Source organism: Haladaptatus halobius, assembly GCF_020618475.1.
In the GTDB taxonomy this organism is placed as follows: domain Archaea; phylum Halobacteriota; class Halobacteria; order Halobacteriales; family Haladaptataceae; genus Haladaptatus; species Haladaptatus halobius.
Window position 1 is genome coordinate 2294760 of record NZ_CP085335.1, and the last position, 53724, is coordinate 2348483.

Consider the following 53724-nt stretch of genomic DNA (forward strand, 5'->3'; position numbering starts at 1 on the left):
CACCGGCGGCGCGACTCTCGACCTCAGTCGTGCTGGCATCGCCGCCGACCGCTCGCGCGCTCAGCAGCGTCAACACGCCCGGAACCATTCCCGACGAGTCCAGCAGTCCGCCGATGCGGTCGCGGAGTTGCGCTGGCGTGATATCCCCGATAGCCTCGCGCGCTGCTCCGCGCGCCCGGACGGCCTCTTCCATTGTCGGGGAGTTACGACGGAACCGCCAAAGACCTTTGGAAAGCGTCGCCAACGGGACGGTATGATTGACGTACTCGACGGTGCGGAGATCAGAACCGTTACGATAGTCCGTCCGGAGCGTCGCAACGCGCTCACGCCGGACGGATTGGACGACCTCGCACGCGCCGTCCGCGAAGCGCACCAACCGGTCGTCTACTTGTGCGGCGAAGGTGCGGCATTCTGTGCTGGCGCCGACCTCGACATCGTGGCTGGATTAGACCGCGAGTCAGCGGAGGAGTTCGCGGAACGTGGCCAGCGAGTAACGAACGAGATCGAACGCGCCGACAGCGTCGTCGTCGCGGGAATCGACGGCGCGGCGCGAGGTGGCGGTGTCGAACTCGCGCTGGCGTGTGACCTGCGGGTCGCCACGCCGGACGCGACGTTCGCCGAACCAGGCGTCCAACTCGGTATCTTCGGCGCGTGGGGCGGTACTGCCCGACTTCCGGATATCGTTGGATTGGGCGATGCGCTCGACCTCGCGCTCTCGGGTCGGGTCGTGACCGCCGAGGACGCACGGCGGATGGGTCTCGTCTCGCGTATCGTCGAGGAGCCGCGTTCGGTGGCCGAGGAGATAGCGGTGAACGCCCCCGACGCACTCCGCATCGTCAAAACCCGTGTCCGCGACCGCTCCTCGGTGAACGTGCAGACCGAACGCGAGGCGGAAGCCTTCGGCGAACTCGTGGCGGCGAACGCCGCCGATATCGCGGCCCGGCGGAATTCCGGCGAGCCGAAGTAGTGCAGAGGAGTCGAGTTACAGGGGGTTGGGTGACGGCGGGACGGCGCGCTTGTGCGTGCTTCGATCGTACATCGCGTCGATGCGCCGCACGTCCTCCTCCGTCGCGTCTTCGACCTGTCGGGCAGTCGCGGCCGCGGAGAGTGGTCCATCGACGTGGAGCGCCAGAATCGCGTCGAGGGTGTCGTAGCTGATACCTAGTTCCTCCTCATCTGTCTGGCCCGCCCACAGTCCGGCGGTGGGTTCCTTCTCCACGAGTTCGTCCGGCACGCCGACGTGCACGGCGAGTTGGCGAACCTGCTGTTTGTAGAGGTTACCGATGGGGTGGCAATCGACCGCACCGTCGCCGTACTTCGTGAAGTAACCGACCAGCGCCTCGGTGCGATTCCCGGTGCCGAGCACTATCGCGTTTTCGTGGTTGGCGACGAGGTAGTTGAATACCGCACGCGTGCGAGCGCGAGCGTTGCCGACGGCTAGTTGGTCGCCTTCGGCTTCGGAGTAAGCATCCAGAAACTCGTTCACGACGGGATTGATTTCGAACACGTCGTAGGGAATCTCCAGCTCCGTGGCTACCCACTCGGCGTCGCTCATATTGTCCTCTCGGCTTACTGCGCCGGGCATGACGAGCCCGTGGAGGTTCTCCTTCCCGAGCGCTTCGACCGCGAGATGCGCCGTCAGCGTGCTGTCGATGCCACCCGACAGTCCGAGAACCGCCGAGTCGGTGCCCGCCTCCGTGACTTTCTCGTGGACGAACGCGGTGATGTGTTCGCGGTGGGCTTCGAGTTCTTCCTCCGATAGTTCGAGGTCAATCATCGTCGGCTGTTGGACGGCTGACGACTAAAACCTCCCCGCCCACCGTGAATTTGTGGACGAGTGTACGGAATCGCTACGTTGAAGTGACGGTAGATCGAAGAAATGGAGTGTCGAAGCGCGCCGGTGTCTGCGCGAAATGAGGTCAGGCTCGGCGCGAGAGGAACGAAGCGACGAAGCGCGCCGGTGGTCTAGTGGTAGGACATGAGCTTCCCAAGCTCATAGCCCGGGTTCAACTCCCGGTCGGCGCATCACAACGGCAGGCCATCTCGTCAGGTTTTCTCCAATAGCAACATATCGGCCAGAGATTCGAAGTGGAACTACCATCTTCACCAGTCCGCCAAGCGACGAACGTAACCAAACAAAGTTGCACACGATCCTCAACGTAACTAATTTACCTTATGTGAGAGTCAGTGAGCGCATGAGCACCGGACTGAGGGGATATGTAACGCGGTACCCAAACCAGCTACGTTCACGGGCAGTAGTCAAGACGCTCCTCTATCGAGTATTTATGCTCGTCGTCACCGTCGGTGTCGCGCTGATAGTCACCGGAAACACTACGGACGCGGTGAGCATCGGTATCGCCACGAACGTCGTTAAAACCGGCACGTACTACTTCTACGAGCGATTGTGGGACAGAATCGCGTGGGGCATCTGAAGTCACGCGCTCTAAAATCCGCACCTGCCGAAAGAACCGTCCGCATCTCTCTGCTCACCGCGTTTCACCGACCACTATCGCGAGTCTCGATTCTCCCGCAGTCCCAGAATCTCCTCCACGCCTTCGTCCTCGAACCGCATCGGCCTGCGCCACCACGGCCCTTTCCCCGAATCGCTCGATAGCTCCGTCACCACTCGGTTGGCCTCCGAACCCTTCTCGACACTACTTAGCGGAATCGCGGTATCGTACAGGCTCGACTCGTCCGCCGCGCCCGCCAACAACACCGCAGCGTCGAACTCGTCGCGTTTCAGATGAGCGTTGTTCCCGAAAACGTCCCGCACCTCCGCGTCCAAATCTGTGAACTCCGCTCCCGCAATCGGCTCGCGCGCCAACCGGAACTGCCCGATGACGTACGCGCCCCATCTCGGCGGAATCCACTCCCGCTTCGGTTCCCCGACCGTCGAAAGCGTGGCGTAGAAGAAGACGTAGTCGCCCGCGGCGAGTTCCAACAGTGGGCGAGCTTTCACGCCGAAGGGGTCGCCGTAGGTGTAGCGTTCACAGCACGGATACTCCGCGAACTCCGGGTCGAGGTGGACGGGCGACTCCGCCGACCCCTCCGGCAGTTCCACCGAGAGGTCGAGGTCGTCGTAGGTCGGAACTGGGCGAGCCGTCGGCTCTGACTCCGGAATCGGGACGTATTCGAAGCTCCCGTCCGGACGAATCGGGCCGCGGACGCCGGGCTGGTTCGTGTTCGCGGCGACGTTGATGGCGACGGCGCGGGCCATTAGCATCGGATGGGAGTGCGAGCGGGAAAAGCGTGGCTACACCGCGCCGGACTTCGACGAACCCAGCGACGCATGGCTACCACACGCCGAGCGGTTCGACGCACTCGCGGCAGAAGGTGTACTCCGTTCCGTTCTCCGTCCCGCAGTGAGGACACTGGCGCACGTCGGGATCGTCTTCGCGGAACTCCTCCAAGATGCTCTCCTTTCGCACGTCGTCCGGCGCGCTCTGTTCCGAACTCGGTGGCGTCGATTGCAACAGCGGCGAGTCCTCGTCGCTCCGTAGAAATCGATAGATGAGCAGCTGTAGCCCCGCGAAGAGGACGACGTACAGGACGATCCACCCCCAGACGTTCATGCTCCATCGTGACCTACGTGGTCATGCTACTTGGTAGCTTCGCACAATCCTATCCGCCAGCTTTAGAACGGTCGTTGACGAGTGTCGGATATGGCTCACTCTCGTCTGCGGTATCTCGCCCTGACGTTCGTGGTGTTCTCCGCATTTCTCGGCTATCAGGCGGTGACGGCCGACCAGAGCGTCCACGCCGAAACGGTCGACGACGGTCCCTATCCCGGAAACACGCTCATCAGCATCCAGAGCTACGGGCTGAACGGCAAACTCATCGAAGTGAACGAGAAGAACGAAGTCGTCTGGGAGTACGACCCGCCGAACTCGCGGGTGTTCGACGCCGAACAGATCGAAAACGGCAACATCCTCGTCGGCGTGACGACGAAACTCCCGCCCGAAAAGTGTCCCGCCGAGCAGCTACAAGTGAACTCGAAGCAGTGCATTCAGGCCAAGGTGCTCGAACTCGACTACGAAACCCGCAACGTCGTCTGGAACTACTCGTGGTACGACGAGTACATCACGCACCATGAAGTTCACGACGTAGACCGCCTCGACAACGGCCAGACCGCCATCATCGACATGGGCAACGACCGGGCGTTCACCGTCGACCGCTCGGGCGAAATCACGTGGGAGTGGCACGCCGAGAACCACCTCGGCGAGGGAACCGAGTTTCGAAAGAAGTACGGCGGCCCGCCGAATCCCGGAGGCGAGCGCGACTGGACGCACATGAACGACATCGACCGTCTGCGGAACGGTAACTTCCAAATCTCGGTGCGGAACTTCGACGTGGTCATCGAAGTCGACCCGAAGATGAACCGAATCGTGGACGTGGTCGGCGAACCCGGCAACTACAGCGTGATGCGGGAACAGCACAACCCCGACCGTCTCGAACGGTGGAACACACTCCTCGTCGCCGATAGCCAGAACGACCGGGTCGTCGAACTGAACGCTTCGACCGGCGAAGTCGTCTGGCAGTACGGCGGTAAGAAACTCCTCCACTGGCCGCGGGACGCGGATCGTCTGCCGAACGGCAACACGCTCATCGTAGATACGTTCAACAATCGCGTGCTGGAGATCAATCCCGATGGCGAAGTCGTCTGGCGATACGAGGGCGTGATGATGCCGTACACCGCGGATCGCCTCACCGTCCCCGAGAACTCGACCGACACTGTCTCGGGTGCCGACTTCGAGAGCCGATTCAGCGACTCCGACGCCGCCACCGGACTCCTCCAGCAGGCGGAAGCCTACGCCTCGTTCGTCTTCCCGATGTGGGTTCGTCTGCCGGAGTTGTTCACGCTCGCCGGAATGGTCGTCGTGGGGCTGTGGCTCGTCGTCGAACTCGCAGTCGTCGCCTATCGAGATTACGCGGGCTGAAGCATGAGAACGCGGTCGTCCTGCGGTGCGGGACTCTCCGCGCGACCGTCCCGATTGCTGGTCGTCACGTACAGGTTGTCGTTCGGCCCGGTGAACGCCGTCCGAAGGCGACCGTACGCTCCGTCGAGTATGCGTTCCTGTTCAACTATCTGTCGACCGTCGAATCGCACTCGGTGGAGATGTCTCCCCGTGAGCGTCCCGAAGAAGAAATCGCCCCGCCACTCGGCTATCGGCCCGTCGTAGAAGGTCGCGCTACCCGGCGCGATTGTCGGGGTGTACGTCGTGAGAGGGTCGGTGAACTGCTCGCTCTTTCCGGTCACTTCGGGCCAGCCGTAGTTGTTCCCGGCCTCGAGGACGTTTATCTCGTCGTTCTCGTCGGGGCCGTGTTCCGTGCTGAAGAGGGTTCCGTCGCGGAACGCGAGTCCCTGCGGGTTGCGGTGGCCGTAGGTGAACACCTCGTTTCCGAAGGGGTTGTCCGGATGCGGCTTCCCGTCGAGCGTCACCCTGAGAACTTTGCCGGCGAGCGACTGCTTGTTCTGTGCTCGTTCCCCGCTTCCGGCGTCGCCCGTGGTGACGTACAGCGCGCCGTCTTGGACGGCGAGTCGACCGCCGTCGTGGTAGGACGAGGCCGGGATTCCGTCGATGACGGTTCGCTCCGGTTCGAACCCTTCGTCGACGCGGTGGCGAACGACTCGGTTCTGCAGTCCGCCCCCTCGTTCGTAGGTCTGATACGTGTATGCTAACCTCTCGTTTTCCGGGTGCAAGACGAGTCCGAGTAGACCACCCTCGCCGCTGTGAGCTATCTGCTTGGTGAAGTCGGCGACGATTCTGTTGCCGTTCGGGCGGATACGCCGGATGCGGCCCGGTCGCTCGGTGAAATAGAGGTCGTCGTTCGAGTCGAAGGCGACACCCCACGGTACTTCGAGATTCATGGCGACCGTCTTGACCCGCACCCCCGGAACGCGCTTCGTCGTCGAAGTCTGGGTCGTACTACCGGACGACTCCACGCATCCGGCGAGACCGGTGATGCCGAGCGCGATAGACCGGAGGTACGTGCGGCGTCGCATAGTCCGCATCACGACCTCACGGGAGAAAAACGGTCCGGGTTAATCCGACAGGTCGAGGTCGCGCTGGAACTCGTCGAACTGCTCTACGTCGTTCGGAAGTTCGTAGTCGATGCGCCGCGCTTCCTTCTCGGTCGGCGGTACGTCGTCGACGGGGACGGCCTCGTCTTCCCAACCCGGCTTCACGCGGATGCTCTTCGCCGGCATCCCGACCGCGACGTGATGTGCCGGAATATCGCTCTGGACGACCGCCCGCGCACCGACGAGCGCGTTCTCGCCGACCTCGACGCCGGCGCGAACCATCGCGTCGTAGGTGAGTCGCACGTCGTCCTCGACGATGGTGTGGTAGTTGGTCACCTCGGTCTGGTCGACTACGTCGTGGTCGTGGCTATAGACGTGGACGCCGTCGCTGATGGAACACCGATTTCCGATGGTCAGTTTTCCGCGGTCGTCCAGATGCACGTCGTCGTGGACGACCGTGTTGTCACCGATTCGGATGTTGTGTCCGTAGGTGAACGAGATGCCTTTGAAGAACCGGCAGTCGTCGCCGCACTCCTCGAAGAGATGGTTCGCAAGCATCTGGCGGAATCGGAGTGCGAACTCCACGTTGTCGGCCATCGGCGTCGCGTCGAACTGCCGCCAGAGCCACTGGAGGTGTTTCGACTCGCGGAACTTCGCTTCGTCCTTCTCGGCGTAGTACTCGCTCTCGAGCGTCGCGTTGCAGGGGTCGTAGCTCTGGAGGCGGACGCGCTCCGCGTTCGATACCTGTTCGCCGTTCTGCCACGCCTCGTACGCGTCGCGGTCGCCGTGCAGGTCGACGAGCACCTCCTCGACCACCTCGCACGTATCTTCGTCGCCGGCGATGCGGTCATCAACTTCGTCGATGAACCCGCGTACGCCCGCTTCGGCGGATTCGGGAAGCGTAACGTGTCGCTTTGTCATGCGCTTATTTCACCCTCGATTTTCTTATAGGTTAGTTACCCGCCCGTAGGCAAGGGGGTTTTGGTTGCGGCGCGGAGTGCTCCTTCCGACGACAGTCGTTTCGACTCGGAAATCGGACGGCGGGGACGAGTTTCTTGTTGCAGAGCTTCATTTTCACCCTCCACCGTCGAACTTCGCTTTGTCGGGGGTCAGCCCCCACTCGAGAGAACGTTCTGGCGTTCTCGAATTGAGCGAGATACGAAAGAATCCTACGCGAGAAACACGTGCCGCGGTCTGTCGGCGAGCACGTCCCGACCCCAGTCCACCGTATCGCCGAAGGCGTCGCTCCGGAAGAAGTCCATCGCGTCCTCCTTCGAGCGCCACTGGCTGGCGATGAACATGTCGTTTTCGTCCTCGTGGTTCGCCAGCAGTTCGGTGTCGAAGTGGCCCTCCATGTCGCCCAGCAGGCCACCGACCGTCTTGAACTTCTCGACGAAATCCTCGCGGCGGTCGGGTTCGACGGTGTAGAACATCCCCATCGTGCCGAACCCGCTCTCCTCCCCGGCGCGCGCGACGATTCCCGGTAGGTCGGCGAGGAAACCTCCTGCCGTCTCGGCGGCGCTCTCGGTCTCCCAGATGCTGACGACCGCGGACCGCTCGTCGCCGCCGTACACTGCCGTCTTCACGTGCGTGTCGTAGTGGTCGAAGTTGCTCCGCAACCCGTCGACCTCGTCGAACAGTTTGTCGGCGTCGGCCTCCGAGTAGAGCACCATCGCGTACACGTCCTCGCCGTGTGGTCGTCCGGCGTAGATGTCGAGATCTTGTAGTTCGCCGCGGATGTCCTCCGATTCGGACTTCCCGCCTCCGTGTGGATGTCCGCCTTCGTCCCCGCGTTCGTGCTCCTGCTCACCGCTGTTCTCGCCGTGTGCGTGTGTCTGCGTACGTCCGTGACCGCCTCCGTGCGGATGGGCGTCCTCCGCTGTCGGGATCTTCTCTCCGGCGATAAACGCCGGGAGGTCTTCCGGCGGGAATCGCCGTCCGAAGTGGAATTTCCCGAACTCGGCGTAGCGCGAACTCGCCTCGTCGAAGCGCATCTCGTACAGCAGGTCTTTGATGTTCGTCGGGTCGTTGCTGAACAGGTCGACGCCCCACTCGAAGTCGTCCATTCCGATGCTTCCGGTGATTATCTGGGTAACCTTCCCGGCGTACCCCTTTCCGATTTCGCCATGGCTCGCCATCATCTCGGCACGCTCGTCGAACGGCGTGTCGTACCAGTTGTCCTCGCCGAGTCGGCGTTTGTTCATCGGATAGAAGCAGACGAACTCCGCGTCGGGCACGTCAGGGTATAGTTTGCTCGCCACGTAGCGGGCCATCCCAGTGTCTTCGATGTCGTCGGGGTCTTTCACCATCTCGTCGGAGGTGTAGCCACCCACTTCCGTCACGGAGACATAGGAGTCGGTTCGCTCCGTGAAGTCGGCGAACTGGGTTCGTTCGAACGCTCGCTCGGCGGTGTCGAGGTCACTCATCGTCGGGCGGAAGTGGACGAGCAGCAGGTCGGCGTCGTGTCCCATGACGCTGAACACGGCGGACGACCCATCCTCGGAGTCGACGACGTTCTCGTGGGCTTGCAGGAATTCGACTCCGTCGCCCAGCGCGTTCTCGCGGACTCGCTCGGGGGCGTCTCGCCATGCCTTCCAGTCGACGGTTCGGAAGTCGTGAAGCACGTACCACCCCTCGCGAGTCGGTGGGGCCTTTCTCGGCATACGCGGGGGTTGGGAGCGACCAGACAAGGGTGTTTTGAGTCGAATCGACGAACCGAATTCCCGCCACTGATACCGCGTGGCGAGCCTTCTGCTAACTATACCGACACGGGTACGCTTCGAACGGTGAATCCCCGAGACGGTGACGGACTCGGGATTCGACCGTCGAGTCGGTTGAATTAGTCATCGTCCGTTTCGCCCCGACCGAAAGCCTTTCAAAAACACGACTTAAACCCCCAGTCGATGCGGAAAAGTGGCCCGCCGAAAGGCCTGATCTCGTACTTAGTGCTCGAACTTCTGAATCAAAAGCCGCGGTACGGGTACGAGATACTGAAAGAGATCCGTGAGATAAGCGGCGGCCACTGGGAACCGTCCTACGGGTCGGTGTACCCCATCCTCTACAAGTTTGAGGAGAAGGGGTGGACCGAACGGATCGAACGCGAGGACGAACCCGACCGAAAATACTTCGAACTCACCGACGCAGGCTACGAGGAACTCGAGGAGAAACGGGAAGAGAGCGGCACCAAAGCCCGCGAATTCGCGGACGTCATCCTCGGTTTCTACCACGTCTACGTCGCCTTCGCCACCGACGAACGGTTCGAAGTGACGAGTCCGGACGGCGAGTGGCAGTTCGACGAGACGTTCAGTTCGTGGATCGTCGAGCAGATAATCCGCCACCACGAGCGCGATTTCGGCGAGTTCGAACGCATTCCGGACACGCCCGAGGAGTTCTACGAGCGGATGGGTCTGGAACGCTGACCGGCGGCGAGAGACCGAGGCATTCGAAAGCGGACTACCCCGCCAGAAGTTGCGGCCCGAATATCATGAGGACGAGACTGGCGAGCATCGCCAACCCGACGCTCGTCGTTATCATCGTCGTTACCTGCCGACCCTGACTCGTCGGGAGGCGCGACACTACGGCCTCGGCACCCATCCGCAGGAGGTGGCCGCCGTCGAGCGGGAACGCCGGGATGCAGTTGAAGAATCCGAGGTTGAGATTTATCCACCCCGTCCAGAACAGGGCGTTCGCCAGTAGGAACGCACCGCCGCCGAACACCGACAGCGGTCCCTGTACCGCGTAGAAGTTGCTGTTCGACGCGACGAAGCCGGCGAAGTTGTAGCCAACAGGCATCGAGAGGCTGGCAAACGGAAGCAACAGCGTCCCGCCGACGCCGAGCAGGAACGTCGTGAGCGGGCCGTTACCACCGCCGCCGAAGACGGAGAGGAACTGCCCCGCGACGAGGTCGCGGAACGTCTCCGCGGGATAAAGTTCCGTCCCGAAGCCGCTCGCCGCGATGCCGGAGGTACCCGGTGCGACGAGGATGCCGACGATGGCATCGCCGCCGTCGTTCTCGCCGAGTTTTATGTCGTACGTGTGACGAACGTAGCTTCCGCCCTCTTTCGCGTAGGCTTCGACGGTCACGGTCCGTCCCGGTTCGTACCCGTCGAGGGTGCGGGTCAGGTCGCTACTGTCGGTGATTCTGTTCCCGTCGATGGCCGTGATGATAACTGAGTCGCCGGGGTTCAATCTCGTTTCGCTGGCCGGGCCGCCCTTCTGTACGGTCGAGAGCGCCCCGACCGGCCCGGTCACCTTCGACCCGTTCACCGTCAGGGTAGCGACCTTCTTGTCCGCGAGTTCCCGGTTCAGCGCCCGCTCGGTGTAGACCGCGGTTCCGTTGACGGCGGTGATGCGTTCGCCCTTCTCGATGCCCGAGTTCCGCGCTTGCTCCGAAGCGAACGGCGAATCCACCGCGATTCCCGTGACGAGCAACGAGCGTCGGATGGTCGTGTTTATCGTTTCGTCCCCGCGTTTGACGGTGACGGACACGCTCCTGCTCTCAGTGGTAGCGAGCTTCGATTCGAGGTCGGCGTTGTTCTCGACCTTCATGCCGTTGACCTCGACGATTCTATCGCCGCGCTGGAGTCCGGCGTCGTCCGCGGCGGAATCCTCGAACACGCCGCCAACCGCCGCGCCGGACGCGACGGTTATCGACCCCATCACCGGGCCGAAGAGAAGTAAGAACGCGACCAGCGTGACCGCGAAGTTGTTCGTCACGCCCGCCGCGAACATCCGACTCTGGCTCCCTCTATCGGCCCGTTTGCGGTTCTCCTCGTTGGGTTCGACGAACGCGCCGATGGGAAGGACGGCGAGCAGCGCTAGCCCCATCGACTCTATCTCGATGTCCTCGACCCGGCAGAAGATACCGTGTCCACCTTCGTGGACGACCAGTCCGACGAGCAGCCCGAGCATGATCTCCGGTGCGACCGAGAGCGGGAGGAAATCGTTGACGCCGGGAATGACGAGCGCGTTTCGCGGCTGCGTCACGGGCGACGGTTCCGGCGGGTTCTGGAGAACTAGAATCGCCTGTACGACGAGAAGGAGGAACGTCCCGGCCATCACGACCAGCGTGATGCCGAGACCGAAGTTTCCCCACGCTCGCCAGAACCGCTTCGGACGAGCGAGGCGGTCGAGCAGACGCTTTCCTCTCTGGGTGTGTAGCGTCAGAATCGGCCCCTGCATACCGAGATACGGCGGCAGCATATCGTTCGCCCGAAGCGCGAGCAGGGCGAACCAGTAGGCCGCAATTCCGAGAAGCACCCACACAATCGTATCCATCGAGCGAAAGAAAGTCCCGGTCGCTCAAAGGCGTTTGGGAACGAACGGAAAAAGTGGAGCGTTACTCCGCCGCTTGCCAGTCTTCTTCGAGTTCCTGCTGTTCCGCCTGTTTGCTCTGGCGGCGCTGGCGGAACTTCCGAGCGGCGGCGATTCCGGCGGCGGTACCGCCGAGCACCGCGGCGCGGCGGGCGAACGTTCGAGTTCGACTTCCTCCTTTCGTCGATTCGGCCTCCTCGGTCCCTTCGGATTCGATTTCCGTCTCGATCTCCTCGGTCTTCGATTCCGTTCCTTCGATTGCTGCTTCGTCTTCTTTGACGAGTTCGGTCCGTTTCAACGCTGGTTTCTCGAGATTGAGTTCTATCAGGGCCATGGTAATATCACCGTTCAGTCGCTGACGTGATTGGTCGTCAGACAGACCTCACACCTCCTCCTGGTATCGGCACGTACTTTGTTATGCGCTTGTTAGTCGGAGGTAAGTGTATATTGTCTGCCACCGGTCTTAACTCTGCTGGCGGTTGGCGCTCTGACGCCGCTGACGGCGACATCAACCTTCTCGACGCAGTCGGCGGAGCACGAACTCGCGGTCTAAACTAGAGAGGAAGGGGCCGAGTTTCGGTCCCTGTTCCTCGTCGAAGAAGAGCCGATAGCCCGTGCCGAAGAACTCGCCGATGTCGATGTCGTGGCGCTTCGCGGTCTCATAAATCTCGCCCTGAATCGCCTCGCCGTCGTGGCCCGCTTCGACGAACTCGGCAAGTTCGTCCAGCGCCTCCTCCGTCTCAGAATCGAGCGCCACGTTGGGCAGCTCGGTTCGCTTCAGGTCGTAGTCGTACTCGTTGCTCGTCCGGCGCGCCCACGTTCGCGCACGCTCGACGCGCGCGAGCGCACCCTCGACGGCCCAATCGGGCGCGTCGTCGGGGATGTGACTCTCCCGTCGCGCGATCTCCTCGCGGAGGTCGGGGTCGTCAGTCATCCCCAGCACGGCGGCGAAGGTGTAGGGGATACGGATGCGCTCGGGTCGAATCTCGCTCACGGCCATCGGATAGGCGCGTTCCGCGAGGGCGCGTTCCCTCTCGTCCGCGTCCTCTTCGCCGAAGTAGACGCGCTCGAAGCGGTCGAACTCGTCCACCAGCAGGTCGAGACGTTCGATGCTGAAATCGCGCGCCTTGTACGGGTCTTTGGTGAAGAAGTACCGGAGCACCTCGGGTTCGAGGAGATCGAGCACTTCTTTGACGAGGACGACGTTTCCCTCCGAGGAGGAGAAGGGCTTCCCGTCGAGCGTGAACCACTCGTAGGTCATCGGCTCGGGGGGCTCGAACTCCATGACGTTACGGGCAATATCCTCGCCGCTTGGCCACGAGCCTTCCGCGTGGTCTTTACCGAAGGGTTCGAAGTCCACGCTGAGCGTCTTCCACTGGGCGGGCCACTCGAAGCGCCACGGGAGTTTGCCTTCGCGGAGCGTCGCGGTTCCCTCGTGGCCGCAGCCGTCGATGGTGTTGTCGCCCGCTTCGAGGTCGGTGCAGACGTACTCGACCGTTCCTTCCTCGACGTCGAAATCCGTCACGGTCTCCGTGATCTTCCCGCACTCCTCGCAGATGGGGTTGAACGGAACGTACTCGTCGTCGACCTTGTCCTGATACTCCGCGAGCACCTCGCGGGCTTCCTCGGCGTGTTCGAGGAGGTGGCGTGTCACGTCCTCCAACTCGCCCGTTTCGTACAGTTCCGTGTTCGAGACCACGTTGATGGGAACGCCAAGCAGATCCGCGCTCTGTTGGATGAGGTTCGAGAAGTGGTCGCCGTAGGAGTCACAGCATCCGAACGGGTCGGGGATGTCGGTGTACGGCTTGCCGAGGTTACGCCCGAGCGCCCCGGCGTTCACGTCGCCAAGTTCGACGATGTTCCCCGCCAGATCGGCCAACTTCCGCGGGAGTTTGCGAAGCGGGTCGCGGTCGTCGGCGGTGAACACCTGTCGCACTTCGTGTCCCCGGTCGCGCAGGGCTTCCGCGACGAAGTAGCCGCGCATTATCTCGTTGACGTTTCCGAGGTGCGGAACCCCCGACGGCGAGATTCCGCCCTTGATGATGATGGGGTCGTCGGGGTCGCGCGCTTCGATGCGGTCGGCCACCTCGTCGGCCCAGAAGACGTGGTGATCGTCTCCGCTTCCGTCGCGATCGTCCGTCGGTGCCGAATCCGCGCTCATCCTTGTACCCAGTAGGACATCTCGTCGTCCGCGCCCTCCGGGATGATGTCGGTTCCGCTGTGGTCGCCGGAGAGGACGGCGTCGGCGATTCGTTCCGGTTCGGTACCGTCGAGGACGATGGTGCGGACGCCCGACCGCTCAATGAGCTTCGCGGCTAGCAGGTCGACCGGCGAGGAACTCCCCGCGGTCATCTCGAGGTCGGCAATAACGTCCACGAGGTCGCTCGCCGAGAGTTCGTCGTACTTCGTCGCGTCTTCGATCTCGTTGGGGTCGTCGCTGAACACGCCGTCGACGCTCGTCGCGTAAACGAGGAGGTCGGCGTTCGTGTACTCCGCCAGCGCCGCGCTCACGGCGTCGGTCGTCTGGCCCGGCATCACGCCTCCCATGACCGCGATGTCGCCGCGGTGCATCGCGGTTCCGGCTTTCTCGTAAGTCTCCGCCGGACTGGGCGCGGCCCGTTCGCCCAACGCCGCGATGAGGAGTCGGGCGTTCAGTCGGGTCACGTCGATACCGATGTCGTCCAGTTCGATCTCGTTCGCGCCGAGATTGCGAGCAGTTCCGATGTACTTCCGGGCGACGCCGCCGCCGCCGACGACCGCGCCGATGGTACACCCCTCCGTTGCGAGCGACTCGATGACTTCGGCGTGTCCGCGGACGCGCTGGGATTCCAAGTCCGGCGCGAGCACGCTCCCGCCGATAGAAACGACCACCTTCATGCTATCGCGGTGTTACCCGGACGCGGCCTTAAGCGTTCTTAACTTCCGACCGAAGGGTAAAAGCGTCTCGCCGCCCGCGATACGCACATGAAGGTACTGGGTGTCGTCGGGAGCGACTCGGCCGCCGTCGCCGACCACCTCGCCGACAGACTCGGGGAACGCGGCGCGGTCGGCACCGTCACGCGGGGGTCGCCGGAGACGGTCGATTCGACCGCGTTCGAACTCGGTGACGGAGGGTGGCGTGCGCGCGGTACGAACCGCTCTTTGACCGACGCGCTCGACGAACTCGCGCCGAACCATGAGTTCGCCGTGTTGTCGGGGTTCCCGGACGCGAACGTCCCCCAGGTCGTTCTCGGCGACGCCGACCACGCCGGCGAACTCCTCGCCCACGCATCGGACGCCGACGCGCTCGATATCGAGTCCGTCGCGGACGCGCTTGACAACGTGGAAGACTACGAGACGCTCGAATCGCTCGTCGCGCGCGTGAAACGCTCGCCGAGCGCCGAGCGTTCGGGCGCGATAGCCACGTTCACAGGGCGCGTCCGGGCGAAAGACAGCGCGGACGACTCGCCGACCGAGTATCTCGACTTCGAGAAGTACGAGGGTGTCGCGGAGGCGCGAATGGCGTCCATCCGCGCGGAACTCGAAGCGCGCGAGGGCGTCTTCGACGTGCTCATGCACCACCGAACGGGCCGCATCGAGTACGGCGAGGACATCGTGTTCGTCGTCGTGCTCGCGGGACACCGCGAAGAGGCGTTTCGAACCGTCGAAGACGGTATCAACCGGCTCAAAGCCGAAGTGCCGATCTTCAAAAAAGAGGCGACGACGGATGAACAGTTCTGGGTATACGAACAATAGGTCGAGCGTATTGGTGCGGTCTATTTTCATGTTCCCGCACTTGTGACAGGAATAGTCGATTGGAGAAATAAAACGCGAGAGGAGATTTTGAACTTTTTAGCCCGTTTTAACGGATTCGTGAATCGACACTTTCATCTGCGTTCACGTCGACTTCCGCTGGACGAGGATAAAGATTCTCGAAACTACCCTAAGCTTCTACCCTTTATAACATCCTCCCGCTCCATGGGAAAACCGGAGTCAGCATATGAGCGCAACCACCCAACTCGCCGCCGAAAGCCCTGAACCGGAATCCAAAGAAGACCGCCTCAAGCAGTACCTCTGCGAGAAGGCGAGCGACGGAGAGCTCTACTTCAAGAGCAAGTTCATCGCCGACGAAGTCGGACTCTCCGCGAAGGAGATCGGTGCGCTGATGGTGAAGTTGACCGAATGCGCCGAACTCGAAGTCGAGAAGTGGTCGTACACGAGTGCGACCACGTGGCGCGTGGCTCCCGCGTAAGCTCCGGCCCACGTCCCCGCTGCGGTTCCCGCGCCTCCCCCGCACGCCCCCAACGACTTCCCGTCCCTAGAACCACACCCCGCAATCACGCCCCGGCAACGCCGCCCCGCAACCACCCCGTCTAACGTCGCACTCGTCGCGGTTCCCCGAACGCCCGAACGGTTCCCACTCCCGTATCCACACCGCAGTTTCCCGTTCCGCCTTCGACGTCTTTGTAATCTCCCGCCGTTTTCGTTCGACCAGTGTCACTCCTCTCCGCTTTGACGAGCGCCATCCTGCCCGTCCTCTCGGTGGCCGCCGTCGGGTTTCTCCTCGGCACCGTCTGCGGCATCGAAGTGGAGGCGCTGGGCACCGTCACCATCTACATTCTCACCCCCGCGCTCGTCTTCCACAGCCTCACGACTACGTCGCTCGGCGGGAAGACGGCGCTGACGCCCGCGGCCGGCGTCGCGGCGTTCACCTGACGATGGCCGCGCTGGCGGAGTTCGTCGGACGCGCGCTCGGCGAGTCGGAACCGGTTCTCGGCGCGCTCGTGCTGTCGAGTTCGTTCCCAAATGCAGGTAACTACGGGATTCCGCTCTCGCAGTTCGCGTTCGGCGACGTCGGGCGGAACACCGCCATCCTCTACATCGCGGCCCAGTCCGTGCTCACCTACACCGTCGGGGTCTACCTCGCCTCGCGCGGTAACAACACGTCCAGTTTCGCCGCCGTCAGGGAGGTGTTCAAACTCCCGCTCGTGTACGCCGTTTTCGCCGCCGGGGCGGCCCGCGCGCTCGACGTTGTCCCACCCGTCGATTCGGCGGCGATGGAGACGCTGAAACTGACGGGCGACGCGGCGATTCCGGTGATGTTGCTCATGCTCGGAATCCAACTGGCGAACACCGATTCCGGGACCGCCATCGCCCGCGTCGGCGTCTCGAACGGGATGAAACTCGTCGACGCTCCGTTCGTCGCCGTCGGCGTCGTCTTCCTGCTTGGGTTCGAGGACGCCACCGTCGCGCGGGTGTTCGTCCTCGAATACGCGATGCCGGCGGCGATAACCCCGCTCATCCTCTGTATCGAGTACGACGAGGGTAGGTCGGGGCTCAGAGCACCTGAATATGTGAGTACGGCGATATTCGTCAGCACGCTGGCGAGCGTACCGGTGTTGACGCTCCTCATCGCCGTCCTCCAGTCGGGTGCGCTCCTCTGAGGCGCGGCGTCGTCTAAGGGTTTATACCGATTCGTTCCGTATTGTGACTGAATGGATTCGACCGAGCCGCTCGAGGCAGGTCCTTCGCTCGAACGGTTACGCTCGGTGTTTCGGGTGTACGACGTTCGGACCGATGGCGAACAGTTGGTGTATTACGGCGAACCGCTGGTTCCACAAGACCAACTGATGAAGACGGTGTGGCCGCTCTTCCGCGAACAGGGGTACGAAGTCGCGCTCTCGACCCAGATGGGCGAGTACGTGCTCGTCGCCGAACCCGTCACGCTCGGCCCGGACGGCATCCCGTGGAAGAACGTCATTCTGTTCCTCGCGACGGTGCTCTCGACGCTGTGGGCCGGTGCGTCGTGGTACCACGTCAATCCCCTGACGCACCCGGTAGAGGCGATGCTGACGGCGTGGCCGTTCACGCTGGCGGTTCTCGGCGTCCTTGGAACCCACGAACTCGGCCACTACGTGATGAGCCGCTACCACGGAGTGGACGCGACGCTTCCGTATTTCATCCCGATGCCAACCCTCATCGGGACGATGGGCGCCGTCATCCGGATGAAAGGCCAGATGCCCGACCGGAAGGCGCTCTTCGACATCGGCGTTTCCGGGCCGCTCGCGGGTCTCGTGGCGACCGTCGTCGTTACGGCCGTCGGACTGACGATGGAACCGGTGACGGTCACGCAGGCGACTCTCAACAGCGCGAACACCATTGAGGTGCAGTTCGGCTACCCGCCCCTGTTGAAAGCGCTCGCGTCGGCTATGGGCGAACCGCTTACGTACGACGACCCGGCCAAGTCCGTCAATCCGGTCGTCATCGGCGGCTGGGTCGGGATGTTCGTCACGTTCTTGAACCTCATCCCGGTCGGTCAGCTCGACGGCGGCCACATCGTCCGGGCGATCATCGGCGAACGACAGGAGAGCGTCGCGGCGCTCGTCCCCGCCGTGTTGTTCGGACTGGCGGCCTACGTCTTCTACGTCCTCGACGTGAGCAACGCGACGGTGCTGTGGGTCATTTGGGGCTTCCTGTCGATGTTCTTCGCCTACGTCGGTCCGGCGACGCCCATCAACGACGGTGAGCTCGATATGAATCGAAAACTGCTCGGGTTGTTCACGTTCGTGCTCGGACTACTCTGTTTCACCCCGACGCCTATCGAGATCATCCCCTGACCGATTCCCGACCGGACTTTCCGTCATCCGTGGGTGTATCCGCGATCCGGCAGCGGTTCGTCGTCCATCGTCACGTCCGAGTCGGTGGCTTCGCCGACGACGGAGAGCGGAGTCGGTGACGCCGCTCGTGCGTCCCTCACTCGCTCCTCTGGCAAGGTGAAGACGAGTTCGAAATCTTCGCCGAAGAAGACGGACAGTTCGCGTTCTTCGTCCGCGTTCTCGGCTACATCACGAACGCTCTCCGCGACCGGAACCGCGTCACCGTCAAGTTCGAACCCGCAGTCGCTCGCTTCCGCGAGCTGATGCACTGACCGAGCCAGTCCGTCGCTGGAGTCCATCATGGCGGTCGCGTGCGGAGCGAGCGCCCGTCCCGCGGCGATCCGCGGGTCGAAGCGAAAGAGATCGTTTGCGCGCTCAATTTCGCCGCGGTCGAACAGGCGGAGAGCAGCACCGCTCCGTCCGAACGTTCCGGTCACGCACAACGCGTCACCGGGATGCGCGCCCGACCGCGGGACGGGGTCGTCGGTTCGTCCGAGCACCGTCGTCGTCGCCGTGAACTCCGCGGTGGTGTCGAGGTCGCCTCCGACGTACCGCGCGCCGACCGATTCGCACACGTCGTTCGCGCCCGCGACGAACGCTTCGAGTTCGTCCGCGACGAACTCCGGAGCTGCGTAGACGGCGACGGCGGCGACCGCCTCCGCACCCATCGCCGCGACATCCGACAGGGAGGCACCGACCGCGCGCCATCCAGCGGTGTATCGCGTCGTCCCCGCGGGGAAGTCCGTCGTCGCGTGGAGCATATCGGTCGTTAGCACGTGTCCATCGACGACCGCTGCGTCGTCGCCCGCGTCGGCGAGTTCGCCCGCCAGCAGTCTGAGCGCGGCCCGTTCGTCCATACCGGCTTTCTGTCACGCCGGGAAAAAAGCCGAACGGTCTTCGCTGGCTTCAAGCAGTGGGCCCGATATTGGCGAACTGATGCGTCTCGACTTGGGTGACCTGCGGACGATAACCGTCGGCTTCGTGGCCGCAGTCGCGGTCTTGCTCGTGGTCTTCTGGGCCGTCGGTATCGACCGCGTGGCGTCGGCGCTTGCGGTGACTGATGGTCGCGTCGTCGTCCTCGTCTGCCTCGTCGCACTCGCGTGGCTGTTTTCGTGGGCGATGAGCCTTCGAACCGTCCTCGGCATCCTCGGTGTTCGCATTTCGCCGCTTCGGGCGTTCCTACTCTACGCGGGCGCGACGTTCGCCAACAACGTGACCCCGTTCGGGCAAGCGGGCGGTGAACCGTTCGCCGCCTTACTCATCTCGCGTACCACGGACGCCGAGTACGAGACTGGACTCGGCGCCATCGCCAGCGTGGACGCTATCAACTTCGTCCCGTCCATCTCGTTCGCGCTGGTCGGCGTGGCCTACTACGCGACGGTTCTCACGGTCGGCGATACGATAGAGATGGTCGCGGTTTCCATCGTCGCGCTGGCGATGGCGGTGCCCGTCGCCGCCGTCGTCGGGTGGCGAAACCGCAACCGGGTGGAGTCGAGTATCGCCGCGAGTATCGTCCCCGCCGTGGACGTCATCGCGCGCGTCGTGCCGAAAGTGAAGCCGACGACTCGCCCCGCCGTCGAACGGCGGATTCAAGGGTTTTTCCGCGCCATCGAGCGCGTTGCAGACGACCGTCAGCGTCTCACGCTGGCGATCTTCTTCTCCGCGTCCGGGTGGCTCCTGTCTTCGGTGTCTCTGTGGCTGTCGCTCTACGCGCTCGGCCATCCCGTCTCGTTCGCGGCGGTGCTGTTCGTCGTCCCCATCGGAAGCATCGCCGGAGTCGCGCCGCTTCCGGGTGGACTCGGCGGCGTCGAGGCGGCGCTGGTGCTCCTCCTCGTGCCGATTACGGGCGTCACGGCGGCGACTGCGGGGGCGGCGGCAGTCATCTACCGCGGGGCGACGTACTGGCTGCCGGTGATGTTCGGGTGGACGGCAACGGTGATGCTAGAGGCGGACAACGCGAACGGAGACTAAGCGTGCGGTCGCGTGGTCACCTCCGAGATTCCGACTCCCCGTCTTCGACGTTGTCGCTCGGTTTCACAGGACACGCGGTGTTTGGCCGCGGGATGGGATATGAAGTTTCGCCGTCGTCTCCGCGTTCGCGAATTGGTTCGAGGAATCGTGAAAGGAAGAGACGGCGACCCTGCCCCTGCCGAACTCCGTAACGATGGCTTTAAACGCCGCCGCAGGGAAATCAGTCGTATGACGACGCTCTACGACGTTCCGGCGGAAGCGCTCATCGAAGCGCTCGCCGACGACCTCGAAGATCGATTTGACCGACCGGACTGGGCCGAATTCGCCAAAACCGGCGCACAGCGCGAACTGCCACCGGAGCAGGAGAACTTCTGGCACATCCGTGCCGCCAGCCTCCTGCGGAAGGTCGCCATGAACGGACCGGTCGGTGTCGAACGCCTCTCGACCGAGTACGGCGGCGGAAAGAAAGGGTCGACTCGCTACCGCGTCGCACCTACCCACCGCGCCGACGGTAGTAAGAAAATCATCCGAACCATCCTCCAACAGCTCGAAGAGGAGGGGCTAATTCAGTCGAGCGAGGCTCGCGGTCGTGAGATCACCGCCGAGGGTCGTAGCCTCCTCGACGACACGGCGGGTGAAGTCCTCTCCGACCTCGATCGACCGGAACTCGAACGCTACGCCTGAACTGACTGCTTCGCTTTCATCACGTCGTTTTTCATCGTGTAGAGGACATCTCCCCGTGGGGGAAGACGAGACGTGCGAGGCAGATTGCAATCTCGGTGACGAGCGAAGTTGAAATCATCGAGAAAGCACCGAAGCAAAGCGGACGCGCGGACCACCACGCCGACGGATCTGCGTCATCGTTTTCCGAGAGTTGCGGTCGCCTCGAATTCCGACCTTTTTTCCGACCCGTCTGAACGGTGTTCTCCGTAATTGTTTTTGGTCATGGCCGGTAAGCAACAGATAAGGCATGAGTGGTAGTCCCGACGACGACAGACTCGAAGAGCTTCGAAAACAGAAGATGGAAGAGCTACAAGACCAGCAACAACAGGAAGAGGCCCAACAGCAGGCCCAACAGCAGGCCGACGCGCAGAAGCAGGCACTGCTCCGCCAGTATCTCACCGACGGCGCGCGAAAGCGACTCAACTCCGTCCGGATGAGCAAGCCGCAGTTCGCCGACCAAGTGGAACAGCAGGTACTGGCGATCGCCCAGAGCGGGCGCATCAACGGCCAGATCGACGAGCAGAAGATGAAAGAGATACTGCGCGAACTGAAGCCCGACAAGAAGAGCTTCAACATCAAACGGCGCTGAGATGGAACTCGGACTCCTCTACAGCGGAGGAAAAGACTCGACGCTCGCCGCCCTCCTGTTAAACGATTTCTACGACGTGACGCTCGTCACCGCCCACTTCGGCGTCACGGACGACTGGAAGTACGCCCGCGACACCGCCGAGGCGACCGGCTTCGACTTCGAGACGGTCGAACTCGACCACGACGCAGCCATCGAGGCGGTCGAACGGATGGCCGAGGACGGCTACCCGCGAAACGGTATCCAGCGGGTACACCGCCACGCCTTGGAGACCGTGGCTGGCATGCGCTTCGACGCCATCGCGGACGGAACGCGCAGGGACGACCGCGTCCCCACCGTCTCGCGCGCGCAGGCCCAGAGCCTCGAAGACCGCCACGGCGTCGACTACATCGTCCCGCTCTCCGGCTTCGGGCGCGGGGCGGTCGACCGCCTCGTCGCGGCCACCCTCGACGTGGAATCCGGCCCGAGTGACGAGATCAACAAGGCCGACTACGAAGCGGAACTGCGCGCCCTCCTCGTCCGCGAACACGGCGAGAAAGCGGTGGACGAGGTGTTTCCCGACCACGAACAGACCTACGTTACGGGGTTCCTGTCGCGCCGATAACGTTCCGTTTGACCGCGACTATACGGACGACACCCTGCGACTTCCGTTCTACTCGCTTCCTGCGTTCCGGTACAGACCCCCAACGAATCCCGTTCTCACCGGTAACTCCACACAAACTAAAGGTCGTCCTCCTGTATCACCGTGAGATGCGCGCCTTCCGAGTCGCCTACGACGGTCGCCCGTTCCACGGCTTCCAGCGCCAGCCGGACGTTCCGACCGTCGAGAACGCACTGTTCGACGCGCTCTGCGCACTTGGCGTCGCAGACTGCGCGCCCGAAGGGTACGCCGCCGCCGGTCGAACCGACGCCGGCGTCTCCGCAATCGCCCAGACTGTCGCGGTCGAGTGTCCCGACTGGCTCACCCCGTCGGCGTTCAACAGCGAACTTCCGGCTTCGATTCGAGCGTGGGCCAGCGCCGAGGTCGTTCCGGAGTTCCACGCGACTCACGACGCCTACTTTCGGGAGTACGTCTACCACTGCTACGCGCCGCGGGCGAACCTCGCGCTGGCGAAAGACGCCTGCGAGCGACTCTCCGGCGAGCGCGACTTCCACAACCTGACGCCGGACGACGAGGGCACCGTGCGCGACCTGCGAATCCGCGCGATTCGGGACGGCGATTATCTCGTCTTCACGCTCCGCGCGGGTGGGTTCGCTCGCAACCTCGTCCGGCGTGTCGTTTCGCTCGTGCGCGCCATTGCCACCGGCGACGCGCCGATGGCGAAGATAGACCGCGTGCTCGCGCCGGAACCCCTCGACGGCCCGGAGGGCGTCTCGCCCGCGCCGGCCCACCCCCTCGTGCTCGCGGACGTGGGCTACGACTGCGAGTTCTCGGTGGACGAAGACGCGGTAGAGAGCGCGCGTGCGGTGTTCGACGCATTGCGAATCGAGCACCGAACGCGGTCGCGGGTGGCGGGCGAAATCCGCGGGCGACTCGAATAGGTTTATATCCGAGAGCTCCGACACGATTTCTATGTTCGTCGACAAGTTCCTGTGGGAAGTGACGATAGACGCGGCGGTCGGCGTGCTAGCGTTCTCGTTCATCCGGTGGGTCGGTGCGGCGATTTCCGCACTGTTCGAGGGAATCGGCATCGTCCTGTTCGTGCCCTTCTACGTCGTTTCGCTCGTCGTCGGTGCGTACTTCGTCGTTCGGAGACTCAGCAAACTCGTGGAAGACATCGTGCGACGAGAGCTCTCCCGCCACTCCTGAGGTTCGGTACCTTCTCCCCGTTTCCACCGGATCGCATTTGATTTCTGATATCGATAGCGAGATATGAGCACCATCGGCGATACCGATGACACCGACTGGCTCTGGCACGCGACCATCTCAGTGACGCTCGGTGTTGTAATCGCCTTCCTCGGTTCGGGCGGCGTGAACGTCCTCGTTCTCGCGCTCGATACGTTTGGCGTTTTCCTGTCGCTTTTCGTCTCCCTCGCGTCGCTGTTCTTCGGCGTCTACCTCGTCCTCCGCGGACTCACCATCCTCGTCGGGGCGGTCGTGGACGGAAAACGGATCGAAACTTAGTCCCACCCCTCCGGCCAGATTTCCGCCGCCCGCATCCCCTCTTCGTAATCGTTCTCCCGGAGGTTCGCGGCCACGTCGTCCGCCTCCTTGCGCGGAATCTCCTCGCGCGAGGCGACCTCCCGAATCAGCAGGGCGGCCAGCATTGCGTGCTCGCGCAGGTTCCGGTCGTCCACCTTGTCCCGCGTGTCAGCGTGAGTGTGTCCCCATCCGCGTCCGCGCGCGCCGGGTGCGCTGTAATCCTGCTGGCTGTGTAGCTGGAGCGCCGGAACGCCCTGTTTCAGGAACGGCCAGTGGTCGCTGAAGGGGTGGACGCCCTCCTGTAGCGCGATGGGCTGGTTCGCGTTGTCTGCGACCGCCTCGACCACCGACCGCATCGTCTCGGAACCGTGGGTGAACGCCCGCATGTCGCGGAATCGCCCCGCGCCGTCGACGTTCACGACGGCGCGCGCCCGTGAGAGGTCGAGCGAGTCGGCCAGCGCCTCGCTCCCGAGGAGACCGATCTCCTCGCAACCGACGCCAGCCACTCGGACGCGCGTGTCGAGGGTCATCTCCGCGAGCAGGTGGGCCGCCGCGATGACGACGGTGATTCCACAGCCGTTGTCGAGCGCCCCTTCCGAGATGTCGTGCGCGTCGTGGTGCGCGACGACGACGATTTCGTCTTCGGTTTCGGGGCCGAGTTCCGCGACGGCGTTGTGGCTCGTCCCCGCGGTCGTCTCGGCGTCGACGGTGAGCCTCGCGGTCGCACCTCGGTCGGCGTACTCGCTCAGCCACGCGCCGGTCTCTTCGCTCACCCCGACGCCCGGAATCGCTGTTTCGTCGCCGAAGGTGAGCGAGCCGGTCGGCGGAAGCTGTCCTGGAACGTGGTTGTGGAAGACGAACCCCTCCGCGCCCGCCGCGGCGGCGTAGCCGAACTTCTCCATCCGGTGGACGAAGCGACTGCCGGCGGGGGTCGTCGTGCTGGCGACGGCGATCTTCCCGGCGACGTCCTTCTCGTCGATTTCTTCCGGCGTGCCGTGCCCCACGTCCACAAGTTCGCCGTGAGCGTCGCCCGCGGGCGAGTAGGGGAGCGCGATGGTCTCGAACGAACGCTCGACCGGGTCGGTGACCGCGAGCTTCGCCGACCCGCGGCTCCAGCGGTGCATCTCGAACGATTCGGTGCGGACGTTTCGCGCCCCGGCGCGTTCGAACCCCTCCGCGACCAACTCGGCGGCCCGCCGTTCGCCGGGATGGCCACCCATCCGATCTTCGAGTTCGGTCAGCTTCGTCAGGAACGTCCACGGGTAGTCGTCCCGCCACATCTCGCCGAGTGCGCCGTTTACCGCGTCGGTCATGTTAACCACTCAGTCGCCGTCCGTCAAAAAGCTCCGTTCGGCGGTGAGCCTCGTTCCGGAATATCAACGTTTACGGTGAGGCTGTCCCTATGGGCGTGGTATGAGTTCTGTTCCCGAACGGATCGATATCGACACGAAATATAAGTGGGATTTGGAGAGCATCTACGCGGACGACGGCGATTGGGAGGACGCCTACGAAGCGGTCGAGGAGCGATTAGGTGACCTCGAAGCCTACGAAGGGCGGGCGACCGAAGACGGCGAGACGCTGTTCGAAGTGCTCCAGCTTTCGGACGAACTCGGGCGCGAGGTGTCGATGGTAGCCTCGTACGCCCGAATGCGAAGCGACGAGAACACCTCCGACCAGGAGTATCAGGCGCTCGCCACGCGCGCACAGTCGCTCGCATCGCGCGCCCAGAGCGCGGGAAGCTTCATCGAACCGGAGATCCAGTCGCTCGACCGCGACGAACTCGACCGGATGGTCGATGAGACGGATGGACTCGAACGGTACGACCACTTCCTCGACGACGTGATGCGGACGAAAGAGCACACCCGCTCCGCCGAAATCGAGAATTTGCTCGCGGAGTTCGGCGAAGTCACGGGCGCGGCGGGCGAGATCTACAACATGCTCTCGAACGCCGACATGACCTTCCCCACCGTCGAGAAACCCGACGGAGACGCGGTCGAAATCACCCAGAGCAACTTCGTCAACCTGCTCAAGAATCCCGACCGCGAGTTCCGACAGACGGTGTACGAGAGTTACTTCGACGAGTGGAGCGACGTTCGAAACTCGGTCGGCGCGGCGTACAAGAACAGCGTCAAATCGGACGTGAAGTATGCGCAGGCCCGGAACTACGACACCGCACGCGAGGCGGCGCTGGACGGCCCGAACGTCCCGCCCGAGGTGTACGACAACCTGCTCGACACTGTGCGGGCCAACCTCGACAAACTCCACCATCACGCGAAACTCAAGCGCGAGAGCCTCGGCGTGGACGAGCTCCAGATGTGGGACCTCTACATGCCGATGACCGACACGGAGAGCCCCGATTTGGACTACGACCGAGCGGTCGAGTACGTCACCGAGTCGCTGGGTACCCTCGGCGACGACTACCGGTCGCGCGTCGCGGAGGGTATCGAATCGCGCTGGATCGACGTATACGAGACGCAGGACAAGCGGGCTGGCGCATACAGCGGCGGTACCTACGACACCCAGCCGTTCATCCTGATGAACTATCAGGACGACATCTCATCGATGTACACCCTCGCACACGAACTCGGCCACTCGCTCCACTCGCAGTTGACGAGCGAGACCCAACCCTACGTGTACAGCGGGTACGAGATATTCGTCGCCGAGGTGGCCAGCACCGTCAACGAATCGCTGCTGACTCACCATCTGCTGGAGACGGTGGACGACCGGGATTTCCGCCAGCACGTCCTGAACGAGTATCTGGAGCGGTTCCGCTCGACCCTGTACCGACAGACCCTCTTCGCCGACTTCGAGTATCAAGCCCATCAGGTCGTGGAGAACGACGAGGCGGTCACCCCCGACCGGTTGGACGGGATTTACGGCGACTTGAAGCGGGAGTTCTACGACCCCGCCGTCGTGGACGAGCGAATCGAGCGCGAGTGGATGCGCATCCCACATTTCTACCGCGCGTATTACGTCTACCAGTACAGCACGGGCATCAGCGCCGCCGTCGCGCTGGCCGACAAGATTCTGGAGGAGGGCGAACCCGCCGCCGAACGCTACCTTGAATTCCTCCGCAGCGGGTCACGCGAGTATCCGCTCGAACTGCTCGAAGGCGCGGGCGTGGACATGCGCTCGCCCGAACCCATTCAGCGCGCCCTCGACGTGTACGGCGACCACTTGGACGAGATGGAGGCGCTGATCTGAGATAGTCAAGACCGACGTTCGGAAACGGGTCTCGTTTTCGTCTTTCGTTCGAACTCGCTCGCCGAGTCGGGGGTCTGGGGATACCACTATCGCAACGACTCCTGCACCGCGACGGGAGTCCGAGAACGCTGTATAGCGTAAAACCACGGAATCTCCGCTCGAAGTTCGAAACCGCCCAAAAACCGTTACCAGCGAATCGCCCCACGCCGGCACCGCAGCCCCTCCGCGACCCAAAGGCACTTTTAATGTGGCGACATACAAACGAACAAGAAATGTCGCGCAGTCCATCCGTTCCTGATCGACCAACGCTCGAACTCGACCCCAACATGTCCGACTCGGAGCGTCTGTCGGCGCTCTTGGAGCACTACACGGACATCACGAAGGTCAACGAGAAGCTGAACGAGCGCGTCGAGGCTGCTGGAGAACGCCGAGAGGATCTCGCGGCGGAGGTCGACCGACTCCAGCGCGAGAACGAGACGCTGAAGACGACTTCGCTGTACGTCGCCACGGTCGAAGACATGACCGACGACGGGGTCATCATCAAGCAACACGGCAACAATCAGGAGGTGCTGACCGACGCCGCAGTCCAACTCCGAAACGACGTCGAGGCCGGTGACCGGGTCGCCGTCAACGACTCCTTCACTATCGAGACGAGACTGGACACGGAGAAGGACGCACGAGCGCAGGCGATGGAGGTGGACGCCTCGCCGGAGGTGACCTACGACGACATCGGCGGCATCGAAGAGCAGATCCGAGAGGTCAAAGAAGCGGTCGAGGAACCGCTCGTCAACCCCGAACAGTTCGAGGAAGCCGGTATCGACCCGCCGAGCGGCGTACTCCTGCACGGTCCGCCGGGCACCGGAAAGACGATGTTGGCGAAGGCGGTCGCCAACCAGACCGACGCCACGTTCATCAAGATGGCCGGGTCGGAACTCGTCCAGAAGTTCATCGGCGAGGGTGCCAGCCTCGTCCGCGACCTGTTCAAACTCGCCTCCGAGCGCGAGCCGGCGGTCATCTTCATCGACGAGATCGACGCGGTGGCTTCCCGTCGAACCGACTCGAAAACGTCGGGCGACGCCGAAGTGCAGCGCACGATGATGCAACTGCTCTCGGAGATGGACGGCTTCGAAGACCGCGGCAATATCCGCATCATTGCAGCGACGAATCGCTTCGACATGCTCGACAAGGCTATCCTGCGCCCCGGGCGGTTCGACCGCCTCATCGAAGTGCCTAACCCGGACGAGGAGGGTCGCCACCGCATCCTCGAAATCCACACGCGCGACATGAACCTCGTGGAGGACGTCGACTTCGACCGACTCGCCGACGAGACGGACGGCTTCAGCGGGGCCGAGATCGAGAGTCTGACGACCGAGGCCGGGATGTTCGCCATCCGTGACGGTCGCACCGAGGTCACGATGGCGGACTTTGAGGACGCGCTGGAGAAGATTGAGGACGGCGATTCGTCGGTGCCGAACCTGCGGTACGCCTACTAAAATCGACCTTTTACGGCGGCGAGGGCTCGCGGTCGGGTGCCGTCGTGCACGGCCGTGCACGACGGCACCCGACCGTGATTCGAGAGCTTCGCTCGTTCGAACGACAGCAACCGGTCGTGGCGAATGCTTTTATTTGAGTTCCACCCGTTTCCCCGTGTATGGCAGATCTGCTCTCAGACGACGAAATCGAGACCCGAGCCCCGAGCGGATGGGAGCGCGACGGCGACGAGATAGTCCGTGTGTACGAATTCGACGACTACCTGAAGGGCGTCGCGTTCGCGTCCGAAGTCGGCGAAATAGCGGACGAGGAGTTCCACCATCCCGAGATGATCATCCGGTACGACGAGGTCGAGGTGCGCCTGACGAGTCACGAGGAAGGCGGCATCACCGAGCAGGACGTGACGATGGCCGAGCGCTTCGACGACGTGCGCTGATGGACGCGCGCTACGCGTTCGCGGTTCGGTTCCGCCTCGACCCGGCGATCTCGGGCGTCGCGCTCGAACCACGCAGGTTCGAGACGCGCCTGTCGCGGCGTGCCGACCCGCCGGGCGAGGACGGGTGGCTCTTCTTTCGCGACAACCTCTGGCGCGGAAACATCGGCGACGACCGTTACTTCCGCGAACTGGCGAGCGAGGCGCTCGGCGTCCCCGTGACGAACGTGGAGTACCGAGCGTTCGAGACGGACGAGGAGTACTACGACGCGCTGAAAGCGGAGATTCACGAGAATCTGGCGGAGTTCAAGGCCGACTCGGTATCCGAGGTGATCTCGAAATATCTTGGCAGTTCCGTCGAAGTCGAGTATTGAACGGTAGTGTTACGGAGCATTTTCGAATGATCTTCTCAGCAGGTCGGAGTTCGACGGAACGGCGGTGTCCGTCCGCGGAATCGACAGGCACTTTCGCGCGACGAACCGACCCCTGTGCATGAGCACGATTCGGGTCGTCTGGGGAACCGCCAGCGGGCCGACGAAGATGTCGTCGTACGACGCCGCGCTGGCGGAAGCGAACGTCCACAACTACAACCTCGTCGCCGTCTCGTCGGTCATCCCCGCCGACGCGACCGTCGAAGCGGTGGGCACCGCGCCCGACCTCGGCCCCGCCGGGAACCGCCTGACCGTGGTCGAGGCGCGGGCAACCCGCGCCGGGCCGGGGCACGCCTCCGCCGGATTGGGCTGGACGACGGGCGACGGGGCGGGTCTTTTCTATGAAGCCGCGGGCGAGACGGACGGCACGGAGATCGAAGAGCGCGTCCGGGCCGGACTGGAAGCGGGGCGAGAACTCCGCGACTGGGATTTCGCGGGCGAGTCGACCGAGACGGTGACCGCGGACGCCGAACCGGGCACGTACGTCACCGCCGTCGTTCTCGCGGTGTACGGCGAGAGCGAACCCATCTATTAGGTTCCGGGGGCGACGGGTTTATACCGCGGTCGAACTTACCGAAGGGTAGCAGACCGCATGAACGGAAACACTCCTTACGCTGGTATTCCCGACGTGACGCAGGCCGGACAGCGCGCGTCTGTCGATGTCGAGGAACTCTCTTCCGAGCAAAAGCGGGCGCTCCGGAACAGCGTGGCCGACATCGCCACGTTGACCCGAAAGTATCTCCCCGACGAGTACGTCATCGGGTCGCAGGTCACGAACGGCGCGACCGGCCCGCAGGCTACCGTCTCGGTACAGCCGCCGGTCGGCCACATCGTCAGCGCCGGATTCGAACCCGAGGGTGACGAACTCGACGACGACGAACTCATCGACGCCGACGACCGCGACGAAGTCGCCCGTGGTCTCGCCGCCAGCGCCGTCCTCCAAGTGAAACAGGCGGTCGAAGACCAGATCACGCCGACCGCTCGGTAGGCGGTCGTTTGAACATCGCGTCGACGAGGACGAACGCGGCCACGAGACCCGCCGTCATCTTCCCGACGTGGAACGGAACTGAGAGCGCCGCACTGACGACCAGACCGGCGAGTAACACGACCGGCAGAGCGAGAAGAACGAGGTCGTAGTACGAGAACCGAGTAACGAGAGTCCATCGAGCGATTCGACTGGTAAATCCCTTTTTCACGCTCATCCGCATCCCTCCATGCGCTGTTATTACTGCCAGAAACTAAAACGTAACTCCACCCCTTCCAAAGGGTTGGGCTTCGGAATCTACTTGCCCCAGAACGGATCGCGTTTCCTCTGTTTGTCGAGGTACATCTGCAACGCTTCGAGCTCGTCCGCCGGGATGTCGTCGGAGAGCTCCTGTTCTAAAATTTTGGCATGTTTCTCCGGCAGTTCTATCCAGAGTTCGTCGCCCTCCTCTATCTGCCGACCGACAGTCGGCCCGTCGATGGCGACGCTGACCCGGTTCCCAGTTCGGGCTTCGTCTACGTCCTCGCCCTGGTCCTTCAGCCCCTTGATGGTGCCGACCCGCGTGGGTTCGTTCCCTCCGAACTTGGCGACGAAGGCGTTGTTCTTCACGGTACCCGAGAGCACTTCGATGCCGACCACGGCGGGGTCGTTCTGCCGGAAGACGTGGTCTTCTAGGATTCGGAACCGGGCGGGGCGGGTGATGTTGTCGAGGACGGTCTGTTGCTGAGCGCGCTCCATCTCCTCGACGTACTCCTCGTACTCGTCGATGAGCTGGTAGATGACGTCGCTGTCGAAGAGGCGCACGTCTCGCTCCTCGGCTTCGTCCGCGGCGTCGGCGAGCACGTTGACGTTGAACGCCAGAATCGTCCGATGTTTCGGCTCGTCCGCGGTCGTCGCAAACCGGACGTCACGGGGAGCCACGTCGCCGACTTCGGCGCGCATGACCGGAATCTCCGTCTCTTCGAGCGTGCTGACCATCGCTTCGAGGCTGCCGAGCGTGTCGGCTTTCACCACGATGCCTTCCTCCTGCGTGCTGACCTCGACCTCCGCGAGTTCGGCCTCCACTTCGGCGACGACATCCTCTATCTCCCGGTCGCGGACGACGCGGACGGGTGCGCCCGCCATCGCGTCGTCCAAGCCGGGCGCGGCGATCTTCAGCCCGGCCGCCGCGCCGATGGAATCGACCTTCTCGAAGCGGTCTTCGGTTCGAATCTCGGCGAGCGGTCGGGGTTTCAGCAGGGCGCGAACGTCCGTCACGATGGGTTCGTTCGTCCCGCCGACGACGATGGTCTCGTCCGCGCCGACGGTACCGTCGTACAACACCACGTCGAGGGTCGTCCCGAAACCTTTCTCCTCTTTGACTTCGAGCACCGTTCCCGCGCCCGGCCCGGCCACGTCGATCTCCATGTCCTCGCGCATGTAGCGCTGCGCCAGCCCCATCAACACCGTGAGCAAGTCGGGAACGCCCTCGCCCGTCTCGGCGCTCACGGGGACGACGCCGACGTTGTTCTGGAAGTTCTGGACGCGCCAGTAGAGGTCGGCGGAGAAACCGGCATCGCTGAGTTCGCCGATGAGTTCGTACAGGCTCTGGTCGAGCGTCGACCGCGCCCGGTCACTCTGAGTCTCGTAGGTCTGCTGGATGGGCGAGTCCGGTTGCGGGTTCCACCCCGGCGTCGTGTCGATCTTGTTCGCCGCGACGACGAACGGGGTCTGCGACTGCGAGAGGATGTTGATTGCTTCCTCGGTCTGCGGTTGGAAGCCGTCATTCACGTCCACGACAAGGATGGCGATGTCCGCGAGGGCACCGCCGCGCGACCGGAGCGTCGTGAACGAGTGGTGGCCCGGCGTGTCGATGAAGAGCAGTCCGGGGAGGTCGAAATCGTCCGGGTTGACCAGTTTTCCGGCGACCTTCGACACGATGTCGAGCGGCACTGCTGTCGCGCCGATGTGTTGTGTGATCGCGCCCGCCTCACCCTCGATAACCGTCGAGCCGCGGATCTTGTCGAGCAGGCTGGTCTTGCCGTGGTCGACGTGACCGAGGACGGCGACGATGGGGGTTCTAAGAGTTTCCGTCTCGTGTGAATCTGTGTCCGACATACCTACCACCCGGGAGAAGTTCTTATCACAGAACAACCCGGCACGGCATTTAACTCCATCGCCACGTCGGTCAGAGGGCAGATGACTGCGGCGGAGAAACCCGCAGGTTATAATGTGCTTTGGACGTTCGTGATGCGTCTCGGGGGATCAACTCAGCACGGTGGGTGAGTTTCGTTCACCTCTGTGCAGCCGAAGCGGCTGATCGGTGGACCTGCCCCCCTCACCGGCGGTCGTCGGAGAACCCTTAGAAGGGCGCTCGGATCGGAACAGCAGTTCCGATGGTCTCGGCGAACAGCAGGATACCGACGGTCACGCTAGCGACACCAGCGACCGTGCGAAGGGAGTTCGTCCGTCCGACGACCCGACCCCATCCCCACGATGCGGCGGCCATCGAGACACTCGTCGCCACCGAGAATCCGGCCAGAAATCCGGCACCGCTGAAGACCGTCGGTGCGGTCGCGGCGAGGGCGACCACAACATCCCCGCTACCGGCGAGTCCGTGAACGATTCCGACGCTGAACGACTCCCCGTCCGCGCGCGAGTGAGCGATGCCGAGCCGTCTTCCACCGATGGTCAGGTGCAAGCGTCTCGTTCCGGACTCCCCGGCATCTTCGGTGCGGACGTGGCGCAGAAGCGATGTTCCGAGCGCGTCCCGGCCGGCGATCACGCGAGCGCCTAACGCCACGAGGAGACGGCGACGAGAGCCTCGAATCCCGCGGTGACGGTGGACGGAATCTGGACGTCTAGCGAAAGAAACGACACGCATAACACGAGGATCGGAATCGAGTGGCCGACTCCCCACGCGGCACCCGTCGACGCCGACCGGTTCCCGTCTTCGACCAACGTTGCGATCGCGGCGAGGTGATCCGCTTCAAAGGCGTGTTTCACGCCGAACGCACTTCCCACGGGGAGCGCGGTTTCGAACATACGTCGCCTTCGTTATGAGGGGGACAAATAGGTGGTGAGTTCTCCGCCCCACTCACCGCTCCCTACGGGATTCGGGCGGATGGGACTTTCACACGCACTGCCTGCCCGTCGCCGGGATTCCGACGGGGTCGAAAGCTTTCGATGGAACCCGCGGAGGGACACGACCCACAACGAACTCGATGACCGAAGACCTACCCCGCCGACCGTCCCCCGAGAGTCGAGTGCGCCGATGCCGACGTGAACCCCGTGGAGTTTATGTAGTAGCGCTCGGTAACCCCCACGTATGCCGGACATACTCGCGGAGAACCTCTCGGGGAAGGCCGTCATGGGGTCTGACGGCACCGAACTGGGGATGCTCTACAACATCACCATGAACCTAAAGACGGGGGAGCTATCGAGCCTCGTCGTCGAACCTGACGAACAGATCGATACCGACACCGTCGACCTCGAAGTGGACGACGACGGTCACTTCGAACTACCGGTCAACCGGGTACAGGCGGTTAAAGATTACATCGTCGTTCAGCGGTAATGTACGTTCTAGACGCCTCAGCTTTTATCAATGAGTACCACACCACCGAACAGACAGCGTCGATTCCGATGGTGCAGGAGGAACTGGAGGGCGAACACGCCTTCCGGTTCGACGCGATGGAAGGTTCCGGGATGCACATCCACCTGCCGCGCGAGGACGCGGTCGACAAAGTCCGCCGCGCCGCGGGTGAAACGGGTGATCTCGACGTGCTCTCGGACACCGACGTTCGGCTCATCGCCACCGCGTTCGAACTCGACGGAACGCTCGTCACGGACGACTACGCGATGCAGAACGTCGCCGACCGGATGAACGTCACCGTCGAGGTCATCGCACAGGACGGTATCGAAGAGCAGCGAAACTGGAAGTTCCAGTGCGCCGGGTGCGGGCGGGAGTTCGACGAGAACAGAGACCGCTGTCCGATCTGCGGCAGTCCGCTCTCGCGGAAGAACCCTTCGAACCCTTAACCGGCGAACTGGAGGTACATGATTCCGAAAAGGATAGCGTCGAACGTCCCGTGAACGAGAGCCGAAACCGTGAGATTTCCGGTTTCGAGGTAGAGGTAGCCCAGCACGAGCGAGAGGAAGAAGATGACGACGAGCGTTCCGGCGGTCGCCGTGAGCGTCGAACCCGCCGCGTAGGCGGGAATGTGCGCCAGCGCGAAGACGACGCTCGCCACGACGACCGCGCCGTATTCCGAAAACGTCCCGTACAGCGATTTCTGGATGATATTTCGGTAGAGTAGCTCCTCGCCGGGACCGATGATGAGCCACGACGCGGGGATGAGCACGAGCAGTATCTCGGGGTTGCCCTGACTGGCCGTCTGCTGGACGTTGTGATCCGCGGTGCCGACGCCGATCTGCGTCAGTGCGACGGCGATTGCGATCTGTAACGCGAAGAGCGCAATGACGCCGAGCGATATGAATCCGACGTCGCGTTTGCTCGGACGTTCGAAATCGAGATACGAGAGTCCGTATCCTCGGCCGACCATGAAGATGAGGGCGACCGTCCCGGTGCCGAGACCGAGCGCGAGCGCGGACAAACCGAGTTCCTGCATAGGTCCGAGGTTGTTCCGTCCGAAGACGACGATTATCGCGCTCGCCCAGAGGGAGATGGCGAACAGCCCCGAGAAGCCGAGAACGCCGCTACGGACGACCGCGAGCAACATCTGACCGACCGAACCGCCGGTCGAAGATTCGTCGCCGACGCCTGCTGTACCGTCTGCCATACGTTAACCGAGGGGCTGCGGTAGTAAAGATGCTACGACCGGCGCTCAGTCACGGCGTGAGAGCATTCCGACTACCACGAGGGCGACCAGCGCGACGACGAGACCGAAACCGGGTTGTCCGTCGCCGTCGCTCGACCGGGTGGTCGCCGCAGTGTCGGTGGTGACCCCTTCTTCGACGGTCGTTCCGCCGTCGGCGGCCGTCTCGGTCACCACGTAGGTCGTGGTCGAGAGCGAGGTCGTCGCAGACGAGTTTCGGATGACGCCATCGACGACGAGGAGCGGTTTCCGTTCGGTCGAGTTATTGCCGGGAAGCGCGACGACGACGCCGAACTCCGTCCCCGTCTCGTACTCCGCGAAGTCGAACGTCGCGTTGAACGTCCCGTTCGGTTGCACCGTGACCGTCTGCGATTTGTAGAACTGCCCCGTCGAGTGGACGGAGATTCCGAGTTCCGTGCCGGGGTCGAACGTCGCCTCGCCGCGAATCGTCCGGTTCGGAGCGGTGTCGAGAACCAGAACGTCCCCCTCATGTTCGAGCGAAACGGAGTCGTTGCTCGCCTCAGTCAGTTCGTGGTCAAACGATGCGCCGTCCACGGCGTCTACGAAGCGGTCGGTAGATGCGGTCGTCGCACCCGCGAACAGCGAAACGACGACGAGCGCCGAAAGAATCATCGAAATGTAGTGAACCCTCATGATACTGGATGCGTCGTTCGGTCTTCGACGCAAAGGACAATCGACCACTCTTCCCCGCCCGGTAAATGCTTTGTGAACGCGGTTACTCGACTTCCAGCGTCGTCTTCTCGGCGACCGCCTCGGCCTCCTCGAAGTCGCCGCCGCCGAGCAGCCCTCGTGCCGCACGCTTGCCCCACTCGACCGCGGGTTGGACGAACGTCTCGACGCCGTACAGTTCACCCGCGAGGACGCAGGCCGCCTCCATACCGTAGCAGAGTTCGCCGAGTCCGTACTCGTCGATGCGGTCGATTTCGACCCTGACGTTCGGTCGGCCGGACGCGGCGAGGCTCGCTTCCGTCGCGCCGAACTCGGCGTCCAGGAGCGTCCCGAGGTTCCGGCCGCCGAGATACTCCAGTCCAGGTAGGTCGGTTTCCGGAATCGCTCGGTCGTCGCGGTCCGCCGGGCGGACGAACGTCACCATCTTGTCTCGCGGCCCGGCGCGATACAACTGGAGTTGGGAGTGCTGGTCGGTCGCGCCGAGCGCCCTCGCAGGTGTCTGGCCGAGACCGTCCTTGCCGAGGCTCTCGGCCCACAACTGCGCGAACCACTCCGCAAACGTCTCCAGCGATTCGGCATAGGGCATCATCGCGTTCACGCCCGCGCCGCGTTCGTCCAGCGCATAGCACGCCGCGCCGTAGGCGTAGGCCGGCGACTCGAACAGCGACCCCGCGAGGCGGTCGACTTCGGCCCGCGCCCCCGCGAGCACCGCGTCGATGTCGCGACCCTGAATCGCGGCGCAGGCTAACCCGACCGTGGAGAGGACGGAGAAGCGGCCTGGCACGCCGTCGGGAACGGCGAGCGCGGGCAGGTCGTGACGCTCTGCGAGCGTGCGGAGATTCCCGTCTTCGCCGGTCGTGACGAAGGTTCGCTCTGTCCAGTCCACGCCCTCCGACGCCATCGCGTCGCGGACGACGAGGAAGTTCGCCAGCGTCTCCGCGGTCGTGCCGGAGCGCGAGACGACGTTGATAGCGGTGTCGGAGAGCGAGATACCGTCGAGCAGGGCGGAGACGTGCTCGGGGTCGACGTTGTCGAGGAAGTAGGCGTCCACGTCGGAGTCGAGTCCGCGGGCCAGCGTCGCCGCGCCGAGGGCGCTCCCGCCGATGCCGACCGTGAGCACCGTCTCGGCGTCCGCGAAGGGTTCGACCGCGGTTCGTATCTCGTCGGCGTCGGTCGTCTCCGGGAGGTTCAGAGCCGCGTAGCCGTGTTCGTGATTCTCGCGCCCGGCTTCGATTCGCTCGTGGGCGTCGGCGACGCGCTCGTCCAGTCGGTCGAGCGCGTCGCGCGAGACGCCGGGTGCGGCGACGGTGTCGAGGGCGTTGCCGAGGTCAACTCGCATACGAGAGTCGGCACCGCCGGGCGCCAAAAAGCCATCTCCTTCGGCGCGGCGTCTCTATAGGCGATGTGACTACCAACTGACAACTTGCGGTCGTGTCGCTGGCTGCTTTCCGGCGGGCGTGAGTATTTGCGTCGAAAAAGAAATCCGCTAGTCGTCCGCCGTCGATTCGAGTTGCTCCGCGACGAACGCGGGTGGTTCGGCGGCCTCGGGGTCGAACAGTTGGAGCGCGGTGTTGATGGTCGTCCAGTCGTCCTCGGCGGCGGCGTCTCGCAGGCTCTTCGTCGGCGGTGCGAGCAGTTGTGAGACCAGCGCGTCGGCCATCGACTCCACGATGGCTCGCTGTTCGTCGTCCAGTCCGTGGGCGTCGAGTTGCGACAGCGCGGTCTGGAGTTCTCGCTCTTTCATCCGCTCCGCGCCCTCATACATCGCGGCGATGACCTCGTCCGCGCGCTTTCGCTTGTACTGTTCGAGCAGGTTCTCGAACTCGCGGTCGACCATCGCCTCGACCGACTCGGCGGCGGCCCGTCTGCGCGCACGAGTTCTGTCCGTCACCGACTCCAGCGCCGCCATATCGTGGACGGTCACGCCGTCGAGCACGGCCACTGCGGGCGATACGTCCCGCGGCTGGGCGATGTCCACGACCAGCGTCTCACTACAGTCCGAGAGCGAGTCGGCGTCGAGGACGTACCCCTCGCTTCCCGTCGCGGTTATCACCACGTCCGCACGCGGGAGGCAGGTCGGGAGTGCGTCCAGTCCGACCGCACGGGCGTCAGCGATGTCGACCGACCCTGCGACCGTCTTCGCTCGCTCGACCGACCGGTTGGCGACGACGAGCGTCCCGACGCCCGCGTCGGCGAAGGCGTTGACCGCGATGGTACCCATCTCGCCCGCGCCGACGACGAGCGCCGTCGATCCGTCGAGATCGACCTGCTCGCCGGCAAGCGTCACCGCCGCGCTTCCGATGGAGACGACACCCTCGTTGATGGCCGTCTCCGTCCGAGCGCGTTCGCCGACGTGGAGCGCCTTCGTCAGCGCCGCTTCGAGCATCGGGCCGACGGCGTCGCGTTCCTGCGCCGATTTGTATGCGTCCCGCACCTGCCCGATTATCTGGTCCTCGCCGAGGACGATGGATTCCAGTCCCGCGGTGACCCGAAGGAGGTGGCGAAGGCTCTCCTCGTGAGCCATCTCGACGACGGAGTGGGTTTCGATGTCGGGCGCGAAGTCGGCGAGGACGGCCCGTCCAGTCGCGGGCGTGTCTGTGACGACGTACGCTTCGAAACGATTGCACGTTTGGAGCGCGAACGCCTCCGATACGCCGGGTTCCTCGGCGAGACGAGCGACGACTTCCTGCTCGTCGGCGTGGCAGGCCGCCGCCACGTCGTCGAGGCTCGCTCGGTCGTGAGAGACGCGCACGCCGGAGATGACGCCGGTGCTCGGCGTCACGCGTATCGCCTCCGGGGAAGAGAGAACATACGATTCATACGAAACACTTCGGACTTCGTATCAGGCCGTTAGAATGCCCTGCATGTAAAGCCTTCTAACCTATCCTTCGACGCTGGTTACTTCGAACCCGAGGTCGCTGATGTCGTCTTCGATTCCTCGCTGGTCGGCGCTCGCCTCGTAGTAGAACACGACGTCGAACGTTCCGTCCCGAAGCAACTGCTGGCACTCCCAGACGAACTCGTCGCCGTCCAGCGTCAGCCCTTGGTGTTGGTTCGAGGCGAACTCCGGGTCGTCGGTGCCAGAGTAGACGTAGGTGTCGCGCGGGTCGTAGCCCGCGTGTTCCGCGATGACGTCGCCAATATCCACCGACGCTTGGTGCATCTCGATGTCCTCGTCACTTCCGAGGTCGGTGCGAACGATAGCACCGTTGAGTTCGATATCGCCGGGTTCAAGGAGTCGCTTCGTCCGCCGGTAGAGGTCGTCGTCGATGACGCTGTCCATGTTCGAAGATACACACCGGTCGTTATACGACCTACGGTTGTAGCCGTCACTCAAAAATCGTTGTTTTCGCGCGGCAGCGTGAACTCCCGCGAGAATTAATCGCTGCCGATTCGTTTACAGGCGCTGGACGTTAGTCGCTCGGGGACCTTTGTCTGCCTGCTCGATGTCGAATTCGACTTCTTGGCCCTCTTCTAGGTCTGGGCCGCCGACGTCTTCCATGTGGAAGAATACGTCTTCGTCAGAGTCTTCGCTGTCGATGAATCCGTAACCGCCGGTCTCGTTGAAGAAGTCAACCGTACCTTTCGCCATTGCGTTCTACCTAAGTAATCCCATACTTAAAAAGGTATGCACCTGCCCCCGACGACCCGACACATTCGTTACCAGCTCGCACGAAATCTCGGAGGAGAAGGCTGATACCGGTCGGGTGAGAGTGGGCCAACAAGACGATGTTGACGCGGGTTCGGCGACAGTTGGAGACGGCCTACGAGCGACACCTGCGACGAACCATAACGGGTGCCCCGACCCACGTCGCGGTCATCCAGGACGGAAACCGGCGATACGCCACCAAGCAGGGCGAGGACGCACCAGACGGCCACCGCGCAGGCGCGAAGACGACCGAGCGCGTGCTCGACTGGTGTGACGACCTCGGGGTCGAAGAACTGACGCTGTACGCCTTCTCCACGGAGAACTTCGAACGTCCGGAGCACGAGCGCGAAGCGCTGTTCGACCTACTCGAGGACAAACTGTACGAGTTCGCCGACGCGGAGCGCGTCCACGACAGCGGCGTCTGCATCCGCGTCATCGGCGACGTGCCACAGCTCCCCTCGCGCGTTCGCGAAGCCATCGAGTACGCTGAGCGTCGAACTCACGACTACGAGGCGTTCGTCCTCAACATCGCGCTGGCGTACGGCGGTCGCAACGAACTCCTCGGCGCGGCCCGCGACGTGGCCCGCGCGGTCGAGTCTGGCGACCTGAACCCGACCGACATCTCCGTCGAAACCATCGAGGAGCGCCTCTACGGGCGCCCCCTCCGCGACGTGGATCTCATCATCCGCACCGGGGGCGACGAGCGCACCAGCAACTTCCTCCCGTGGCACGCCAACGGTAACGAGGCCGCCGTCTTCTTCTGTACCCCTTACTGGCCGGAGTTCTCGAAGATCGACTTCCTGCGCGCCGTGCGAACCTACGAGTCCCGCGAACAGTCGTTCCGACAGGCGAAGGTTCAGCGCGCGCTGGCACTCGTTCGGGCAGTGGGCGGCGTGGAGTTGGACGAAGCGCGGTCGGTGCTGCGGAAGTTCAAGGAGTACGTGCCGGACGGCGCGTCTGTGGACGAGTTGGAAGTCGACGGCGAGACAGTGGACTGAGATTCGAAGTTTTCACGGAGAGCGGTTTCTGACGACATGAAGGGGGAGTTTACGGTTGTTCACCGTCCGAACCGCCGCTGCCGACTCTTGTAATCGAATATCGCCCGCAGGTAGTCCCGCTGGCGGAAATCGCGCCAGTTCACGTCGGTGAAGTACAGTTCGGAGTAGACCGACTGCCAGATCATGAAATCGGAGAGTCGCTCCGCGCCGGTCTTGATGACGAGGTCGGGGTCGGTCGGAAACACGAGGTGGGATTCGATCTCCGTCTCGTCCACGTCGTCCGCCGAGACGCCGCCCGATTCTACGTCCTCCGCGACCGCCCGCACCGCCTCGGCGAACTCGCTCTTTCCGCCGAGTCCGATGCTCACCTGAATCGGGGCGTCGGCGGGCGTGAGGTCGTCGGGACCGCGAACGGCGATCTCTCGGGGCGTGCGCACGTTCTCCAACTCGCGCTGGAGGGTCGGCACCGCGCCGGAGTCCAGTACGCTCACGTAAACGGTGACGCGCTCCGCGCCGTAGTCGAACGCCCACTCGAAGAAGGATTCGAGCGTCTCGTACGCACCCTGTTCCAACAGGTCGCGCTCGGTGATGACCACGGCGATGTGGCTGGGCGAGTCGGCCCCGTGTCGGCGGACGCGCGCGGAGAGGTACCGGTCGTAGAGTCCCACAAACCCCGAGTTCCCACCATCGAATCTTAAACGTCACGCACTCCCGCCGAACTGAGACGGTGCGTTCTTTCCGCACGTCGCAACCGTCACGCCCCGCGCCGTTCGGGAAGATTAAGTGTTCGTCCCCGAAAATCCCCACCGTGACTACGAGCATTCGACGGGCGGCGGCGTTCGCAGGGGTGGGGACGCTCGCGCTCGCCGCGTCGGTGCTGGTAGCGGGCGTGGCCGCGCTGTTCGCGGCATTCGGTGCGCTCGCGCTCGTCGTAGATGACGGTTCGGTGTTCGAGCTCTTCGCGCGCCCGAGCGACCGCCGCGAAGGGCGACTCCGCGGTCTCGCCGCGTTCGCGTTCGCCATCGCCGGACTCGCCATGCTCGTTATGCTCGTCGGCCTTCCGACGCGCGTCTTCGCCGCCGCCGTCTGTCTGCTCGCCTACGGAAACCTCGTCGAACAGGCCGCCCGGACGCGAAGCGACGCGCCCATCACCGCGACGGCGGGATTCACGGTCGGCGGTTTCCTCGCGGCCATCGCCGCGCAGGCCATCGTCCTCCGCGTCGCGGGCGACCCCATCGAACCGGTCGTGCCCGAACTCGTCTTCCTCGCCGCCAGCGGCGCGTTGTTGGCCGGTTTACTCCGCTCCGTGCTCTTCGAGCGCGACGACCCGTTGGTGATGTTCTCGGTGGCGTTCCTCCTCTGGTTCTTCGCCGACCTCACGGTGACGGTGACGCCCGTGGAAGTTGCGATGGCCATCACCATCACCGCCGGATTCGGCTACCTCTCGTGGGCGCTCGACACCGCCTCCGTCACCGGGATGCTCACAGGCGTCCTGCTCGCGCTGCTCACCATCGTCCTCGGTGGCTACCCGTGGTTCGCCGTCCTCATCTCCTTTTTCGCGCTCGGCGCGCTCTCGACGAAGTTCCGGTACGAGGAAAAGCGGCAGAACGGCGTCGCGGAGGCGAACGAAGGTGCCCGGGGTGGCGGTAACGTCCTCGGCAACGCCGCCGTCGCGCTGGTCGCGGTGCTGGCGTTCGCCGCGAGCGACCGCCTCCCCGTCGACAGCGCCGTGTTTCTCTTCGCGTTCGCGGGCAGCATCGCCACCGCCATGAGCGACACCCTCTCCAGCGAAATCGGCGGCGTCTTCGACCGGCCGCGACTAATCACGACGCTCGAACGCGTCGAACCCGGAACGGACGGGGGCGTCACGTGGCAGGGTGAACTGGCCGGGGTGCTCGGCGCGAGCGTCGTCGCGCTCATCGCCGTCACGTTGTTCGGGTCGGTCGGCCTCCTCGGCGGGGTCGTCATCGCGCTGGCGGGCGTCGGCGGCATGACGGTCGACAGCGTCCTCGGCGCGACCGTGGAAGGCGAGCAAATCGGCAATCAGAGCGTCAACTTCCTCGCCACGCTTTCGGGGGCGCTGTTGGGTGCCGGACTCGCACTGCTGGTGGGGCTTTCGGCGTGATTCGCACCGCCACGCCCGACGATAGCTCTCGCCTCCGCGAGATCCGAATGTGGCTCGCCGAGCCAACGCCCGGACTGCTCGAAACCGCCCTCTCCGGGTCGGGTCTCGTCTTCGTCTCGACCGCCGAGGGACGACCGGTCGGCTACGTTCTCACGACGCTCGGGGACGACGCGTACGTCGCCGAACTCGCGGTGGAACCAGCGTATCGCCGCGAGGGACGGGGCACCAGATTGCTTCGGACGGCCGTTTCGGCGGCGTGCGAACGCGGCTGTTTCGGCGTGTCGCTCACCGTTCACGAGGAGAACGACGTGGCTCGGGCGCTGTACGACTCGCTCGGCTTCGAACTGTGGCGCGAGGAACCCGACTACTACGCCGACGGCGGAACCGCGCTCGTGCTCGGAAAAGAGTGTTAGATTCGCGGCGACCGCGCTCGGCGCTACAGGCGGTCTGCGGTCAGGATGCGAACCGTCGTCGGCTTCTTGACGAACTCGCCTTCGTCTCGGGCGACGATCTGTTCGACCCCGCGCTGGGCCGCAACGTCGAGGATTCGCTGGCTGAGCGTTCCGTCGAACACGACCGCGTGGGGAACCGCGTCCGCGCTTTCGATGGCGTCGAACGTCTCGTCGGCGGGCGATTCTGCGAGGACGCCGAACGCGTCGTCCAGCAGTCGCACGGTGTCGGATTTGCCGTCGATGACCTCCCGAGCGTGACCGCGGATCGTCTCCGGTTCTTGGGTCAGGGGTTCGCCGTCCGACTCGCCTTCCGCCGGTTCTTCGGCAGTCGATTCGTCATCGACCGAGTCGCCGCTTGCCGCATCGTCTTCTCCCGAAGCGCCATCCTCGAACCCGTTTTCCGACCGTTCGTCCGTAGATTCCACGGATTGGGTTCCGGCGTCGTCGGGCACCGATTCGTCCGCTTCGACGGACGGCTCGACCGGACGCTCGGCGTCCGTTTCGTCGCTCTCGGGCGCAGGGAGAGTGCTCCCGTCGGTCGCGGCGGCCACCACGGTTTCGTCGTTCCGAAATCGGTCGAAGGGGCGTTTATCGCGTAAGGCGGACATCACCTCGTCGCGCGAGAGGTCTTCGACCGACCTACCCGGCGGGGCGACGGCGACGTAGTCGATGTCGGCGACCTGTTCCAGTTCGCGGAGAATGAGGTCGCCGCCCCTATCACCGTCGAGGAACGCCGTAGTCGTGCGGTCTTGCGTGAGTTCGGCGACGGTGTCGGGAACGTTCGTCCCTTCCACCGCGATGGCGTTTTTCACGCCGTACCGGAGCAACGTCAGCACGTCGGCCCGGCCTTCGACGACGATGATGGCGTTGCTGTCGATGACGTTCGGTCCCGCCGGGAACCCCTCGTACTCCGTGATATCCTCGACGCGGATGCTCTGGCGAACCTCCTCTAGAATCTCTCGGCTGGTCATGACGCTCTCGTCGAACGACGACGAGAGCAGTTCCTTCGCGCGGTCGACGACCTCCCTGCGCTTCGCGGCCCGCACGTCTTCGATGTTGCCGACGCTGACGCTGGCGCGACACGGGCCGACGCGCTCGATGGTTTCGAGCGACGCCGCCAGAATGGCCGTCTCGACCTTGTCGAGGCTACTGGCGATGGTGATGGTGCCGAACGACTGCCCCTGTTCGCTATCGACGTAAACGTCGATGCGACCGACCTTCGAGGACTGCTGGAGATCTCTCAGGTCGAGGTCGTCCCCCAGGAGTCCTTCGGTCTGACCGAAGATAGCGCCGACGACGTCACTCCGTTCTACCACCCCGTCGGCGGTGATGTCTGCGTGAATGAGATATTTCGCTGTATCGTCCATGAGTGGTGAACTGCCCCTGTGCAGGGCTCGATTGTGATGTGTCCATGAACGTAGTCATGGATACGTCTATTCTTGGCGCTCGAATACCCAAATAGCTGTCGTCACCCACGTTCTGCCGCCAAATTCTGCCGGGAAACGGTCGGTGAAATGAGGGGTGATACGACGCCGACCGACGACGGCTATCGTCGTTCGACGAGTTCCGCGAGTCGGTTCGCGCCGTGTCGAAGCGACGCCCGCGGGTCGTCCGGGTCGTCGTGTTCGTACACCAGCCACTCCGCCCCGGCATCGCGGGCCGCGTTCGCGCACGCTTCCACGTCCACGTCGCCCTTGTCGAGTTCGACCGACTTTCCGGCGGCGGTGTCTTTCAGGTGCACCAACGGGACCCGTCCTTCGAGGCAGTCGAGCAGCGAAAGCGGGTCGCGTCCCGCGGCGACGACCCACCCCACGTCGAGTTCGATTCCCACCACCGACTCCGCAACGAAGGCGTCGAAACCCGCCCGGTCGCCCGCGTCGACGAACTCGTGGTCGTGGTTGTGATAGCAGAGCGTCGCCCCGTGACGCTCGACCCGCGCGGAGAGTTCGTTCAGTCGGCGGGCGGTCTCGCGGGCCGACGCTTCGCTGTCGAAGTGCGACTCGTCGAGATAGGGGACGACCAGCGTGTCACAGCCGAGCGTTCGGTACGTCTCGACCATGCCCACCGGGTCGGCTTCGAGTTCGTCGAACGAGACGTGCGCCGCAGCGGCGGCGAGTCCCGCGGCGTCGAGCGCGTCCGCCACGTCTGCATGGTCTGTGTCTCCCAATCCCGCAAACTCCACGCCGTCGAACGCCGTCTCGCCGACGCGCGCGAGAAGGTCGGGGAGCGAGTCGTCCAGTTCGCGGAGCGTGTAGAGTTGGATTGCGGTGCGCATGGATGCGTCTGAGACCACCACGGGTAAAGCGGTTTTCGCCGACCAGAACTAAGGTCTCCGTCGAACAATCGTCGGTAATGCGCGTCCTCATCGTCCCCGAACTGTATCGCCCGGACGAACTGACGGCGAACGGTACGGTAAACGACGCCGTCGTCTGGGTCGAGCAGTGGCTCGACATCGACCCGCGCTTGCACGTCTACTGGCTGCTCCCGTCGCCAAGGGACGCGAACTACGACCCCGGGTACGTGCTCGCCGACCGCGAACGGGTGACGCTCGTGGAAGCCGAGCCGTTCATGCACGGGGCGGAGCACGAAGGTATCTTCACGGAGAGCGGATACAGCAAGGAGCAACTGTACGCGTTGAAGGAAGCCATCTACGACCGGTTCGGCTACGTGGATATCGTCGTCGACCAGCTGCGCCGGGGGAGGGCCGACCTCACCAAGTGGCTCCTCGCGCTCGACGGGCATCCGGCGGACGCGGTCGAACCGTTCTCGGTCATCACGAACGTCCACGACCTGCAACTTCCGTTCAAGTACGCCAGCACCGGGTGGCGCAATCGCGTTCAGCGTCAGACCGAGATCGCGGAAGCGGTGCTCGGCGACGGGATGTGGTTCAAAGCGAGCGTGGACGCCGACGGCATGCGCGAATACGGTCGGGAGTTCCTGGACGAAGGCGTCCTGGACGCCGCGCTGGACGACGCGGTACAGACTTGGAGTCCCATCGATTTCGACCACTTCGAGGAATCGTACAGCGAGCGCCCCGAATGGTTCCACGTCGCCGGGTCAGTGTGGGAGAAAAAGCAGACGGGACTCATTATGGACATCGCCGAACGCCTCCACGAGGAGTTCGGCATCAGAACGCTGATGACGAGCATGGGTCACATCCCCGACGAGTACGCCGAACTGCCGTGGGTGGAAGCGCACTCCGAAGCGTCCCGCCAGACGTTCGAGGACGCGCTTCGTCGGGGCGACCTGACGGTTTCGGCGACCGAGTACGAGACGCTGGCCCGGACGTGGTTCGAGCAGGCCGCGTCCGGACAGGTGCTCGTCGTCCGGGCCGAACCGTGGGTGTTCGACTGCATCCCCGGCGACTACCGACTCGCGGGGGGTATCGGCGAACTTGCCGACCTCGCAGTGTGGGCGGTCGAACACTGGGACGAAGCGGTCGAAGAGAACCGCCGGATGCTCGCGTACGTCCGAACCGTCCGCGACCCCGAGCAGTCCGGGAAGAAGACGTACGACGACATGGCTCGCCGGGTCGAGGGGAGACTCGACGACCGCTGGCCGAGCGACCACGACGCCGCGGTCGAAGACGCGCTGACCGAGTTCGAGGGGGAGGTCTCGCTCTCCGAACTCGCGGTACGCGCCGGCGGCGACGTCCCTATCACCGACCGCGAATCGTACTCGATCGGACAACTGGTGTCCCTGCTCCGGACGCTGGGCTACGAGGATGCGGGGAACTCGGGAACGCCCGTATTTCGGGAGAAGAGGCACGATACGTGACGATAGACGAGCAGATCGAGATTTTGAAGACGAATTTTCTTCGAATATCGAATTTGGATACGATTGGCAACTCTTATCACGTCGTGAAGATGACGTGGAAACGATGATGGACGACTTCGCACGAATCGGCTGGACGGTCGTGTTCGCGGCGCTCATCGCGCTCACGATACCGTGGTTCCTCTGGGGTGACGGGCAGGTCGCATACGGACTGCCGGTGTGGCTCTGGTGGCACGTTGGCTGGATGGCGCTCGTGGCGCTCGTCTTCAGCGTATTTGCGAATCGAGCGTGGGGGCTCGGCATCGAGGAGGGAGCATGAACGAGACGACGCTGCAGATGGGCATCGTCGGAGGCTACCTCCTGCTGTCGTTGCTCGTCGGCCTGCTGGCGTACCGACTGACAGACCGAAGCGCGGAGGATTATTACCTCGCCAGTCGGACGCTCGGTACCGTTGTCCTGCTGTTCACGACGTTTGCGACCCTGCTGTCGGCGTTCACGTTCTTCGGCGGGCCGAACCTCGCCTACGGTTCCGGCCCGGAGTGGATTCTGGTCATGGGGCTGATGGACGGCGTCCTCTTCGCCGTGCTGTGGTACGTCGTCGGTTACAAACAGTGGCTCCTCGGCCGGGAGCACGGCTACGTCACCCTCGGCGAAATGCTCGGCGACCGTTTCGGTTCGCCCGTGCTCCGCGGACTCGTCGCCGGAATCAGCCTCTTCTGGCTGTTCCCCTACGTGATGCTCCAACAAGTCGGGGCCGGAACCGCGCTGGAAGCCTTGACCGGGGGCGAACTCTCATACGCCGCAGGTGCAGGCCTCATCACGGTGTTCATGATCGCCTACGTCGTCCTCGCCGGAATGCGCGGCATCGCATGGACGGACACCTTGCAGGGCGCGTTCATGCTGGTCATGGTCTGGGCGGCCGTGCTCTGGGTGCTGGCCGAGTTGGGCGGGATGGGTGCGGCGACGGCGAAACTCGCCGAATCGAACCCCGAATTCCTCTCGCTCGGCGGGGGCCTCTACTCCCCGCAATGGATGCTCTCGCAGGCCATCGGCATCGCCTTCGGCGTGGCGATGTTTCCCCAAGTGAACCAGCGGTTTTTCGTCGCGGGGTCGAAGAAGGTGCTAAAGCGCACCTTTTCGCTGTGGCCCGTCCTCGTCGTCCTGCTGTTCGTCCCGGCGTTCATGCTCGGCGCGTGGGCGCGCGGCCTCCCAATCGACGTGCCGGAGAACGGCAACGTCCTCTCCATCCTCCTCGCGGAGTACGCCCCGGCGTGGTTCGCCGCGCTGGTCGTCGCGGGGGCGATGGCCGCGATGATGTCCTCCAGCGATTCGATGCTCCTGTCAGGGTCGTCCTACTTCACCCGCGACCTCTACCGCCCCTTCCGCAACCCCGACGCGAGCGACCGCCGGGAGGACGTGCTCGGGCGAATCGGCGTCGCGGTCTTCGCCGTCGCCGCGTTCGTCGCCAGCCTCTACTCGCCCCGCACGCTCGTCGATATCGGTTCGACCGCGTTCAGCGGATTCGCCCAACTCGCGCTCCCCGTCATCGTCGCGCTCTACTGGTCGCGCGTGACGCGGGCCGGGATGTTCGCCGGAATCGTCGGCAGTCAGGTGTTCTACCTCTCGAGCGTCTTCCTGACGTCCGTGCCGGACACCTACGCCGGGTGGACGGCCGCTATCGTCGGGATGCTTCTCGGACTGGTGCTGACGGTGTCGGTTTCGGCCGTGACCTCGCCCGCGCCAGCCGAGGAGACGAACCTGTACTTCGACCTCCAAGCCGACTAGCGTGGGACGTGTTATTTTTGGTGGTTTCCGAGACGAACGAGCAGTCTCAGTTAAGCTGTCCTCGAAAGCCCTCGGCGCGTGCGCCGGCAGGCCCGAGGACTTCACGTCCAGGAGTCTGGCTGGCAGTCACGCGAGGGATGACTGAACGAACGTAGTGAGTGAGGGAATCGGCTGGGGAGGCCTGTGGCTGTGGCGGCACTCGCGGTTTAGATGGACTGAAAGGGGCCGGTCGGTCGCTCCTGCCCGGACGACGTAAGCACTGGAAGGAACGAAGCGACTGAAGCGCGTAACGAGATCGCCGTGAACGGAGTGAGTGACGACCGACGAGCATAGCGAGTCCGGCCCGGCGGGGCGAGCGTCCGGGGCTTTCTGGGATAACACTTCCAACTCTTCTATCCTGTCCGAGTGGCCAATTCCATCTAAAAAAGCACCTCCTCGATCTCGCTAAACCCGTTGACGACGACTTTAAAACCGTTTCGCGAGAAACCACGTCCATGCAGACGCACATCGTCCCGGTCGGCTTCGACTACGACCGGCTCATCGCGCCCCTCGTGCGCGACCAACTCGACGTCGACCGCGTCATCCTGTTGGAGGGGGCGGTCGGCAGCGAGGCGAACGTCGAGTACTCCCGCAATCTCTCCCGCAAACTCGGCAAGGATTTCGAAAATCTGTTGGGTGCGGAGACGGAGCGCGTCGTCATCGAGGACGTGTACGACTACGACGTCGCGTTCGAGCAAGCCTACGACCGGATCAACGCCGAACTCGACGCCGGCGGCGAGGTCTGGGTGAACGTCAGCGCGATGCCCCGGACGGTGAGTTTCGCTTTCGCCACCGCGGCCCACTCCATCATGGTCGAGCGACAGGCCGACCGCGAGAAGATACACACCTACTACACCGCCCCGGAGAAGTATCTCGAAACCGAACTCGCCGAGGAACTGCGAGAGCAGATGAACCTGCTCGCGTCCGTGCTCGACGGCGACGTGGACGAGGAGCGAATCGAAGCCCGCCTCGAAAGCGCCCGCGACCTGCTCTCGGAGTTCGACGAACGCGGGACGACCATCGGTGCGAAGCGGATCGGTAGCGGTCACATCGTGGAACTCCCCGTCGCCTCCTTCTCGAACGTCAAACCGTTCGAGGAACTTATCCTCTTCACCCTGGGCGAGCACGGCGAGTTCGAGAGCGTGAGCGAACTCGCGCAGGCGCTGGCCCGCGACCTGAATGAAGAGTACACCGACAGCTTCCGGTCGAAGGTCATCTACAACGTCGATAGGTTGGGACCGGGCGGGAAGGGGTACATCGAACAGGAAGAGCACGGCAAATCCTACCGGACGCGGCTCTCCCGCATCGGGGAGCTGTGGGTTCGGTCGCACACGAACGGGGAGTGATCAGCGACCGGTTCCGAGTTCCAGCTTCTTCACCCGCGTCGAGAGCGCCAGAAACGTCGCCAGTAGGGTGAGCGTTACCGCGCCCGCCGCCGCGATTTCGTGGACTGGCGAGGGGTGGCTGAACCCCATCGCCAGCCCCTCTTGCGCGGGAAGCGCAGTATGGTGAGGCGTGCCGACGAGAGGGACGAAGTAGTCCACGAGGTCGTTCAGGCCGTACCAGAGGACGGCGACGAACACCGCCCCGACCGGGAACTCGCTGTAGCGGTGGACGAGAAACGCCTCCGCGACCATGGCGAGGTGACTGCCGAACAGGAAGGCGTACATCGGCCAGCCGACGCCGATGAATCCCGAGAAGAAGGCGGCCAGCACGTAGGGCGTCCACGCGCCGAGTTTGATGCAGCCGAAGAAGGCGAGAGCGTTCACCCACTCGGCGTTCCGACCGAGTTTCCACAGCCCGAGCGAGAGCGCGATGAACAGCGTCGCAACCGGACTGTCGGGTACGAACGCCCACATCGCGGGTGGTTCGACCGCGAACTGCCACGTTATCAGCGGATCGGAGAACGGGAAGGGGTGGAAGCCGTAGTACCAGAAGCCGAACGCGGTGCCGATGAGGTTGATGGTGACTATGGCCCACGCCATCCGCAAGCCGAAATCCTCCAGCCACCGCGGAAGCGGCGCGACGTACCACGGCAAGTCCTCGCGGGGCGGGAGGTCGGTCATGTTCACGGCGAAGAACGGTCGGAGCAAAGAGGCTTCGATTGGTCACGTCGGACCACAATCGGTACGCCTTAAGTCTCGGCTTTGGAAAGAACACCCATGGCCGAAGCGACAGACATCGAGGAACTGAAGCGCGGAACGGAACTGGTCAAGCGCGGCTTCGCACGCATGCAGAAAGGCGGCGTCATCATGGACGTGGTGAACCCCGAGCAGGCCCGGATCGCGGAGGACGCGGGCGCGGTGGCCGTCATGGCGCTCGAAGCCGTCCCGGCAGACATCCGAAAGCGCGGCGGCGTGGCGCGAATGGCCGACCCCGCCGACGTGGAGGAGATAATCGACGAGGTGTCCATTCCGGTGATGGGCAAGGCGCGGATCGGGCACACGACGGAGGCCCAGATCCTCGAATCCATCGGCGTGGACATGATCGACGAGTCGGAAGTGCTCACCCCGGCGGACGACAAGTACCACATCGACAAGCGCGAGTTCACCGCTCCGTTCGTCTGCGGCGCGCGCAACCTCGGCGAAGCCCTCCGCCGAATCAACGAGGGCGCGGCGATGATCCGAACGAAGGGCGAGGCCGGCACGGGCGACGTGAATCAGGCCGTCCACCACCAGCGCACCATCAAGGGCGCGATTCGAGAGCTCGCGGGCAAGACCCACGAGGAGCGTGAGCTGCTCGCCCGCGAACTCGAAGCTCCCGCCGACCTCGTCCACGAGACCGCCGAGGCGGGTCGCCTCCCGGTCGTGAACTTCGCGGCGGGCGGCATCGCCACGCCAGCCGACGCGGCGCTGATGATGCACCACGGCTGTGACGGCATCTTCGTCGGCTCCGGCATCTTCGGCGCGGAGAGCCCAAAAGTGATGGCGAACGCCATCGTCGAGGCGACGAACAACTGGGACGACCCCGAGCGACTCGCCGACATCAGCAAGGACATCGGCGCGGGCATGAAGGGCGAGGCCAACGTCGACCTACCAGACGACGAGAAGATGCAAGGCCGCGGGAACTAGGACGACGACCCCGTTTAATATCCTACTAAACGCCGTAAGTGATGACTTGACGCGCCGCCACCGCCGACTCAGACCGCTCCGCCGGTTCCGAACTCCGGCTGGTCACGCTGAAACCCCATGAGTTGTTCGGCGCGGTCGGCTTTCGCCAGCAGCACCTCCTTTAACTCCGGCGGGTTCTCGATGCGGGTGTTTTCGAGCAAGGAGTCGGGAACCGCGAGCGTGCGGTCGGGAACTCGCTCGTCCCCGTGAACCGAGAAGTGCTGCTGCTCTATCTTCATCACGAGCGGCCAGTCGAGCCGCTCTACCCCTTCCCCGGTGGCGTACAGTGCTTGATTCACGCGCTCGTGGTCGTCCTGAGACATGACGGCGTGGTCGCCTTCGTGCGGTTCGACGAACAGCCGTCCGAGATAGTAGCCGCTGGAAAACGTCTCGAACATGAGTGTCAATACCACCCACAGAGTAATAAATATATAGCTATTACGCAAAACACTTATATCGAAGTTCAAAGTCACACATAAACCGTTCCATCCGTTGCAAGGATGGGTGGGCGACAGCAGTCCTTTTAATCGTTCCCTACGCGGAGATGACATGGAAATACCGGAGCAGTACGCGCGCTACTATCTCGAAAACGCCCCGAGTCTAGTCTGGTTGCTCGTCGTCAACAGCGCCGCCATCCTCGTCGGTATCCGGTTCTATGTCGAGTCGATGCCCGAGGTGCCGACGTTCCTCTGGCCGCTGTACGCCGATTCGCCGACCGCGCTCGCGCTCGTAGCCGCCTCGCTCGTGACGCTTCTCCCCAATCTCGGTAACCGACTCTCCGAGGCACCGCAGAACCTTCCGCTCGCCTACCTCCACACGTTCGCGTTCGTCTGGCTGGTGAAGTTCGGAATCTGGACGTTCGTCGCGCTCAATCTCGGTTTTTCGGCGTATTTCGGCCCGCCGTGGGAGCCAACCGCCGTCTGGGACTACTGGGGAATCATTGTCACGCACATCGCGTTCGTAGCCGAAGCGTACCTCATCCCAAACTACGGGCGAACAACCAGAGGGGCACTGGTCGCGGCGCTCGCGGTGGCGCTGGCGAGCGACGTTCTCGATTACGGATTCGGATTCCATCCCCCGCTTCGCTACGAACCCGGCCTCCTCCTCCCCCTCGCAACAGTTGCACTTTCGTTCATGTCGGTTTTCGCAGCTTCCCGCACGTTCGAGCGATTAGAACGTGCCTGACGGGCTTTTAAACACTCTCTTCGTCTCTCGTTCACTCGTTTCGATTCGTGAACAGAACGAACGAATTGTCGTCTTTTTAAGGAAGGGGTCGGTACTTAGAACCGATGCATTCCCTTCGAGCCGTCCTGTTGGCGATACTCACTCTCTGTGGGTTCGCCGTCTCGGTGCCGACCGCCGCCGCACCGACACCGACCACCCCGGCGGACGTATCCTCTAGCGTCTTCCAGAACGAGGAAAACGTCTCTACCTCCAACGTGTCGCTCGGTGCCGAGATTTCGTCGTTCATGCAGGTCAGCACGTCACAGACCAAAGGAACGATCGACACCGGCCTGTGGACTGCCCGATTTAACAGCACGGAAAACGAGTCCGCTAAAAAGGAACTCGTTAGACACCAAGTCGACGATATACGGACTCGACTCAACTCGCTCCACCAGCGCAAGCAGACCCTCGTCGAAAAACGAAAGAGCGGCGAAATCAGCCAGCTCCAGTATCAGGCCAAGATGAGCGAGGTCATCGGCCAGATTCGCTCGCTCGAACACTCCATCAACACAACGAAGTCTCGCGCCAGGACGGTCGAAACGGGCGTCGAAGACCTCCAACAGCTCGACAAGCAGGCGGACACTGTCGGTGGGCCCGAGGTCGCGGAGGTCGCTCGCTCGCTCAACAGCGTCTCCACATCCGGCGAGAACAACTCGACGCAGAGGCCGGGCGTCGGTAACGGGAGTGGAAACGGTACTGTCCCCGGCATCGGAAACGGCAACAACTCTACCATCGGTATCGGAAATGGAAACAACTCCACCATCGGGAACGGTAGCGGCAACAACTCCACTATCGGCATCGGCGACGAAAACAACTCGACCGTCGGAAACGGCGACGAAAACAACTCGACCGTCGGAAACGGCGACGAAAACAACTCGACCGTCGGAAACGGCGACGAAAACAACTCGACCGTCGGAAACGGCGACGGAAACGGCAGCAGACTGCTCGGCGACGACCTGGCGATAATCCACTAACTCGAATCGGGAGTAGCGTCTCGCACCGAGAGACACCCTTTTCCGTTCGCGTTACCAAGTCACTGACGTGAATGGACTCCGCTGCGCTGCTCGATATCCTCGGGAATGAAAATCGCAGACGAATTCTGCGACTCCTCTCGCACAAACCCTGCT

Annotated in this window: 62 protein-coding genes, 1 tRNA gene and 1 pseudogene (2 of these 64 running past the window's edge); 35 read left to right on the forward strand and 29 right to left on the reverse strand. The window is 63.6% G+C overall.

Features of this window, described 5'->3' with window-relative positions; genetic code table 11:
- Positions 1-193 carry the 5' portion of a DUF7114 family protein gene (locus tag LIW51_RS13455; protein WP_227374623.1) on the reverse strand. It extends 449 nt beyond the left edge of the window, so 193 of the gene's 642 nt are visible here — the first part of the coding sequence; it begins with the start codon at positions 191-193; its stop codon lies beyond the left edge, outside the window.
- A gap of 60 nt (positions 194-253) precedes the next feature.
- Between LIW51_RS13455 and LIW51_RS13460 the strand changes: the two genes are divergently transcribed.
- Positions 254-967: an enoyl-CoA hydratase/isomerase family protein gene (locus LIW51_RS13460; RefSeq protein WP_227374624.1), complete on the forward strand. Its 714-nt coding sequence runs from the start codon at positions 254-256 to the stop codon at positions 965-967.
- A 15-nt stretch (positions 968-982) separates the two neighbouring features.
- On the opposite strand, the gene LIW51_RS13465 is transcribed toward LIW51_RS13460, so the two are convergent.
- Positions 983-1777 carry an NAD+ synthase gene (locus tag LIW51_RS13465; protein ID WP_227374625.1) on the reverse strand — a complete coding sequence of 265 codons (795 nt, stop codon included), beginning with the start codon at positions 1775-1777 and terminating at the stop codon, positions 983-985.
- Between the two features lie 177 nt (positions 1778-1954).
- Here LIW51_RS13465 and LIW51_RS13470 point away from each other — a divergent pair.
- Positions 1955-2025: transfer RNA gene (locus LIW51_RS13470), tRNA-Gly, on the forward strand.
- A gap of 170 nt (positions 2026-2195) precedes the next feature.
- Positions 2196-2432 (forward strand): DUF2061 domain-containing protein, encoded by a 237-nt coding sequence (locus tag LIW51_RS13475; protein ID WP_227374626.1) that lies wholly within the window; start codon positions 2196-2198, stop codon positions 2430-2432.
- 74 nt (positions 2433-2506) lie between these two features.
- Here the strand turns inward: LIW51_RS13475 and LIW51_RS13480 are convergent, their stop codons facing one another.
- Both LIW51_RS13480 and LIW51_RS13485 read right to left on the reverse strand, forming a co-directional pair.
- Positions 2507-3217 (reverse strand): Nmad3 family putative nucleotide modification protein, encoded by a 711-nt coding sequence (locus LIW51_RS13480; RefSeq protein WP_227374627.1) that lies wholly within the window; start codon positions 3215-3217, stop codon positions 2507-2509.
- 76 nt (positions 3218-3293) lie between these two features.
- On the reverse strand, positions 3294-3572 hold the full coding sequence (locus LIW51_RS13485; RefSeq protein WP_227374628.1) for a DUF7577 domain-containing protein: 279 nt from the start codon (positions 3570-3572) through the stop codon (positions 3294-3296).
- Between the two features lie 90 nt (positions 3573-3662).
- On the opposite strand from LIW51_RS13485, the gene LIW51_RS13490 reads away from it, so the two are divergent.
- Positions 3663-4937 (forward strand): aryl-sulfate sulfotransferase, encoded by a 1275-nt coding sequence (locus LIW51_RS13490; protein ID WP_227374629.1) that lies wholly within the window; start codon positions 3663-3665, stop codon positions 4935-4937.
- Here LIW51_RS13490 and LIW51_RS13495 read toward each other — a convergent pair.
- The 3 genes from LIW51_RS13495 to LIW51_RS13505 all read right to left on the reverse strand — a co-directional run bounded on the left by LIW51_RS13495 (position 4925) and on the right by LIW51_RS13505 (position 8685).
- Complete coding sequence (locus LIW51_RS13495) at positions 4925-6004, reverse strand: PQQ-dependent sugar dehydrogenase (protein WP_227374630.1); 1080 nt, start codon at positions 6002-6004, stop codon at positions 4925-4927. The two genes, LIW51_RS13490 and LIW51_RS13495, sit on opposite strands and share 13 nt — an antisense overlap.
- A 39-nt stretch (positions 6005-6043) precedes the next feature.
- The gene (locus tag LIW51_RS13500) at positions 6044-6943 is read right to left on the reverse strand and encodes an acyltransferase (RefSeq protein WP_227374631.1); all 900 of its coding nucleotides are present in this window, start codon (positions 6941-6943) and stop codon (positions 6044-6046) included.
- A 248-nt stretch (positions 6944-7191) separates the two neighbouring features.
- Positions 7192-8685 carry a heme-binding protein gene (locus LIW51_RS13505; protein WP_227374632.1) on the reverse strand — a complete coding sequence of 498 codons (1494 nt, stop codon included), beginning with the start codon at positions 8683-8685 and terminating at the stop codon, positions 7192-7194.
- A gap of 240 nt (positions 8686-8925) precedes the next feature.
- Between LIW51_RS13505 and LIW51_RS13510 the strand changes: the two genes are divergently transcribed.
- Positions 8926-9441: a PadR family transcriptional regulator gene (locus tag LIW51_RS13510; RefSeq protein WP_227374633.1), complete on the forward strand. Its 516-nt coding sequence runs from the start codon at positions 8926-8928 to the stop codon at positions 9439-9441.
- A gap of 34 nt (positions 9442-9475) precedes the next feature.
- Here the strand turns inward: LIW51_RS13510 and LIW51_RS13515 are convergent, their stop codons facing one another.
- From LIW51_RS13515 to pyrH, 4 genes are all read right to left on the reverse strand, one after another.
- Positions 9476-11299, reverse strand: a complete 1824-nt coding sequence (locus tag LIW51_RS13515; protein ID WP_227374634.1) for a site-2 protease family protein — start codon at positions 11297-11299, stop codon at positions 9476-9478.
- A 61-nt stretch (positions 11300-11360) separates the two neighbouring features.
- Positions 11361-11669, reverse strand: coding sequence for a hypothetical protein (locus LIW51_RS13520; RefSeq protein ID WP_227374635.1), 309 nt, complete (start codon positions 11667-11669; stop codon positions 11361-11363).
- Positions 11670-11843: 174 nt separating this feature from the next.
- Complete coding sequence (gene lysS, locus LIW51_RS13525; protein WP_227374636.1) at positions 11844-13496, reverse strand: lysine--tRNA ligase; 1653 nt, start codon at positions 13494-13496, stop codon at positions 11844-11846.
- On the reverse strand, positions 13493-14212 hold the full coding sequence (pyrH, locus tag LIW51_RS13530; protein WP_227374637.1) for a UMP kinase: 720 nt from the start codon (positions 14210-14212) through the stop codon (positions 13493-13495). The genes lysS and pyrH overlap by 4 nt, the downstream gene beginning before the upstream one ends.
- A gap of 87 nt (positions 14213-14299) precedes the next feature.
- Here pyrH and LIW51_RS13535 point away from each other — a divergent pair, with 87 nt between their 5' ends.
- Positions 14300-15070, forward strand: coding sequence for a molybdopterin synthase (locus LIW51_RS13535; protein WP_227374638.1), 771 nt, complete (start codon positions 14300-14302; stop codon positions 15068-15070).
- Between the two features lie 244 nt (positions 15071-15314).
- Positions 15315-15566, forward strand: a complete 252-nt coding sequence (locus tag LIW51_RS13540) for a DUF7123 family protein (RefSeq protein WP_227374639.1) — start codon at positions 15315-15317, stop codon at positions 15564-15566.
- A gap of 66 nt (positions 15567-15632) precedes the next feature.
- Here the strand turns inward: LIW51_RS13540 and LIW51_RS13545 are convergent, their stop codons facing one another.
- A complete protein-coding gene (locus LIW51_RS13545) occupies positions 15633-15815 on the reverse strand; it encodes a hypothetical protein (protein ID WP_227374640.1) in 183 nt (60 codons plus the stop codon).
- On the opposite strand from LIW51_RS13545, the pseudogene LIW51_RS13550 reads away from it, so the two are divergent.
- Positions 15809-16758, forward strand: a pseudogene (locus tag LIW51_RS13550) (AEC family transporter). The gene LIW51_RS13545 and the pseudogene LIW51_RS13550 sit on opposite strands and share 7 nt — an antisense overlap.
- Positions 16759-16809: 51 nt before the next feature.
- Positions 16810-17931, forward strand: coding sequence for a site-2 protease family protein (locus LIW51_RS13555; protein ID WP_227374641.1), 1122 nt, complete (start codon positions 16810-16812; stop codon positions 17929-17931).
- Positions 17932-17954: 23 nt separating this feature from the next.
- On the opposite strand, the gene thiL is transcribed toward LIW51_RS13555, so the two are convergent.
- A complete protein-coding gene (gene thiL / locus LIW51_RS13560; RefSeq protein ID WP_227374642.1) occupies positions 17955-18827 on the reverse strand; it encodes a thiamine-phosphate kinase in 873 nt (290 codons plus the stop codon).
- A 79-nt stretch (positions 18828-18906) separates the two neighbouring features.
- Between thiL and LIW51_RS13565 the strand changes: the two genes are divergently transcribed.
- From LIW51_RS13565 to LIW51_RS13595, 7 genes are all read left to right on the forward strand, one after another.
- Entirely contained in the window at positions 18907-19941 is a 1035-nt protein-coding gene (locus LIW51_RS13565; RefSeq protein ID WP_227374643.1) for a lysylphosphatidylglycerol synthase transmembrane domain-containing protein, read from the forward strand.
- A 228-nt stretch (positions 19942-20169) separates the two neighbouring features.
- Complete coding sequence (locus tag LIW51_RS13570) at positions 20170-20625, forward strand: 30S ribosomal protein S19e (RefSeq protein ID WP_227376809.1); 456 nt, start codon at positions 20170-20172, stop codon at positions 20623-20625.
- Between the two features lie 286 nt (positions 20626-20911).
- Complete coding sequence (locus tag LIW51_RS13575) at positions 20912-21253, forward strand: DNA-binding protein (protein WP_227374644.1); 342 nt, start codon at positions 20912-20914, stop codon at positions 21251-21253.
- A gap of 1 nt (position 21254) precedes the next feature.
- Positions 21255-21854, forward strand: coding sequence for a DUF7411 family protein (locus LIW51_RS13580; protein WP_227374645.1), 600 nt, complete (start codon positions 21255-21257; stop codon positions 21852-21854).
- A 146-nt stretch (positions 21855-22000) separates the two neighbouring features.
- Positions 22001-22792: a tRNA pseudouridine(38-40) synthase TruA gene (truA, locus tag LIW51_RS13585; RefSeq protein ID WP_227374646.1), complete on the forward strand. Its 792-nt coding sequence runs from the start codon at positions 22001-22003 to the stop codon at positions 22790-22792.
- Between the two features lie 31 nt (positions 22793-22823).
- Complete coding sequence (locus LIW51_RS13590) at positions 22824-23060, forward strand: hypothetical protein (protein WP_227374647.1); 237 nt, start codon at positions 22824-22826, stop codon at positions 23058-23060.
- Between the two features lie 63 nt (positions 23061-23123).
- A complete protein-coding gene (locus tag LIW51_RS13595) occupies positions 23124-23375 on the forward strand; it encodes a hypothetical protein (protein ID WP_227374648.1) in 252 nt (83 codons plus the stop codon).
- Here LIW51_RS13595 and LIW51_RS13600 read toward each other — a convergent pair.
- Positions 23372-24706, reverse strand: coding sequence for a M28 family metallopeptidase (locus LIW51_RS13600; protein ID WP_227374649.1), 1335 nt, complete (start codon positions 24704-24706; stop codon positions 23372-23374). The genes LIW51_RS13595 and LIW51_RS13600 overlap by 4 nt on opposite strands.
- A 100-nt stretch (positions 24707-24806) precedes the next feature.
- Here LIW51_RS13600 and pepF point away from each other — a divergent pair, with 100 nt between their 5' ends.
- The 6 genes from pepF (at position 24807) to LIW51_RS13630 (ending at position 29940) form a co-directional block, all read left to right on the forward strand.
- A complete protein-coding gene (gene pepF, locus LIW51_RS13605) occupies positions 24807-26597 on the forward strand; it encodes an oligoendopeptidase F (protein WP_227374650.1) in 1791 nt (596 codons plus the stop codon).
- Between the two features lie 272 nt (positions 26598-26869).
- On the forward strand, positions 26870-28090 hold the full coding sequence (gene pan2, locus LIW51_RS13610; RefSeq protein WP_227374651.1) for a proteasome-activating nucleotidase Pan2: 1221 nt from the start codon (positions 26870-26872) through the stop codon (positions 28088-28090).
- A 158-nt stretch (positions 28091-28248) separates the two neighbouring features.
- On the forward strand, positions 28249-28524 hold the full coding sequence (locus tag LIW51_RS13615; protein ID WP_227374652.1) for a 4a-hydroxytetrahydrobiopterin dehydratase: 276 nt from the start codon (positions 28249-28251) through the stop codon (positions 28522-28524).
- Positions 28524-28895, forward strand: a complete 372-nt coding sequence (gene lwrS, locus LIW51_RS13620) for an LWR-salt protein (protein WP_227374653.1) — start codon at positions 28524-28526, stop codon at positions 28893-28895. The genes LIW51_RS13615 and lwrS overlap by 1 nt, the downstream gene beginning before the upstream one ends.
- A gap of 118 nt (positions 28896-29013) precedes the next feature.
- The gene (locus tag LIW51_RS13625; RefSeq protein WP_227374654.1) at positions 29014-29487 is read left to right on the forward strand and encodes a pyruvoyl-dependent arginine decarboxylase; all 474 of its coding nucleotides are present in this window, start codon (positions 29014-29016) and stop codon (positions 29485-29487) included.
- A 57-nt stretch (positions 29488-29544) separates the two neighbouring features.
- Complete coding sequence (locus LIW51_RS13630; protein ID WP_227374655.1) at positions 29545-29940, forward strand: DUF5811 family protein; 396 nt, start codon at positions 29545-29547, stop codon at positions 29938-29940.
- Here the strand turns inward: LIW51_RS13630 and LIW51_RS13635 are convergent.
- The 4 genes from LIW51_RS13635 to LIW51_RS13650 form a co-directional block, all read right to left on the reverse strand.
- Complete coding sequence (locus LIW51_RS13635; RefSeq protein WP_227374656.1) at positions 29921-30154, reverse strand: DUF8015 family protein; 234 nt, start codon at positions 30152-30154, stop codon at positions 29921-29923. The genes LIW51_RS13630 and LIW51_RS13635 overlap by 20 nt on opposite strands.
- An 80-nt stretch (positions 30155-30234) precedes the next feature.
- A complete protein-coding gene (infB, locus tag LIW51_RS13640; RefSeq protein WP_227374657.1) occupies positions 30235-32034 on the reverse strand; it encodes a translation initiation factor IF-2 in 1800 nt (599 codons plus the stop codon).
- A gap of 244 nt (positions 32035-32278) precedes the next feature.
- Positions 32279-32719 carry an urease accessory protein UreH domain-containing protein gene (locus LIW51_RS13645; protein WP_227374658.1) on the reverse strand — a complete coding sequence of 147 codons (441 nt, stop codon included), beginning with the start codon at positions 32717-32719 and terminating at the stop codon, positions 32279-32281.
- On the reverse strand, positions 32710-32961 hold the full coding sequence (locus LIW51_RS13650; RefSeq protein ID WP_227374659.1) for a HoxN/HupN/NixA family nickel/cobalt transporter: 252 nt from the start codon (positions 32959-32961) through the stop codon (positions 32710-32712). Before LIW51_RS13650 ends, LIW51_RS13645 begins: the two co-directional genes overlap by 10 nt.
- Positions 32962-33244: 283 nt before the next feature.
- Here LIW51_RS13650 and LIW51_RS13655 point away from each other — a divergent pair, with 283 nt between their 5' ends.
- On the forward strand, positions 33245-33490 hold the full coding sequence (locus LIW51_RS13655) for a PRC-barrel domain-containing protein (protein ID WP_227353468.1): 246 nt from the start codon (positions 33245-33247) through the stop codon (positions 33488-33490).
- The gene (locus LIW51_RS13660; RefSeq protein WP_227374660.1) at positions 33490-33954 is read left to right on the forward strand and encodes an NOB1 family endonuclease; all 465 of its coding nucleotides are present in this window, start codon (positions 33490-33492) and stop codon (positions 33952-33954) included. The genes LIW51_RS13655 and LIW51_RS13660 overlap by 1 nt, the downstream gene beginning before the upstream one ends.
- On the opposite strand, the gene LIW51_RS13665 is transcribed toward LIW51_RS13660, so the two are convergent.
- The 6 genes from LIW51_RS13665 to LIW51_RS13690 form a co-directional block, all read right to left on the reverse strand.
- Positions 33951-34715 (reverse strand): CPBP family intramembrane glutamic endopeptidase, encoded by a 765-nt coding sequence (locus LIW51_RS13665; RefSeq protein WP_227374661.1) that lies wholly within the window; start codon positions 34713-34715, stop codon positions 33951-33953. The genes LIW51_RS13660 and LIW51_RS13665 overlap by 4 nt on opposite strands.
- 45 nt (positions 34716-34760) lie before the next feature.
- Positions 34761-35405 (reverse strand): BGTF surface domain-containing protein, encoded by a 645-nt coding sequence (locus LIW51_RS13670; RefSeq protein WP_227374662.1) that lies wholly within the window; start codon positions 35403-35405, stop codon positions 34761-34763.
- Positions 35406-35487: 82 nt separating this feature from the next.
- Positions 35488-36780 (reverse strand): phosphoglucose isomerase-related protein, encoded by a 1293-nt coding sequence (locus LIW51_RS13675; RefSeq protein WP_227374663.1) that lies wholly within the window; start codon positions 36778-36780, stop codon positions 35488-35490.
- Positions 36781-36927: 147 nt separating this feature from the next.
- The gene (gene hemA / locus LIW51_RS13680; protein ID WP_227374664.1) at positions 36928-38223 is read right to left on the reverse strand and encodes a glutamyl-tRNA reductase; all 1296 of its coding nucleotides are present in this window, start codon (positions 38221-38223) and stop codon (positions 36928-36930) included.
- Between the two features lie 99 nt (positions 38224-38322).
- A complete protein-coding gene (locus tag LIW51_RS13685) occupies positions 38323-38724 on the reverse strand; it encodes a DUF5778 family protein (protein WP_227374665.1) in 402 nt (133 codons plus the stop codon).
- Positions 38725-38838: 114 nt separating this feature from the next.
- Positions 38839-39033, reverse strand: coding sequence for a cold-shock protein (locus LIW51_RS13690; RefSeq protein ID WP_227353458.1), 195 nt, complete (start codon positions 39031-39033; stop codon positions 38839-38841).
- Positions 39034-39170: 137 nt separating this feature from the next.
- Between LIW51_RS13690 and uppS the strand changes: the two genes are divergently transcribed.
- The gene (uppS, locus tag LIW51_RS13695; RefSeq protein ID WP_227374666.1) at positions 39171-40088 is read left to right on the forward strand and encodes a polyprenyl diphosphate synthase; all 918 of its coding nucleotides are present in this window, start codon (positions 39171-39173) and stop codon (positions 40086-40088) included.
- A gap of 59 nt (positions 40089-40147) precedes the next feature.
- Here uppS and LIW51_RS13700 read toward each other — a convergent pair whose 3' ends face one another.
- Positions 40148-40756: an undecaprenyl diphosphate synthase family protein gene (locus LIW51_RS13700; RefSeq protein ID WP_227374667.1), complete on the reverse strand. Its 609-nt coding sequence runs from the start codon at positions 40754-40756 to the stop codon at positions 40148-40150.
- A 140-nt stretch (positions 40757-40896) separates the two neighbouring features.
- Between LIW51_RS13700 and LIW51_RS13705 the strand changes: the two genes are divergently transcribed.
- Both LIW51_RS13705 and LIW51_RS13710 read left to right on the forward strand, forming a co-directional pair.
- Positions 40897-42213: a DUF92 domain-containing protein gene (locus tag LIW51_RS13705; protein WP_227374668.1), complete on the forward strand. Its 1317-nt coding sequence runs from the start codon at positions 40897-40899 to the stop codon at positions 42211-42213.
- Positions 42210-42626 carry a GNAT family N-acetyltransferase gene (locus LIW51_RS13710; protein ID WP_227374669.1) on the forward strand — a complete coding sequence of 139 codons (417 nt, stop codon included), beginning with the start codon at positions 42210-42212 and terminating at the stop codon, positions 42624-42626. Before LIW51_RS13705 ends, LIW51_RS13710 begins: the two co-directional genes overlap by 4 nt.
- Before the next feature lie 23 nt (positions 42627-42649).
- Here the strand turns inward: LIW51_RS13710 and dnaG are convergent, their stop codons facing one another.
- Both dnaG and LIW51_RS13720 read right to left on the reverse strand, forming a co-directional pair.
- The gene (gene dnaG / locus LIW51_RS13715; protein ID WP_227374670.1) at positions 42650-44032 is read right to left on the reverse strand and encodes a DNA primase DnaG; all 1383 of its coding nucleotides are present in this window, start codon (positions 44030-44032) and stop codon (positions 42650-42652) included.
- A gap of 179 nt (positions 44033-44211) precedes the next feature.
- A complete protein-coding gene (locus LIW51_RS13720) occupies positions 44212-44940 on the reverse strand; it encodes a sugar phosphate isomerase/epimerase family protein (RefSeq protein WP_227374671.1) in 729 nt (242 codons plus the stop codon).
- A gap of 77 nt (positions 44941-45017) precedes the next feature.
- Here LIW51_RS13720 and LIW51_RS13725 point away from each other — a divergent pair, with 77 nt between their 5' ends.
- The 4 genes from LIW51_RS13725 to LIW51_RS13740 all read left to right on the forward strand — a co-directional run bounded on the left by LIW51_RS13725 (position 45018) and on the right by LIW51_RS13740 (position 49609).
- Positions 45018-46442, forward strand: a complete 1425-nt coding sequence (locus LIW51_RS13725; protein WP_227374672.1) for a hypothetical protein — start codon at positions 45018-45020, stop codon at positions 46440-46442.
- Positions 46443-46545: 103 nt separating this feature from the next.
- Complete coding sequence (locus LIW51_RS13730; RefSeq protein WP_368411740.1) at positions 46546-46758, forward strand: DUF3311 domain-containing protein; 213 nt, start codon at positions 46546-46548, stop codon at positions 46756-46758.
- Positions 46755-48224 carry a sodium:solute symporter family protein gene (locus LIW51_RS13735; RefSeq protein WP_227374673.1) on the forward strand — a complete coding sequence of 490 codons (1470 nt, stop codon included), beginning with the start codon at positions 46755-46757 and terminating at the stop codon, positions 48222-48224. The genes LIW51_RS13730 and LIW51_RS13735 overlap by 4 nt, the downstream gene beginning before the upstream one ends.
- Before the next feature lie 494 nt (positions 48225-48718).
- Positions 48719-49609 carry an HFX_2341 family transcriptional regulator gene (locus tag LIW51_RS13740; RefSeq protein WP_227374674.1) on the forward strand — a complete coding sequence of 297 codons (891 nt, stop codon included), beginning with the start codon at positions 48719-48721 and terminating at the stop codon, positions 49607-49609.
- Here the strand turns inward: LIW51_RS13740 and LIW51_RS13745 are convergent, their stop codons facing one another.
- A complete protein-coding gene (locus tag LIW51_RS13745) occupies positions 49610-50329 on the reverse strand; it encodes a DUF1405 domain-containing protein (RefSeq protein WP_227374675.1) in 720 nt (239 codons plus the stop codon). It abuts the gene before it with no gap.
- A gap of 96 nt (positions 50330-50425) precedes the next feature.
- Here LIW51_RS13745 and pdxS point away from each other — a divergent pair, with 96 nt between their 5' ends.
- Complete coding sequence (pdxS, locus tag LIW51_RS13750; protein ID WP_227374676.1) at positions 50426-51334, forward strand: pyridoxal 5'-phosphate synthase lyase subunit PdxS; 909 nt, start codon at positions 50426-50428, stop codon at positions 51332-51334.
- 68 nt (positions 51335-51402) lie between these two features.
- Here pdxS and LIW51_RS13755 read toward each other — a convergent pair whose 3' ends face one another.
- Positions 51403-51771, reverse strand: a complete 369-nt coding sequence (locus LIW51_RS13755) for a DUF5802 family protein (RefSeq protein WP_227374677.1) — start codon at positions 51769-51771, stop codon at positions 51403-51405.
- Positions 51772-51922: 151 nt separating this feature from the next.
- Here LIW51_RS13755 and LIW51_RS13760 point away from each other — a divergent pair, with 151 nt between their 5' ends.
- From LIW51_RS13760 to LIW51_RS13770, 3 genes are all read left to right on the forward strand, one after another.
- Positions 51923-52558, forward strand: coding sequence for a DUF1405 domain-containing protein (locus tag LIW51_RS13760; RefSeq protein WP_227374678.1), 636 nt, complete (start codon positions 51923-51925; stop codon positions 52556-52558).
- A 104-nt stretch (positions 52559-52662) separates the two neighbouring features.
- Positions 52663-53571 carry a hypothetical protein gene (locus LIW51_RS13765; RefSeq protein WP_227374679.1) on the forward strand — a complete coding sequence of 303 codons (909 nt, stop codon included), beginning with the start codon at positions 52663-52665 and terminating at the stop codon, positions 53569-53571.
- Positions 53572-53642: 71 nt separating this feature from the next.
- Positions 53643-53724, forward strand: the 5' portion of a protein-coding gene (locus LIW51_RS13770; RefSeq protein ID WP_227374680.1) for an ArsR/SmtB family transcription factor. The gene runs 620 nt beyond the window's last position; the window shows 82 of its 702 coding nt (coding positions 1-82); its start codon is at positions 53643-53645; its stop codon lies off the right edge, out of view.

What these genes read in the sequence shown, in the direction of transcription:
- LIW51_RS13460 (WP_227374624.1), top strand. Translation starts at nt 254, where the DNA reads ATGATTGACGTACTCGACGGTGCGGAGATCAGAACCGTTACGATAGTC.
- LIW51_RS13465 (WP_227374625.1), bottom strand. Translation starts at nt 1,777, where the DNA reads ATGATTGACCTCGAACTATCGGAGGAAGAACTCGAAGCCCACCGCGAA.
- LIW51_RS13475 (WP_227374626.1), top strand. Translation starts at nt 2,196, where the DNA reads ATGAGCACCGGACTGAGGGGATATGTAACGCGGTACCCAAACCAGCTA.
- LIW51_RS13480 (WP_227374627.1), bottom strand. Translation starts at nt 3,217, where the DNA reads ATGGCCCGCGCCGTCGCCATCAACGTCGCCGCGAACACGAACCAGCCC.
- LIW51_RS13485 (WP_227374628.1), bottom strand. Translation starts at nt 3,572, where the DNA reads ATGAACGTCTGGGGGTGGATCGTCCTGTACGTCGTCCTCTTCGCGGGG.
- LIW51_RS13490 (WP_227374629.1), top strand. Translation starts at nt 3,663, where the DNA reads ATGGCTCACTCTCGTCTGCGGTATCTCGCCCTGACGTTCGTGGTGTTC.
- LIW51_RS13495 (WP_227374630.1), bottom strand. Translation starts at nt 6,004, where the DNA reads ATGCGACGCCGCACGTACCTCCGGTCTATCGCGCTCGGCATCACCGGT.
- LIW51_RS13500 (WP_227374631.1), bottom strand. Translation starts at nt 6,943, where the DNA reads ATGACAAAGCGACACGTTACGCTTCCCGAATCCGCCGAAGCGGGCGTA.
- LIW51_RS13505 (WP_227374632.1), bottom strand. Translation starts at nt 8,685, where the DNA reads ATGCCGAGAAAGGCCCCACCGACTCGCGAGGGGTGGTACGTGCTTCAC.
- LIW51_RS13510 (WP_227374633.1), top strand. Translation starts at nt 8,926, where the DNA reads ATGCGGAAAAGTGGCCCGCCGAAAGGCCTGATCTCGTACTTAGTGCTC.
- LIW51_RS13515 (WP_227374634.1), bottom strand. Translation starts at nt 11,299, where the DNA reads ATGGATACGATTGTGTGGGTGCTTCTCGGAATTGCGGCCTACTGGTTC.
- LIW51_RS13520 (WP_227374635.1), bottom strand. Translation starts at nt 11,669, where the DNA reads ATGGCCCTGATAGAACTCAATCTCGAGAAACCAGCGTTGAAACGGACC.
- lysS (WP_227374636.1), bottom strand. Translation starts at nt 13,496, where the DNA reads ATGAGCGCGGATTCGGCACCGACGGACGATCGCGACGGAAGCGGAGAC.
- pyrH (WP_227374637.1), bottom strand. Translation starts at nt 14,212, where the DNA reads ATGAAGGTGGTCGTTTCTATCGGCGGGAGCGTGCTCGCGCCGGACTTG.
- LIW51_RS13535 (WP_227374638.1), top strand. Translation starts at nt 14,300, where the DNA reads ATGAAGGTACTGGGTGTCGTCGGGAGCGACTCGGCCGCCGTCGCCGAC.
- LIW51_RS13540 (WP_227374639.1), top strand. Translation starts at nt 15,315, where the DNA reads ATGAGCGCAACCACCCAACTCGCCGCCGAAAGCCCTGAACCGGAATCC.
- LIW51_RS13555 (WP_227374641.1), top strand. Translation starts at nt 16,810, where the DNA reads ATGGATTCGACCGAGCCGCTCGAGGCAGGTCCTTCGCTCGAACGGTTA.
- thiL (WP_227374642.1), bottom strand. Translation starts at nt 18,827, where the DNA reads ATGGACGAACGGGCCGCGCTCAGACTGCTGGCGGGCGAACTCGCCGAC.
- LIW51_RS13565 (WP_227374643.1), top strand. Translation starts at nt 18,907, where the DNA reads ATGCGTCTCGACTTGGGTGACCTGCGGACGATAACCGTCGGCTTCGTG.
- LIW51_RS13570 (WP_227376809.1), top strand. Translation starts at nt 20,170, where the DNA reads ATGACGACGCTCTACGACGTTCCGGCGGAAGCGCTCATCGAAGCGCTC.
- LIW51_RS13575 (WP_227374644.1), top strand. Translation starts at nt 20,912, where the DNA reads ATGAGTGGTAGTCCCGACGACGACAGACTCGAAGAGCTTCGAAAACAG.
- LIW51_RS13580 (WP_227374645.1), top strand. Translation starts at nt 21,255, where the DNA reads ATGGAACTCGGACTCCTCTACAGCGGAGGAAAAGACTCGACGCTCGCC.
- truA (WP_227374646.1), top strand. Translation starts at nt 22,001, where the DNA reads ATGCGCGCCTTCCGAGTCGCCTACGACGGTCGCCCGTTCCACGGCTTC.
- LIW51_RS13590 (WP_227374647.1), top strand. Translation starts at nt 22,824, where the DNA reads ATGTTCGTCGACAAGTTCCTGTGGGAAGTGACGATAGACGCGGCGGTC.
- LIW51_RS13595 (WP_227374648.1), top strand. Translation starts at nt 23,124, where the DNA reads ATGAGCACCATCGGCGATACCGATGACACCGACTGGCTCTGGCACGCG.
- LIW51_RS13600 (WP_227374649.1), bottom strand. Translation starts at nt 24,706, where the DNA reads ATGACCGACGCGGTAAACGGCGCACTCGGCGAGATGTGGCGGGACGAC.
- pepF (WP_227374650.1), top strand. Translation starts at nt 24,807, where the DNA reads ATGAGTTCTGTTCCCGAACGGATCGATATCGACACGAAATATAAGTGG.
- pan2 (WP_227374651.1), top strand. Translation starts at nt 26,870, where the DNA reads ATGTCGCGCAGTCCATCCGTTCCTGATCGACCAACGCTCGAACTCGAC.
- LIW51_RS13615 (WP_227374652.1), top strand. Translation starts at nt 28,249, where the DNA reads ATGGCAGATCTGCTCTCAGACGACGAAATCGAGACCCGAGCCCCGAGC.
- lwrS (WP_227374653.1), top strand. Translation starts at nt 28,524, where the DNA reads ATGGACGCGCGCTACGCGTTCGCGGTTCGGTTCCGCCTCGACCCGGCG.
- LIW51_RS13625 (WP_227374654.1), top strand. Translation starts at nt 29,014, where the DNA reads ATGAGCACGATTCGGGTCGTCTGGGGAACCGCCAGCGGGCCGACGAAG.
- LIW51_RS13630 (WP_227374655.1), top strand. Translation starts at nt 29,545, where the DNA reads ATGAACGGAAACACTCCTTACGCTGGTATTCCCGACGTGACGCAGGCC.
- LIW51_RS13635 (WP_227374656.1), bottom strand. Translation starts at nt 30,154, where the DNA reads ATGAGCGTGAAAAAGGGATTTACCAGTCGAATCGCTCGATGGACTCTC.
- infB (WP_227374657.1), bottom strand. Translation starts at nt 32,034, where the DNA reads ATGTCGGACACAGATTCACACGAGACGGAAACTCTTAGAACCCCCATC.
- LIW51_RS13650 (WP_227374659.1), bottom strand. Translation starts at nt 32,961, where the DNA reads ATGTTCGAAACCGCGCTCCCCGTGGGAAGTGCGTTCGGCGTGAAACAC.
- LIW51_RS13655 (WP_227353468.1), top strand. Translation starts at nt 33,245, where the DNA reads ATGCCGGACATACTCGCGGAGAACCTCTCGGGGAAGGCCGTCATGGGG.
- LIW51_RS13660 (WP_227374660.1), top strand. Translation starts at nt 33,490, where the DNA reads ATGTACGTTCTAGACGCCTCAGCTTTTATCAATGAGTACCACACCACC.
- LIW51_RS13665 (WP_227374661.1), bottom strand. Translation starts at nt 34,715, where the DNA reads ATGGCAGACGGTACAGCAGGCGTCGGCGACGAATCTTCGACCGGCGGT.
- LIW51_RS13670 (WP_227374662.1), bottom strand. Translation starts at nt 35,405, where the DNA reads ATGAGGGTTCACTACATTTCGATGATTCTTTCGGCGCTCGTCGTCGTT.
- LIW51_RS13675 (WP_227374663.1), bottom strand. Translation starts at nt 36,780, where the DNA reads ATGCGAGTTGACCTCGGCAACGCCCTCGACACCGTCGCCGCACCCGGC.
- LIW51_RS13685 (WP_227374665.1), bottom strand. Translation starts at nt 38,724, where the DNA reads ATGGACAGCGTCATCGACGACGACCTCTACCGGCGGACGAAGCGACTC.
- LIW51_RS13690 (WP_227353458.1), bottom strand. Translation starts at nt 39,033, where the DNA reads ATGGCGAAAGGTACGGTTGACTTCTTCAACGAGACCGGCGGTTACGGA.
- uppS (WP_227374666.1), top strand. Translation starts at nt 39,171, where the DNA reads ATGTTGACGCGGGTTCGGCGACAGTTGGAGACGGCCTACGAGCGACAC.
- dnaG (WP_227374670.1), bottom strand. Translation starts at nt 44,032, where the DNA reads ATGGACGATACAGCGAAATATCTCATTCACGCAGACATCACCGCCGAC.
- LIW51_RS13720 (WP_227374671.1), bottom strand. Translation starts at nt 44,940, where the DNA reads ATGCGCACCGCAATCCAACTCTACACGCTCCGCGAACTGGACGACTCG.
- LIW51_RS13725 (WP_227374672.1), top strand. Translation starts at nt 45,018, where the DNA reads ATGCGCGTCCTCATCGTCCCCGAACTGTATCGCCCGGACGAACTGACG.
- LIW51_RS13730 (WP_368411740.1), top strand. Translation starts at nt 46,546, where the DNA reads ATGATGGACGACTTCGCACGAATCGGCTGGACGGTCGTGTTCGCGGCG.
- LIW51_RS13735 (WP_227374673.1), top strand. Translation starts at nt 46,755, where the DNA reads ATGAACGAGACGACGCTGCAGATGGGCATCGTCGGAGGCTACCTCCTG.
- LIW51_RS13740 (WP_227374674.1), top strand. Translation starts at nt 48,719, where the DNA reads ATGCAGACGCACATCGTCCCGGTCGGCTTCGACTACGACCGGCTCATC.
- LIW51_RS13745 (WP_227374675.1), bottom strand. Translation starts at nt 50,329, where the DNA reads ATGACCGACCTCCCGCCCCGCGAGGACTTGCCGTGGTACGTCGCGCCG.
- pdxS (WP_227374676.1), top strand. Translation starts at nt 50,426, where the DNA reads ATGGCCGAAGCGACAGACATCGAGGAACTGAAGCGCGGAACGGAACTG.
- LIW51_RS13755 (WP_227374677.1), bottom strand. Translation starts at nt 51,771, where the DNA reads ATGTTCGAGACGTTTTCCAGCGGCTACTATCTCGGACGGCTGTTCGTC.
- LIW51_RS13760 (WP_227374678.1), top strand. Translation starts at nt 51,923, where the DNA reads ATGGAAATACCGGAGCAGTACGCGCGCTACTATCTCGAAAACGCCCCG.
- LIW51_RS13765 (WP_227374679.1), top strand. Translation starts at nt 52,663, where the DNA reads ATGCATTCCCTTCGAGCCGTCCTGTTGGCGATACTCACTCTCTGTGGG.